Raw genomic sequence first — 41,334 nt, 5'->3', positions numbered from 1 at the left:
CTCCAGCTCGGCGCGACCTTGAACCTCGGACGAGATGTCGTGCATCAGCCCGATCATTTCGCCGTTAGGACCCCGGCGCGAGCGGCCCTGCAGCCAGACCCAGCGCCCGTCCTTGCAGCGAACCTTGACCTCGTGGATCACCGCGCCCGTCTCGCGCATCCGCCGGCCGGCGTCAGCCAGGTCAGCCTGGCTGTCGGGATGGGCGAACTTGATCGTGGGCTGGCCGATCAGCTCGTCCGCCGACCAGCCCGTCAGGGCGGTCCAGGCCGGGTTGACCGAGACGAAGYGCCCCTCGGCCGAAACGACGGCGAAAAGGTCGTTGGCGTTGTCGAAGAACCAACGCGCGGCCTCGGCCTCGCCAAACGGCAAGGGCGTGCGCGAGGTCTCGCTGATTGACGTCTGGGACATCCGGTCTCCGCCAAGTTGGGCGGATCGTGGAGCGCAACCGTAAACTTATGGTTCGCGTGGGATAGCGACGTTCTACGAAAGCGTGTTCAGACCTCGGCCCATTGGCGCAGCAGGTTGTGATAGACGCCGGTCAGCGACAGGATTCCCTCGTCGTCGGATTCGACCTTGCGGGTCAGGCGCTGGATGGCGACGTCCATCTCCAGCAGCAGAGCGCGCTTGGCGTCGTCGCGGATCAGGCTCTGGATCCAGAAGAAGCTGGCCGTGCGCACGCCCCGGGTGACCGGCGTGACGTGGTGCAGGCTGGAGCTGGGATAGAGGATCATGTCCCCCGCTTCCAGCTTGACGACGTGGGCGCCGTAGAGGTCGTTCACGACCAGCTCGCCGCCGTCATAGTCTTCCGGCTCGGCCAGGAAGAGGGTCGCCGACAGGTCGGTGCGCAGTCGCCGGCCGCTGACCGGATCGCGGCGGATGGCGTTGTCGACATGGTCCTTGAAGCCCATGCCCTCGCCGTAGCGGTTGAACATCGGCGGCAAGATGACCTGAGGCAGGGCCGCCGAGACGAACAGCGGGTTGGCCTCCACGGCCTGGAGGATCGTCTCGCCGACGCTCCGGGCCGCCTCGCAGTCCTGCGGCAGCTGCTCGTTGGTCTTGGCCCGCGCGGCCTGGAAGCCCGAGGTCAGGTTGCCGTCGACCCAGGGACCGGCATCGAGGACCGCCCGGGCCTGCGCCACCTGGGCCTTGGTCAGCACCTGCGGGATCTGCAGCATCATCGAGACCGCTCCTTGGTCAGCACCGTCCTCCCCTTTGATCCGGATCAGGCCGGTGGCTCAAGGCCCGAAAGTAGAGCGCCCCGCTCGACGCCGTTGTCGAGCGGGGCGCGGCGTGAAGCACCTCGGAGGGGAGGATCAGTACTTCACGTTGAAGGTCAGGATCGCCTGGCGGCCCGGGGCCGGGTCGGCGTGGTGCACGCCGTTGGTGCGAGCGATATAGCGTTCGTCGGTCAGGTTCTGGACATTCAGCTGCAGGTCGACCTTGTCGCTGACCGCCCACGAGGCGAAGGCGTCGAAGCGCGTATAGGACGGGGCGTAGATCTTGTTCGTCCCGCCGCCGGCCCCGCCCTGGTTGCCGCCGAAGCTCTTCGACACGTAGTAGGCGCCGCCGCCCAGCGAGATCTTCCGGGTCACGCGATAGGTCGTGAAGCTGGAGAAGCTGTGCTTGGGCGTGTTGGCCAGAGAGTCGCCCTGGTTGACGCTGGTATAGGCGCCGCGGACCAGTTCGCTGTCCATGTAGGTGTAGCCGCCGAACACCTGCCATTTCGGGGTGACGTTACCCGAGAAGCCGAGTTCGAAACCCTTGACCTCGACCTCGCCGACCTGGGCGTAGGTGTTGGCGTCGATCTGGATCTGGGCGTTCTTGCGCGTGGTCTGGAAGACGGCGGCCGACAGGGCCAGGGTGTCGTGGAAGACGTTGGCCTTGGCGCCGGCCTCGAAGCTTTCGCTGTCTTCCGGCTCCAGCTGGACGGTGGAGAGGTTGCCGGTTCCGGTCGACGTGTTGCTGTTCTGGTCGCCGCTCGAGATGCCCGGCGGCGTCGAGGAGGTCGCGTACGAGACGTAGAGGCTGGAGCTGGTGGTCGGCTTGTAGACCAGGCCGGCCTGATAGTTGGTGAAGTCCCACGAGCCGTGGCGCGGCGTGTAGGTCACCGAGGTGAACACCCCATTGGCCTGGGTGGTGGCGACGTCGACGCCGTCGCTGTCGTAGCTGTCGTGGCGCAGGCCCAGGTTCAGCAGCCACTTGTCGCCGAACTTGATGGTGTCGAAGCCGTAGATGGCAGCAGTCTTGCTGACATTGCGGGCGGCCGGAGCGCGGTTGATCACGCCCGACCAGGCGTCCTTGTCGTTCGGCGCGTAGACCAGGGTGCAGTCGCCGGCGCCCAGGCTGGTCAGGGTCGCGGCGGCGATCGTGAAGCCGGTCGGGCAGGCCGCGCCCGAGGTCGTGAAGGTCGAATAGGCGGCGTTGCGGTTTTCCTCGCGGCTCAGCTCGACGCCGACGTCGAAGCTGTGCTCAAGGCCGCCGAACATCGTCTTGCCGTGCAAGTCGGTGACGGCCGCGACCGTCTCGGCCGGGTTCCAGCGGGTCTTGGTGCCGCGCTTCATCCACCATTGGCCCTGGACGAACTGGGCCGCGCCGCCGTCGCCGGGATTGGTGACGATGTAGTCGTTCAGCGACTTCGAATAGCGGACCACCTGACGGACGTTGAGGTCGTCGTTGATCTTGTGGTCGATCGCGAAGGTGGCGATGTCCGACTTGGTCTTTTGGTAGTCGCGCGACTCGATGCCGTAGAAGCTGCGGCGATCGACCGCCAGTATGCCCGAGGCCGTGCGCGGCTCGGTGGTCTTGGTGGTCAGCGGGATGCCGTAGTCCGGCGTCTGGTCGGTGTCGAGATGGTAGTAGCTGACGGTCAGCTGGGTGTCGCCGTTCAGGCCGACGGCCAGCGACGGAGCCACGCCCCAGCGGCTGAAATCGACGTTCTTGCGACCCGGCGTGTTGCCTTGCGTGCCCAAGACATTCACGCGGACGGCGACATTGTCGTTGAAGGCGTAGTTCAGGTCGGCCGTGGCGCGGACGTATTCGTCGGTCCCGACGCCGACCGCGCCCCGCGCGAAGCTGTCGGCCTTGGGGGTCTTGGACGACAGGTTGATGCTGCCGCCGCCCGAGCCGCGGCCGCCATAGGCGCTGTCCGGGCCTTTAACGACCTCGACCTGCTCGAGGTTGAAGATCTCGCGGGTCTGGCCGCCGGTGTCGCGGACGCCGTCGACGAAGATGTTGTTGGCCGAGCTCTGGCCGCGGATGAACGGGCGGTCGGCCAGGGGCTGGCCGCCTTCGCCGGCCCCGAAGGTGATGCCGGGCGAGGTGCGCAGGATGTCGGTCAGCGAGGTGGCGGCGGTCTGCTCGATGATCCGCGAGGGGATCACCGTCACCGACTTGGGCGTGTCGACCAGCGGAGCGGTGAACTTGCTCGACGACGGGTCGGCCACGCGCTTGGCGTCGATCTTGACGGTCGAGACCTCGGTGCTGTCGGGCGCCGGCGCGGTGGCGACCGGCGCGGCGGCGTCGACTTCAACGCCCTTTGGGGCAGCAGCGGCGATCTGGGCCAGACCCAGCCCGGCCAGGCCGGCGACGGCGGCGGCGCCCAGGGCGCGACGGGGCCGGCTGACGACACCGGCAGAGTTCGGATTACGCATGTTGGTTCTGTCCCCAAGGCGCGCCGTCGAGGGCGCGCCTCCTGTAATTGCGAGGCGTTCTTAGCGATGTTGCAAAGCAGTCGCAATGATAATCGCTCGCAATTGCGGGAAGCGCGGTGGAAAAGTGACGCTTGGGCGAGGCGCGCACGGCTCCGCCGCCTCACGCGGCTCGCCGCTGAAGGGATGGAAAGGGACGCGGAGCGCCGGACGCCGTCCGGAGTAGGTTTAGTTTGATACCGTTTCGACGAAGCCAGACGCTCCGCGCGACCGTTATTCGCCAGCGTCCCGCCGGGTGGCCCTGTTCAGGCCTTACCGGGACCCGGGCGCCTCCGTTTCCGGAAGCGCCCAGAGGTCGAGGGAGACGGGCCAAAAGGCCAAGACACGCCCCTTGATCCTCGACCACGCCGACGGCGGGCGGGCCTGGCAGCGAAACCAGGTCCCCGGACCGTCCGAGTATCCCCCTCGGACCTTCACCGCTCGATCGCCCCCCGCCGCCGCAATCGGTCGCTGGCCATGCGCCCTTTCCTCGCGACGAGGTGAGACAGAGCATAAGCGAGGTTTTGTAGGGGAGGACGAGAAGACCTGAACGCTCGTGCCTCGCATCACCCCTCTCTCTTAGAGAGAGGGAGGGGCCCATGCGCAGCATGGGAGGGTGAGTGGTTACACCGCTCACCGATAAGTCCCGAAAACTCAGTGAGATGCGCGGAACCACTCACCGGCTTCGCCTAACCTCTCACCCTCCCACGCCTGCGGCGCGGGCCCATCCCTCTCTCAAAGAGAGAGGGGTTTATCCCCGCGCCCCGACGGGATTTCGCGCCGCCCCACCGCATGCTACAGCTCCGCCGTTCGCGCGACTGGCGTTCGGAGGGAAGCGACCCTCGGGAAGCGCGGACCGCACTGCTGGTGCGAGAAAGCCGTTCGCCTGGGCGTCCAACCTCGAACGCGGAGCCTCGCCCATGCCCGAAGCCAAGACCTGGATCGCCTTCACGCTCGTCTGCCTGGGCATGGCCCTGACCCCCGGGCCGAACATGCTGTACGTCGTCAGCCGCTCGATCTCGCAAGGCCGCCTGGCCGGGATCGTGTCGCTGATCGGCACGGCGGCCGGCTTCGTCGTCTATCTGGTCTGCGCCTCGCTGGGCATCACCGCCCTGCTGATGGCCGCGCCGATCGCCTACGACATCCTGCGCTTCGGCGGGGCGCTCTATCTGGGCTGGCTGGCCTGGCAGGCGATCCGGCCCGGCGGCGCCTCGCCGTTCCAGGTGCGCGACCTGCCCAAGGACAGCCCGGCCAAGCTGATCAGCATGGGCTTCGTCACCAACATCCTGAACCCCAAGGCCGCGATGCTGTACCTGTCGCTGCTGCCGCAATTCATCAAGCCCGAGCACGGCGGCGTCTTTACGCAGTCGCTGGTGCTGGGCCTGTCGCAGATCACCGTCAGCATGGTCGTCAACGGCACGATCTGCTTCACGGCCGGCACCATCGCGGCTTTCCTGTCCACCCGCCCCAGCTTCGCCCTGGTCCAGCGCTGGCTGATGGCCACGGTGCTGGGCGGCCTGGCGGTGCGGATGGCCACCGAGGCCCGGCGATGAAGACTCCCCTCGCCGTCGCCTTCGCCGCGCTCGCGCTCGCCGGCGCCGCCCAGGCGTCCAGCCTGAAATCCTGCGCGGTCCCGCCGTCGGTGACGCAGGCTCCGGCCGAGATCCCCCCGGCCAACGAGATCCACACCGACGTCCCCACGGCGGCCTATCTGCTGGCCCTGTTCTGGTCGCCCGAGGCCTGCCGCGCCGGCATCCCGGAGTCGGACAAGACCATCCAGTGCCGCGACAACCGCTTCGGCTTCACGGTCCACGGCCTGTGGCCCAACGGCCCGGACCGGGTGCATCCACGCTACTGCAAGCCCAGCCCGCCGATGAGCCCGGCGACGGTGAAGGCCAATCTGTGCATGACCCCCTCGCCGTGGCTGCTGCAGCACGAGTGGCAGGCGCATGGGACCTGCCAGTGGGATACGCCCGAGGCCTATTTCAAGAAGGCCCGCCAGATCCGCAAAGGCCTGAACGTCCCCGAGCTGAAGCCCGGCCCCGGTGAGACCATGACCGCCGGTGAGATCCGCCACGCCTTCCTCAAGCGCAATCGCGGCATGACCGCCGAAGGCCTCAACGTCCGCGTCAAGGACGGCCGCCTGACCGAGGTCTGGGTCTGCATGGACCTGAAGTTCAAGCTCGCCACCTGCCGCGGCGGCAACGGCGCGCCGGACGCGGCGGTGGTGCGGGTGACGCCGAAGGGGTGATCACCATTCCAGCAGCGACAGACCTGGAATATCCCGGAAGTCGTCGGCATTGAACGTCACGAGCGTCGCCCGATGCGCCAACGCCTGGGCGGCGATCATGCGATCCACGATCTTGCGCCGAGAATAGCCCGCCGCCTCGACGATCATGCGATAGGCGTCAGCCGCCTCGCTATCGAAGTCCAGAACGGGCAACACGCGCAGCATGGCGTCCAGACGGCTACGCCGGACGCCGGTTCTGGACGGCTCGCGATAGACACCGCCTTCCAGTTCTACCCGGCTGACGATCGATAGAAGGATCGCGCCGTCTAGAGCCGTGATCCGCTCAGTGACCACGGGATCGCCATCGCGCAGATGGATCGCGACGCTGGTGTCGAGAACATAGGCCACTCAAAGACCGGGACGTTCCGGAAACAGGTCCTCGTCCCGGACCTCGATGCTGTCGGGACGGGGCATTTGGTTCAGCGTCGCCACCAGATCGCTGATGGAGCCCCTGGAGGGATAGATGGTCAGGACGTCGCCCGACCGCACCAGGGTGAGTTCGACATCGGCTCCAAAGGCCAGGTCCCGCGGAAGCCGCACGGCTTCGCTGTTTCCGCTTCTGAAGGTTCGGCTGGTCGCGGTCGCCATCGCCATTTCTCCGCCACGAGGCGCTAGGTAGTGACGCGTATATACCACATTGCCCTCCTCTCTTAAAGACGCGACCCTAGACCAGCACCCAGTCGTACCGCTGGGCCGGCTGGTAGCCGAGGGTCGGGCTGGCGCGGACGATCTCCCGCAAGTTCTCGTCGAGATCGCGCATGACGATATCGATCAGGGCGCTCCTGGCCGCCTGGATCGCCTCGTCCTTGGGCGCCGTCCTGGCGCAGGCGGGACAGCGCACGACCTCGCCATCCCCGTTCCGAACCACCTGGACATCGACGCGGCAGCCGCCGCACTGCACGACATGGTCGGCCATCGTCCGCTCCCCATTCCACAACTCACGATGGAACAAAAAGGGAACATAGACAAGCCTAAAAACGCAAAACGGGCGGTCCCTTTCGGAACCGCCCGCTCGCTAACCTCTCACTTCGGAGAGCCGTTCACCCTCAGGTGTTGACGGCGTCTTCCGGAGCCAGTTCGGCCTTCTTCGACAGGTCTTCGCCAGTTTCCTGGTCGACGACCTTCATCGACAGCTTGGTCTTGCCGCGGTCGTCGAAGCCCAGGAGCTTGACCTTCACGGCCTGGCCTTCCTTCAGCACGTCCGCCGGCTTGGCGACGCGTTCGTTGCTGATCTGGCTGACGTGGACGAGGCCGTCCTTGGCGCCGAAGAAGTTCACGAAGGCGCCGAAATCAACGACCTTCACGACCTTGCCGTCATAGATCTTGCCCACTTCGGCTTCGTCGGTGATCGACTTGATCCAGTCGATCGCGGCCTTGATCTTGGCGCCGTCCGAGGCCGAGACCTTCACGGTGCCTTCGTCGTTGATGTCGACCTTGGCGCCGGTGGTGGCGACGATCTCGCGGATCACCTTGCCGCCCGAGCCGATCACTTCACGGATCTTGTCGGTCGGGATGGTGATGGTCTCGATCTTCGGGGCGTAGTCGCCGACGTCTTCACGCGGGGCGTCCATGGCCTTGTTCATCTCGCCCAGGATATGGGCGCGACCTTCGTGAGCCTGGGCCAGGGCTTGCTTCATGATCTCCGGGGTGATGCCGGCGATCTTGATGTCCATCTGCAGCGAGGTCAGGCCTTCGCTGGTGCCGGCCACCTTGAAGTCCATGTCGCCCAGGTGATCTTCGTCGCCCAGGATGTCCGACAGGACCGCGAAGCCGTCCTTTTCCAGGATCAGGCCCATGGCGATGCCCGAGACCGGACGGATCAGCGGCACGCCGGCGTCCATCATGGCCAGCGACGAACCGCAGACCGTGGCCATCGAGGACGAACCGTTCGACTCGGTGATCTCCGAGACCAGGCGGATCGTGTAGGGGAAGTCTTCCTTGGCCGGCAGCATCGGGCGCAGGGCGCGCCAGGCCAGCTTGCCGTGGCCGATTTCGCGGCGGCCCGGGCTGCCCATACGGCCGGTTTCACCGACGCTGTAGGGAGGGAAGTTGTAGTGCAGCAGGAAGGACTCCTTGTAGGTGCCTTCCAGGGCGTCGATGAACTGCTCGTCGTCGCCGGTGCCCAGGGTGGCGACCACGATCGCCTGGGTCTCGCCGCGGGTGAACAGGGCCGAGCCGTGGGTGCGCGGCAGGATGCCGACTTCACCCAGGATCGGACGGACCTTGTCGACGGTGCGGCCGTCGATGCGGATGCCGGTGTCGAGGATCGAGCGACGGACGATGTCCGCTTCCAGTTCCTTGAACACCGAGACCAGCTTCAGCGGGTCGATGCCGGCCGGGTTGGTGTCGCTCTTGGCGAAGGTCTCGATGGCCTTGGTCTTGGCGGCGCCCAGGGCGGCGACGCGGTCGGCCTTGCCTTGGATCTTGTAGGCGTTGGCCAGATCCTTGCCGACGGCCTTCTTCACTTCGGCCTTCAGCGCGTCGGTGTCTTCCGGTTGGAAGTCGAAGGGCTCCTTGGCGGCGTGCTCGGCCAGATCGATGATCGCGTCGATCACCGTCTGCATTTCCTTGTGGGCGAAGGTGACGCCGCCCAGCACGATCTCTTCCGAGAGCTCCTGGATTTCCGACTCGACCATCATCACGGCGTCGGCGGTGCCGGCCACGACGAGGTCCATCTTGCTTTCCTTCAGCTCGTCGAGCGTCGGGTTCAGCACGTAGCCGCCGTCGATGTAGCCGACGCGCGCGGCGCCGATCGGGCCCATGAACGGGGCGCCCGACAGGACCAGGGCCGCCGAGGCGGCGACCATGCCCAGGATGTCGGGATCGTTCTCGAGGTCGTGCTGCAGCACGGTGACGACGACCTGGACTTCGTTCTTGAAGCCCTTGACGAACAGCGGGCGGATCGGACGGTCGATCAGGCGGGAGACCAGGGTCTCCTTTTCCGACGGACGGCCTTCACGCTTGAAGAAGCCGCCGGGGATCTTGCCGGCCGCGAAGGTCTTTTCCTGATAGTTGACCGTCAGCGGGAAGAAGTCTTGGCCGGGCTTGGCCTTCTTGGCGAACACGGCGGTGGCCAGGACGACGGTTTCGCCCATGGTGGCCAGGACGGCGCCGTCGGCTTGACGGGCGATGCGACCGGTTTCGAGGACCAGCGTCTTGCCGCCCCACTCGATCGTCTTGCGCTTGATATCGAACATTTTTCTTCTTTCGGTTCCCGCGGGCGGATTCCCATCGGGGCGGACAGGGGCGGACGGCTAAGCTTGAAGAGCTTTTGGGAGCCGGCCCGATGATCCTCATCCAGTTCGACAGGCGGGTTTGAGGACGTGAACCCTCGGACGGACGAACGGTTCGCCTGAAAAGATCAGGTCGAACCGCTTTTGAACCTTCGTGACGTCCCGGCCTGTCGCGGGACGCCTGGTTCCAAATATGCGATCCGCCGCCCTGCTTGCGCGGAGCGGCGGATCTTATGCCTTAGCGACGCAGGCCCAGCTTTTCGATCAGGGACTGGTAACGGGCGACGTCGGACTTCTTCAGGTGGTCGAGAAGCCGGCGACGCTGGGAAACCAGCTTCAGCAGGCCACGACGGCTGTGGTTGTCCTTCTTGTGCGTCTTGAAGTGCTCGGTCAGGTTCGAGATGCGTTCCGAGAGGATCGCGACCTGGACTTCAGCGCTGCCGGTGTCGCCTTGCGTGCGGGCGTGTTCGGCGATGAGCGCGGATTTGCGCTCGATGGTGATCGACATCGGGTTGTCTCCGCTCAGGTGAGTTGGAAGACCCGCACCGGATTGAGCTTTCCGGCGCGCATCTCGCACAGGGCCACCAACCTGTCTCCGGACATGGCGGAAACGGTGCGATCGCCGGGCGCGAGCTCGGCTTTCAGCGTTTCAACCTGCCTTGGAAGCAGGACGATGGCGCGTCCCTGTGCAAGCCGGAAGGCGTCTTCGTCGGTCACGGCCAACGCCGGGATGTCGTCCAGCGCGGTCTCGACCGGAAGCAACGCCTCCGACAGCCGGGCCTCATAGCTCAAATTCTCAAGGGTTTCCAGCGATATCGCCGACGCCTCGTCAAAGCCGCCCACCCGCGTCCGGCGCAGCTCGGCGACGTGGCCGCAGGTTCCGAGCACCTTGGCCAGGTCGCGGACCACGGCCCGGACATAGGTGCCCTTGCCGCACTCCATCTCCAGCGTGACGTGGTCGGCGTCCAGGGCCTCGGTCACCCGCAGGGCATGGATCTTTACCTTCCTGGTCGGCAGCTCGAACTCGACGCCGTCGCGGGCCAGATCATAGGCGCGCTCGCCGTCGACCTTGATGGCCGAGAAGTTCGGCGGGATCTGGTCGACCTCGCCGATGAAGCCCGACAGCACGGCCTCGATCTGCTCGCGCGTCGGCCGCACGTCCGAGGTCGCGGTCGTCTCGCCCTCGCGGTCCAGGGTGGTGGTGTCGCGGCCCCAGGCGATGGTGAAGCGATAGGCCTTGTCGGCGTCCATCAGGAACGGGACGGTCTTGGTCGCCTCGCCCAGCGCGATCGGCAGAATGCCGGTGGCCAGCGGGTCCAGCGTGCCCGCATGGCCGCCCTTCTGGGCGTTGAACGCCCGGCGCACGCGGCTGACGGCCGTGGTCGAGGTCAGGTCGTAGGGCTTGTCCAGGCACAGCCAGCCGGAGACCGCATCGCCCTTCTTGCGGCGGGCCATGAACTAGTCCTCGTCCCCATGGTCGTCATCGTCGCCGGGGACGTCGGAGAGGCGACCGGTGTCCTGCTGGACGCGCGGGTCGTCGAACAGGCGGTCCATATAGGCCGCGGCGCCGAAGCTTTCGTCGTGGATGAACTTCAGGTCCGGCGTGAACTTCATGTCGATGGCCTTGCCCAGACGCCCGCGCAGGAACTTCGAACCCCGGTTCAGGCCCTTGATGACTTCGGCGATGTCCTCGGCCTTGCGGCCCGCCTCGCCCTTCAGGCCGGCGCCCAGCGGTTCGACGAAGCAGATGGCGTGCCGCAGGTCGGGGCTCATCCGAACTTCGGAGACCGTCAGCGAGACGTTGACCAGGACCGGATCGGCCAGCTCGTCATCGCGGAGGATATCGACCAGGGCGTGGCGGATCAGTTCGCCGGCGCGGAGCTGGCGTTGCGAGGGGCCGACTGGGCCCTTCTTGGTTTCGGCCCTTTTGGGGTCGGCATGGCGCTTCATGGCGCGAAATCCTTGCGGCCCGGCCGGCGGATCGAACGCCGGTGCGCGGGGAAATCGGGAGGCGGGGTGTCTAGGCTTCTGGGGCGGAAATGTCCAGCGCTCCCCCTTCTCCCCTTGCGGGAGAAGGTGTCATCCGCAGGATGACGGATGAGGGGTGGATAGCCCTGTCGGCTTGGCGCCCAGCTCGTCCGCTGTCGCGGCGGATCCGGTCTTCGACCCCTCACCCGAGCGCCTTCGGCGCCCACCCTCTCCCGCAAGGGGAGAGGGGAATTACGCCCCGACCCGCGCCTTGAAGAACGCGATCACCTTGTCCCGCGCCCTCATGCTGCCGCTGTCCGGGATCGAGCGGTGCAGGTGCAGGGTCAGCACCGAGTGCGGGGCCATCGGCATGCCCGGCGCGGCGTCATCGTCGGCGAGCTCGACGACCTCGACCTTGTCGCCGAACTCGGCCTTCAGCCGCGCGATGCGAGCGTGGGGCACCAGCTTGTCGGAGGTGAAGCGCAGGGCCAGCAGCGACAGGTCCTCGTCCTTGAACCGCTGCTTGGCGCAGGCCAGCTCAGAGGCCGAGCAGTCCAGGCCCTGGCCGTTGTTCAGCGGCAGCGAGGGCTGCGACAGCACGGGCGCCACCACGACGGGCTCGGCCATCATCGCCAGGGCGAAGCCGCCGGTGAAGCACATGCCGACCGCGCCCACGCCCTTGCCGCCGCACTCGGCATGGACCTGGCGGGCCAGGGCCCGCAGCCAGTCGACGATCGGGCTGGAGCGGCCGCCGCTCCAGACGCTGAACTCGCGCCGCACGCAGATGTTCTTTAGGATCTCGCCGACCGCGTAGCCGCGCGTCACCACCTTGCCGGGTTTGCCAAACAGGCTAGGGCAGAAGGCGGTCATGCCGGTCGCCGCCAAGTCGCGGGCGAAGTCCAGGACCCCCGGATGCAGGCCGGGAACCTCGTGGATGACGATCACCGCCGGTCCCGAGCCGATGCGGTAGACCTCGCGGCGCCAGCGCCCGTCGTCGAATTCGAAGCGTGTGAATCCCGCCAGCGGATCGTCGGTCATGGTCGCCCCCTCATCCGGCCGCATGGTTGCATGAAAGGCGACCGATGGCCTATCCAACAAGCTCAACCTAGAGAAAGGTCGTCGATGATCTGGTGGACCGGTCGTGGCTTCATGGGCCTGCTGACCCTGATCGGGGTGTTCGGGGTCTTCGGCGCGGTGCTGACGGCGGCGTTTGGAGAGCAGCTCTTCGAGCGCGCGCCCTGGCTATGGGCCGTGGGCGCGGCGATCGCCGCCGTGGTCAATTGGATCGTCGGCAGCAAGCTCAACCGCCGGCCCATCAAACTGCCGCCACCGCGCCTCTGGAAGTTCCGCTTCACATACCGTCCGCCCAATCGGTTGATGTCCCTGCCGCTGGAGGTTTGGTCGGCGCCGATGATGGTGTTGGCGATCTTCCTGCTGGTCCGAGGCCTGCTGCTCTGAGGCCGGGCTAGAACGCCATCGCGCGTTCCCAAACCGGCCTGCGGTCATGGGGCCGGGGGCGTTCACCGATGTCGTCCGGCGCGATCAGCAGGCGGATCTCGATCTCGGCCGCGCCATCGCGGGGCGCTGGGCAGCGGCGCACCCAGGCGGCGGCGTCCTCGCGGGAGTCGACGTCGAACACCCAGAAGCCGGCCACGGTCCGGCCGTCGGTCGGGGCCTCGGCCCTCATCCGCGCGCCCCGCGCCGAGAGCTTGGCCCGGTCGGCCACCCCGGCGCGCGATAGTTCGACATCATAGGCCCGCACGGCCTCGGTCGGCTCCGGACCGCCGTCCGCCTCGACCTTCAACAGCACCATGAACCGCATCGCGCGTCTCCTGTCGGCCACGTTCCGTTCGAAGGCGGCTACATCTCTAGGACGCGCGAGACCCTTCCGTTGCGACACGGCGGCTCAAAAATAATGACGGGAAATTTCAGGGTCCCGGATTTCAGTTCGTCGTGTCGGGATGCTGGGGGCTGTCGGTCCAGTCCGACAGCGGGTCGGGCGCGCGGCCTTTCGGCAATCGCCACTCGCCGCGATACGAGAAGTCCAGCGTGCCGCAGAGGCGGGCCTTTCCTCCGCTTTTGGGGCCCTCGCCCTTGGGGTCTTGCGCCTTCGGATCGTCGCCGAACGCCTGGATCCGCAGATCGCGGCGAATGGCGATGGTGCTGAACGACAGCCACAGCCGGCTCGAGCCGGGGCAGAAGGCGCGGACATAGATCTTGCCCTGGGCCAGCTTGTTATCGACCTCGTACAGCGAGACCCCGGTGTCGACGCCGTCCATGGCCGCCAGGCCGCCGGGACCGAGGTCCTTCTGGCGGCCGTCCTTCAGCCGCGCCTCAGCCGGCACGCCGGTGGCCATCACCTTGATCGGCTGGCCCGGACCCAGCAGGCCCTGGCTAAACAGGATCGTCACGCCCGCGCCGGTCAGCCGCTTGGCGTCCGGCGAGATCGGGTCGTACGAGAACATCCGCGTCTCGGCCCCGGCGGAGGAGGCCGCCAGCAAAGCCAGGATCGCGCTCCCCCAAGCCGCTGCCCTCATCGTTTCAGATGCAGGTTCGCGGCTTGAGGATCGAAGCCCGACAGCCGCCAGCGGTCGCCTTCGCGCGAGAAGGTCAGCAGGCACGGGCCGTCGCGCTTGGCCGCGCAGACCCGGCCGTCGCCGACCGGGCGCAACGTGCTGGCGATCGCCACCCGGCCCGGGATCGGGCGGTCGGGGCTGTAGCCATAGTAGTTGGCGGCGGCGTGGAAGGTCTCGGGACGGATCAGGGCCTCGCCCGCCACATCGGCCAGCGGTCCCGCCGCCAGAGCGGCCAGGGCCATGACGCCGTTGCTCTGTCCGCCGCGCTGACGCGCCTCGTCCATCAGGCGGGTCTCGATCTGGTATTTCAGCGCCCGGCGGTCGACATGGGCGTCGAAGGTGGCGCGGTCATTGTCGCGGATGGCGACCAGCAGGTCGTGCACGTCGCCGGCGGCGTCCAGGCGGGTCGCCGTCGCGCAGGCGCTCAAGCTGGCGGCGACGGCGGTCAGGGCGAGGAGAGCTTTGATACGCATCGAGAATGGGTAGCGCTGGATTGGGGCGATTTCCAGTCTGGAGAAGCAGCGCCGGTCAAGCTGAGCGGCATCGACGCCGCCCATGCCCGCCATCGACCCGTAGCGGACACGACCAAAATCCCTCTCTCTGAGAGAGAGGGAGGGGCCCACGCCGCAGGCGTGGGAGGGTGAGTGGTTATAATCTTTCCGAGCAAGGCGCCGACCAAGACGGCGTTGGCCTTGTCTCCATAGAGGCGGGTGAATTCACCTCTTACACGCTCGCCGAAACGCTGGGATTTTTCTGGCAAGCGGTGAAACCACTCACCCTCCCACCGCTTCGCGGCGGGCCCCTCCCTCTCTCTATGAGAGAGGGATTCCGGATGTCCCTTTTCCACCCAAAGCCGACGGTCGCCGGGATCGCTTTAGGTCGACGTCCAAACAAACGAAGGGCGCGGACCTTGCGATCCGCGCCCTCGATCTTTCGATCTCGCGATCAGCTCTAGTCGAGCTGGCGCTTGATCTCCTCGACGGTGAAGCACTCGATCACGTCGCCGACCTTGATGTCCTGGAAGCCCGCGAACATCATGCCGCACTCCTGACCGACGGGGACTTCGTTGACCTCGTCCTTGAAGCGCTTGAGCGTCTGCAGGGTGCCCAGTTCCAGGACCACGATGTCCTGACGGACGATCCGGACCTTGGCGCCCTTGCGGACCACGCCCTCGGTGACCTTACAGCCGGCGACCCGGCCGATCTTCGAGATGTCGAAGGCCTGCAGCACCTCGGCGTTGCCGAGGAAGGTTTCGCGCTGGATCGGGGCCAGCATGCCCGAGAGCACGCCTTTGATGTCGTCCAGCAGGTCGTAGATGATCGCGTAGTAGCGGATCTCGACCCCCTCGCGCTCAGCGAGCGCCCGAGCTTGAGCAGAAGCCCGGACGTTGAAGCCGATGACCGGCGCGCCGGCGCCTTTGGCCAGCATGACGTCGCTTTCGCTGATCGCGCCGGCGCCCGACAGGATGATCCGCGCGCGGACCTCGTCGGTCGACATCTTGTCCAGCGAACCCAGGATCGCTTCGGCCGAACCCTGCACGTCGGACTTGATGACCAGCGGCAGTTCTTTCAGCTTCTTGTCCTGAAGCTTGGCCATCATCTCGGCCATCGAAGCGCCGGCGCCCACCGGGGCCATCGACTTCTCGCGCTTCTGGCGGATGCGGTACTGGGTCAGCTCGCGGGCGCGGGCCTCGTTCTCGACCACGGCGAAGGCTTCGCCCGGCGAGGGCACGCCGTCCAGGCCGAGGATCTCGACCGGAGTGGCCGGACCGGCTTCGGTCAGCTGCTCGTTGCGCTCGTTCAGCAGGGCGCGAACCCGGCCGAACTGGCTGCCCGCCACGACGATGTCGCCGCGCTTCAGCGTGCCGCGATTGACCAGCACGGTCGAGACCGCGCCACGGCCCTTGTCCAGCTTGGCCTCGATCACCACGCCGTCGGCGGTGCGGTCGGGGTTGGCCTTCAGGTCCAGCACTTCGGCCTGCAGCAGGATGCCTTCCAGCAGCTCGTCCAAGCCGGTGCGGGCCTTGGCTGAGACCTCGATCAGCTGGGTGTCGCCACCCAGGCTTTCGACGACGATCTCGTGCTGCAGCAGCTCGTTGACCACGCGGGTCGAGTCCGAGCCCGGCTTGTCCATCTTGTTGACCGCGACGATGATCGGCACGTCGGCGGCCTTGGCGTGTTTGATCGCCTCGATCGTCTGGGGCATCACGCCGTCATCGCCAGCCACCACCAGCACCACGATGTCGGTGATGTTGGCGCCGCGGGCGCGCATCGACGAGAACGCGGCGTGGCCGGGCGTGTCGAGGAACGTCACGCGCTGGCCGTCCTTCAGGCGAACCTGATAGGCGCCGATGTGCTGGGTGATGCCGCCGTGTTCGCCAGCGGCCACGTCGGTGGCGCGCAGGGCGTCGAGCAGGCTGGTCTTGCCGTGGTCGACGTGGCCCATGATCGTGACGACCGGGGGCCGGGGCTCCAGGTGATCGTCGTGATCGTCGGCGCCGATGAAGCCTTCTTCGACGTCGGCTTCCGACACGCGCTTGACGGTGTGGCCGAATTCGGTGGCCACCAGCTCGGCGGTGTCGTTGTCGATGACGTCGTTGATCTTCAGCATCACGCCCTGACGCATCAGGAACTTGATGATGTCGACGCCGCGCACGGCCATCCGGTTGGACAGCTCCTGCACGGTGATGACGTCGGGAATGACGACTTCACGGCTGACCTTGACGACCTCGGCGGGACCGCCGCGGCGCTTTTCCTTTTCGCGTTCACGGGCCCGGCGAACCGAGGCCAGCGAGCGCATGCGGTCGGCGGAATCTCCGTCACCGGCCACGGCCTGGATCGTCAGGCGACCTTCGCGGCGAACCGGAGCGCCCTTGGCGCGCGAAACGGCTTTGCCGGGGGCGGCGGCCTTGCGGCGATCGTCCTCGTCGTCGGGACGACGGCTGACTTCACCGCCGGGACGCGGCGCCGAACGCATGGCGCGTTGGACTTCCGGGGTCGCCGGAGCGGCGGCCGGAACGCCAGGACGCGGGCCGCGCGGACCACCGGGGCCGCCAGGGCCACGGGGGCCGCCGGGGGCCGGGCGCGGCGCGAGGGCCGAATAGCGCACGGTCTGCTGCGGACGATCGCCTTGCGGGCGGTCACCCTGCGGACGGTCGCCGCGGTAGCCGCCGCGATCCCCCTGCGGACGGTCGCCTTGCGGACGGTCGCCCTCGGGACGCGGACCGCGCGGGCGGTCGCCTTCGGGGCGCGGAGCGCGTTGGCCGAAGTTGGCGCCGGCGTCGGGACGCGGCGAGCGTTGGTTGAACGGGCTCTGCGGGGCCGGACGATAGGTCGTCGTGGTCGGACGATCGTCGCGGCGCTCGCGGCTGGGCTCGTAGGTGCGGGTCTGGCCCGCGCCGGTCTGACCCGCGCCGGCCTGGCGCGACGCGTCGTGACGCTGGGCATCGTGACGGGGCGCATCGTGACGGGGCGCTTCCTGACGCGGGGCCTCGGCGCGCGGCGCGGCCGGAGCTTGCGCCACGGGCTGGGCCGGGGCCGCCGGAGGCGGGGTCACGGGCGCGGCGGGAACCGGAGCTTGAGCCGCCGGGGCCTGGGCGACGGGAGCCTGAGCGACCGGGGCTTGAACCGGAGCCGGAGCCGGAGCCGAAGCGGCGCGTTCGGCCGCGGCCTTGGCGGCGGCGTCACGTTGAGCGGCGTCCTGGGCGGCGCGAGCGCGAGCCTCGGCGGCGGCCTGGTCGGCCGCCTGTCGAGCTTGAGTCTCGCGAGCGGACTCGATGGCGCGCTGACGAGCGCGGAGCTCTTCCTGCGACAGACCGCCGGACGAACCACCACCGCCGGACGACGCATTGCCGCCGCCTTGCGATTGCTGCGGGCGCGAAGGCGGGGCGTCATGACGGCGCTCGGCCGAGGACGGCGCGGCCAGGTTGCCGCTCGCCGGCGCATGCGACCGCGTGCGCTTGGTTTCGACCACCACCGTCTTGGTCCGGCCGTGGCTGAAGCTCTGCTTCACGACCCCGGCGCTCACCGAGCCCTGGCGGGGCTTCAGCGTGATCGGGGCTCGTCCGCCGGGTCGGCCGTTTTCGTTCTCGTCGCTCATGCGCTCGCTTGTACTTCCGCCAGGCGGTACCCGGCTAAAAAAACCGCTTGTTCCATGTGAGAAAGGGGCCTGGACGTACCCCCAACAAGATGGAGGCGCGTTTCCCGACCCTTCACTCACGAGCACGACCCGGACGGCCGTACTCCCTCAAAGATTCTAGAGCTTTTCGATCGCATCGACCGCTCGGTGCGATCGAAAAACTCTAGAGCCTGTCCTTGGCCGGCGAACCGGCCGGGGGCGAACAGGCTCGCCCCCTATTCCTCCGGAAGCCCGACGGACTTCTGGTGGTCCTCGCGTCCGTTCGCCGACCATTCGGGCGGCAAAAGCGGGCGGAAGCCTGACAAACGCTCGACGTCTAAGGTCCAGCGATCGACACCGCGCCCGGCGAGGAGCGCCGTGTGTATCACATTCTCCCCGCCCAAGGCCAAACCCAATTCGTCCGAACTGAACGCGCCCAGAAAACGGGGCGGCGTCGAGGCCTTGCGGGCGGCGGATAAAATCTTTCGGCGACCATCTTCGGCGCTGTCGGACGCCTCGATCAGCCAGGCCACCTTGCCCGTTCCCAGGGCGGCGACCACTTTCTCGTATCCCGAGATAATGCTCCCGGCCTTCCGCGCAAGGCCCAGGCCGTCCAGAACCCGACGGGCCAGAAGCGCCTCGACCTGATCGGCCAGATCCGCCGGCGCGGTCAGCTTGGTCTTGGCCGCGCGCGAGAACAGGCCCTTCTTGGCGGCGGCCGCGATCGAGTCCCGGTCGGCGCCGACCCAGATCCCTCGGCCCGGCAGCTTGCGGGCGACGTCGGGGACCACGACCCCGTCCGGTCCCGCCACGAAACGAACCAGGCGCGCTTCGTCCGTCGCCTCGCCCAGGACGATGTCCTTGCGCAGGCGATTGGCTTCGGCGTGGGTCTTGGGCGCGGCGGTTTCGGTCATCGATGCCCTAATGGGATCCTTCTAGGTCAGGCCTTGTCGAACGAACGGCCCCGCGGATCGCTCCGCGAGGCCGTCACGCATCGATCGAAGGCCCTTAGGCTTCTTCTTCCGGAGCGGCGTCTTCGGCGACGGCCTCTTCGGCGGCGATCTCTTCGCCGGCGGCTTCGTCGGCGACAGCTTCGCCTTCGACTTCGCCTTCGACGTCACCTTCGTATTCGGCTTCCGGCTCGTATTCCGGCTCCGGCGGCGCCTCGACCCAGCCCATGACGATCCGGGCGCGCATGATCAGCGCCTCGGCGTCTTCCGGCGACAGGTTGAAGCTTTCCAGGATGCCCGGTTCGCGCACGCGCTCGCCGTTCTTGGTCTCGAACCAGCCGCGCATGTCGTCGGGCACCAGACCCGCGAGATCCTCGACGGTCTTCACGTCGCCTTCGCCCAGGGCCACGGCCATGGTCAGGGTCACGCCCTCGATGGCCAGGACCTCGTCCTGCACGCCCAGCTCCACGCGCTTGGCGTCCAGGGCGGCGGCTTCCTTGTCGAGGAATTCGCGGGCGCGAGCCTGCAGCTCCTCGGCGGTCTCGTCGTCGAAGCCCTCGATCGAGGCGATCTCGTGCGGCTCGACATAGGCGACGTCCTCCACCGCGGCGAAGCCTTCGGTGACCAGCAGCTGGGCGATGACCTCGTCGACGTCCAGGGCTTCCTGGAACAGGGCCGTGGTCTCGGTGAACTGCTTCTGGCGGCGCTCGCTCTCCTGGCTCTCGGTCATGATGTCGATCTGCCAGCCGGTCAGCTGCGAGGCGAGGCGGACGTTCTGGCCGCGACGGCCGATGGCCAGCGACAGCTGCTCGTCCGGCACCACGACTTCGACGCGCTCGTCTTCCTCGTCCATGACGACCTTGGAGACTTCGGCGGGGGCCAGGGCGTTGACGATGAAGGTGGCTTCGTCTTCCGACCACTGGATGATGTCGATCTTCTCGCCCTGCAGCTCGGCCACGACCGCCTGCACGCGCGAACCGCGCATGCCGACGCAAGCGCCGACCGGGTCGATCGAGCTGTCGTTCGAGATGACGGCCATCTTGGCGCGCGAACCCGGGTCGCGGGCCACGGCGCGGATCTCGATGACGCCGTCGTAGACTTCCGGCACTTCCTGGGCGAACAGCTTGGCCATGAAGCCGCCGTGCGCGCGGCTCAGCATGATCTGCGGGCCCTTGGTCTCGCGACGGACGTCGTAGATATAGCCGCGGATGCGGTCGCCGACGTTGAAGTTCTCACGCGGGATCGACTGGTCGCGGCGCATGATGCCTTCGCCACGGCCCAGGTCGACGATGACGTTGCCGTATTCGACGCGCTTGACGCTGCCGTTGACGATCTCGCCGACGCGATCCTTGTACTCGTCGTACTGACGCTCGCGCTCGGCCTCGCGAACCTTATGCATGACGACCTGGCGGGCCATCTGGGTCTGGACGCGGCCGATCTCGAACGGCGGCAGGGATTCTTCGTAGACCTTGCCGATCTCGGCGTCGCGCCAAGTGCGCTTGGCGATCGACAGCTGCATCTTGCCGATCTCGCCTTCCAGCTCGGTGTCGTCGGCCACGACCTCGATCACGCGCTTCTGCGTCATTTCGCCCGTACGCGGGTCGATCTTGACGCGGATGTCGTGCTCGGCGCCGTAGCGGGCGCGGGCGGCCTTCTGGAGGGCGTCCTCGATGGCCTCGATGACGACTTCCTTCTCGATGCTCTTTTCACGCGCGACCGCGTCGGCGATCTGCAGGAGTTCGAGCCGGTTGGCTGAGATGCCGATGGCCATGGTCAGTCCTCTTCACTTTCGGACAGGTCGTCGTTGTCGGATTGGATGCGAGCGGCGCGCTGTTCGGCGCCCCGCTTCATCAGGGTGTCGGTCATGACGAGCTTGGCGTCGATGATCCAGGCGAAGGGGAAGTAGACGGTGACGTCGTCCTCGCCCTCGATGTTCAGGCCCACCTGGTCGTCCTCGATCCCGGCCAGCTCGCCCTTGAAGCGCTTGCGGCCCTCGGCCACGCGGTCGAGCTCGATGCGGGCGTCCAAGCCGGCATAGTCGTCGAAGTCCTTCAGGCGGGTCAGCGGCCGGTCGATGCCGGGGCTGGAGACCTCGAGCGTATATTCGCCGGTGATCGGATCGGCGGCGTCCAGGATCTCGGAGACGGCGCGTGACAGGCGGGCGCAGTCCTCGACATTCATGTCGCCGCCGCTGCCGTCTTCCTGCAGCGGGCGTTCGGCCATGATCTGCAGGCGACGCTGCTCGGCGCCGCCCATCAGGCGCAGGCGGACGATTTCGTAGCCGACGGTCTCGGCCACGGGATCGAGCATCTCGATCAGATCACGGTCTTCTTGCGTCTTGCCGCGCAAAGTATTTTCTCAACTCGATCACGGTCGCCGGCGAACCCGCCAAGCGACCAAAGAAAAAGCGGCAGCCTTTCGGGCCGCCGCTCGAAAGCGCCATCTAGCGCTAACGGACGATGTGGAGCGCTTTATAGGCGAATTGGAAAACCTTGTCGACTCCATCGACGCTCGCCCCTTCCGCGCCGCAGCAATTTTAGCCTATAAGCCCGTCCGCGCAGGCCGCCTCCCCGCGGACCTCATAAGACGAAGAGTCACAATGGACCTCTCCAAGATTCCGACCGGGGTGAACCCGCCTTACGATCTGAACGCCATCATCGAGATCCCGCAGGGCGGCGAGCCGGTGAAGTACGAGATCGACAAGGAAAGCGGCGCCCTGATGGTCGATCGCTTCCTGCATACCGCGATGTTCTACCCGGCCAACTACGGCTTCATCCCGCACACTCTGGCCGACGACGGCGACCCCGCCGACATCATGGTCGTGGGCCCGACCCCGGTGGTGCCCGGCGCGATCATCCGCTGCCGCCCGATCGGCACCCTGATGATGGTCGACGAGGCCGGTTCGGACGAAAAGATCCTGGCGGTGCCGGTCGACAAGCTGCATCCGTTCTACACGGGCGTGACCAGCTGGCGTGACCTGCCCACCATCCTGACCGAGCAGATCGCCCACTTCTTCCAGCACTACAAGGATCTGGAAAAGGGCAAGTCGACCAAGATCAGCGGCTGGGCCGATCCGGACGAGACCGCCGACATCATTCGCACGGCGATCAAGCGCTACAACGAGACCTACTAAGGCTCTTTTCTTGGTCAGCCTTTTTATCCAATCTGATCGCGCCGATCAGATTGGAAAGGCTTCCGATGGCCAGGATCGATCTCACCTTGCGGATCATCCTGGCCGACCCGCCGCCCGGTGTGGTCTTTTCCAAGCAGGACGCCAAGAGCCGGCCGGTCGATCCGGTCCGCGCCGAAAGTGGCGACCTTTCTTTCGATATTCCGATCACTCTGACACCCAAGCCGGACGGCCTTCGCCCCGGCGGCGGCTTCGTGCGCAACGACGATCGCGGGCGGTTCGTCTATATCGCCTCGGGCCGACAGGCTGGCGATTGCCAGACGGAATGGTCGCGGCGGATCAAGGTCTATCTGCACGACCTGCCGGCCGCCGAGGCGGGCGCCGTGCTGGAAGCGACAATCGCGGGGCGCGCGGCCGACGGCGGCCCCGCCTGCGCCACCGTGCCGCTGCTGTCCGGCTGGCGACCCGTCAAACCCTGAAGCTCAGATCCGGACGAAATCCAAGAACACCGGGGCGCAGTCGCCCAGCTTCTTTTCCTCGTAGCGGGTGGTGACGTGGTCGGCCGGGATCGCGTTGCGGTCGGCGTCGGCCTGGGCGAAGCGGAAGTTCGGATCGGCCAGCACCCGCTCGGCGGTCCATTCGCCGTAGTCGGCCCAGTCGGTGGCGAACCGCAGCGCCGCGCCCGGCTTCATCACCCGCGCCAGCTTGGCGACGAATTCCGGCTGGATCAGGCGGCGCTTGTTGTGGCGCGCCTTGTGCCAGGGATCGGGGAACATGATGAAGACCCGGTCCAGGCAGGCGTCGGGCAGCCAGTCGACGACGTCGCGGGCGTCGCCCTCGTGGACGCGGACGTTCTTCAGCGCCTGCTCTTTGACATGGCGGACGGCGCTGGCTACGCCGTTCACGAACGGCTCGGCGCCGATGACCAGGGCCTCGGGATGACGTCCGGCCTGGGTGGCCATGTGCTCGCCGCCGCCGAAACCGATCTCCAGCCACACGGCCTTGGCGTCCGGCATCAGGTCCAGTGGCTGGAATGGGCCGTTCGGGACGCTGATCTCGGGCAGCAGGGTGTCGAGCAGGGCCTGCTGGCGCGGCTTCACCGGGCGCGACTTGATGCGGCCGAACGAGCGCAGCGGTCCGTGGGGAATGGGAGCGGAGGTCATGGGGCGGCGTCTTAGTCGGTTGGGCGTGAAATGAAAACGGGCTCCGACCCGGTTGGATCGGAGCCCGCTTCGTAAGTTCGGAGGGTGAGGCTTACGCCAGGCCCTTCAGCTCGCTGACCAGGTCGGTCTTCTCCCACGAGAAGCCGCCCTCGTTGTCCGGCGTGCGGCCGAAGTGGCCGTAGGCGGCGGTGCGGGCGTAGACCGGGCGGTTCAGCTGCAGATGCTCGCGGATCGAGCGCGGCGTGGCCCCGCCGATCAGCTGCGGCAGCAGCTTTTCCAGCACGGCCGGATCGACCTTGCCCGTGCCGTGCAGGTCGACGTGGAACGAGACCGGCTGGGCCACGCCGATGGCGTAGGCGATCTGGATGGTGCAGCGGTCAGCCAGGCCCGCGGCGACGACGTTCTTGGCCAGGTAGCGGCAGGCATAGGCGGCCGAGCGGTCGACCTTGGTCGGATCCTTGCCCGAGAACGCGCCGCCGCCGTGCGGCGCGGCGCCGCCATAGGTGTCGACGATGATCTTGCGACCGGTGACGCCGGCGTCGCCGTCGGGGCCGCCGATCTCGAAGCGGCCGGTCGGATTGACCAGCCACTGGGTCTTCTTGGTGATCAGGCCGTCCGGGAACACCGGCAGGATGTGCGGCTTGATCAGGTCCAGCACGCGCTTGGAGGTCGCGGCCTTGCCGTCGATCTTCTTCTTGTGCTGGTGCGACACCACGATCGAGACGACGCGGACCGGGCGGCCGCTGCCGTCGTATTCCAGGGTCACCTGGCTCTTGGCGTCGGGCTCCAGCTCGGAGAGCTCGCCGCTATGACGCAGCTYGGCCAGGCGCTTCAGGATGTTGTGGCTGTACTGCAGGGTGGCCGGCATCAGCTCCGGGGTCTCGGTGCTGGCGTAGCCGAACATGATGCCCTGGTCGCCGGCGCCCTCGTCCTTCTTCTCGGTCGCGTCCACGCCCTGGGCGATGTGCGCCGACTGGCCGTGCAGATAGTTGGCGAACTTCGCCTTCTGCCAGTGGAAGCCCTTCTGCTCGTAGCCGATGTCCTTGATCGCCGCGCGAACCTTGGGCTCGAGCGAGGCGAGGATGTCCTTGGTCAGCTGCTTGTTGGCTTTCTTGTCGCCATCCGGCTTGCCGGCGCGAACCTCACCGGCCAGCACGACGCGGTTGGTGGTCACCAGGGTTTCGCAAGCCACGCGGGCTTCGGGATCCACCGCCAGGAAGGCGTCGACGACGGTGTCGCTGATGCGGTCGGCGACCTTGTCGGGATGGCCCTCGGAGACGCTCTCGCTGGTGAAGATGTAGGACGAACGGTTCAAGAGACAGCTCCGGCCTTGGAAATACGCGCGCGGGCATGCGCCCGCTTCGGCGTCCAGTTAGACCGGAACCATATAAAGATATGTTTATGCGAGCAAGGCGAGGTTAGCTATCAACCGCTTCAGCCGGCCTCGGCGGTCGCGACCTCTTCCTCGGCCATCGAGCGAACCAGCTCCAGGATCCGGCGACGGACCTTGGGGCGGGTGATCCTCGGGAACAGCCCCGCCAGCTCCAGGCCTTCCGACGTCATCAGGAAGTCGTGCACGAACGGCTCGCCGCCCTCGGCCATGCCGTCACCGGTGGTGTCGGCCAGGCCCTCGAAGAAATAGCCGACCGACGACTGCAGGCTCTTGGCGATCTCATAGAGCTTGCTGGCGCTGACCCGGTTGGCCCCGCGCTCATACTTCTGGATCTGCTGAAAGGTCAGGCCCAGGTCCTCGGCGAGCCGCTCCTGACTGACGCCCAGGATCTTGCGGCGCATACGGATGCGGGCGCCAACATGCAAGTCGACGGGATTGGGGTGGCGTTCGGTGTCCGACAGCTCGCTCATGCCCACGCTTGATAGCTGAAATTGCGGTTTTAATTCAGCCTAAGTCTTTCAAGCACGCAATAGAGGATTAGGTTTTACCTGCCCGCGGGCGAGCTGACGCAACCGCAGATATCAGTAGAAGCGCCAGAAACGCCAAGTCACCGAAGTTGTCGAAAGGTGTAACCTCACCCTTACCCGGTATAGCCGCGTCGATGACTCCAGTTTGTCCTAGATCCAGCCGGGCTCCGGGGATGATTCGACCACGCGCATCAATGACAGCGCTGACACCGGTCGGGGTGGCGCGCAGGATCGGCTTGGCGCTTTCGATGGCGCGATAGCTGGCCAGGTTCAGATGCTGCAGCGGTCCCGAGGTGACGCCGAACCAGGCGTCGTTCGAGACGTTGATCAGAACCCGGACGTCCTTGTCCCGCCGCGCCAGGCCCGGGAACAGGCTTTCGTAGCAGATCAACGGCTGGACCAGCAGGTCGGGCGAAACCCGCAGCGGCGCCGGCCGCGGGCCGGTGGCGAAACCGTCTCCCAGATGGGCCAGGCTCTTGAACCCGATCTTGGTCAGGAATGCCTCGGCCGGCAGGTATTCGCCGAACGGCACCAGCCGGTGCTTGTCATAGACTCCGACGACCTGGAGGTCGGTCGCCGTGCGGCGCAGGGCGATCAGGCTGTTGTAGTAGGTCGGCTTGTCGACCGGCCCTTCGTAGCGATAGCCGCCAATCAGCAGGGTCTGGCCGGGCTGCAGGCTGTCGAGGATCGCCTGTCGGACCCAGGTCCCCGGCGCGAGATAATCGTCGATCGCCGCCGGCAGGGCGCCCTCCGGCCAGATCACCAGGTCGGCGGGCTTGCCCGCATAGGGCTTGGCGGTCAGCGAGACATAGGCCTGGACGATCTGAGCGAAGCGCGCGGCGTCCCACTTGGCGTCCTGCTGGATGTCGGCCTGCACGATGCGCACCGAGGTCGGCGGCCCGTTGGCCAGCGGCCGCGACTGGACCACCGCGCCATAGCCGTAGAGGGCGACGAGACCGGCGACGGCCGCGCCGAGCGCTATCCGCCCGCCCCTGCCCTCGCGCCATACGGCCGGCGCGGCGGCGATCGCCAGGGTGATCCAGGTCAGACCGTAGGCGCCGACCAGGGCGGCCGCCTGCGAGGGCCATGACCCAGCCCGCCAGGTCTCGCCTGGCAGGTTCCAGGGAAAGCCGGTCAGGACGTGGCCGCGCGCCCACTCCAGCGCCGCGAAAGCGCCGGCGAAGGCCAGCACCCGCCAGGCGCTCGCGGGGCGAACGAGGCGATAGAGCAGACCCGCCAGCCCCCAGAACAGCGCCAGGCCCGCCGCCATGGCGGCGACGGCGAACGGGGCCATCCAGCCCTGGTTGGCGGCGTCGACCAGGAAGGCCTCGCCGATCCACCAGGTGCCGAGCCCGAAATAGGCCAGGCCCGCCAGCCAGCCGCGCCAGAAGGCCGAGCGCAGCGGCTTGGCGTCGTTCGCCCCGTCCAGCAGATGCAGCAGCAGGGCGTAGCCCAGCAGGCCCGGCAGCAGGCCGAACGGCGGATGGGCCAGGGCGGCGGCAAGACCGGCGACCAGCGCCAGGACCGGACCGCTCCAGGGCCGTTCGCGGAAACGGATCCAAGCGCTCACGAGGCGTCGATACCCTCAGGGACGCCCTCTGGCGCGGACTGGTGCGTTTGCGGCCGCGAAGGACCACCGCGCACCCGCACCCGGCGCACCCGTCGCGGATCGGCCTCGACCACCTCGAACTCGTAGCCGTCGGGATGGGCGATCAACTCGCCTCGTTGCGGCACACGGCCGGCCAAGGCCACGACGAGCCCCGCGACGGTGTCGATGTCCTCTTCCATGTCCGAAGGCGCCAGCTCGCGGCCGAGGACGGCCTCCAGCTCTTCCAGCGGCGCGCGGGCGTCGGCGTCGAATATGCCGCCGGGACGAGCCACGATCGAGGCCGAGGCCGCGTCGTCGTGCTCGTCGTCGATCTCGCCGACCACCGCCTCGATCAGGTCCTCCATCGAGACCAGGCCGTCGGTGCCGCCGAACTCGTCGATGACCAGCGCCATGTGGATCCGGCTGGTGCGCATGCGCAGCAGCAGGTCGGCGGCCTTCATCGAGGCGGGCACGTACAGCGCGTCGCGACGCAGCTTGTGCAGGACGAGATCGTCGGCGGCGGGCCGCTTGGCGTCGTCCGACAGCAGGCGGAAGATGTCCTTGATGTGGATGACCCCGACGGGATCGTCGAGCGTCTCGCGATAGATCGGCATCCGCGAGTGCTCGGCCTCGGCGAACTGGGCGATCACCGCGTCGAAGGGGGAAGAAAGCTCGACGGCCACGATGTCGGCGCGCGGGGTCATCACGTCGGCGACCCGCAGGGTCTGAAAGGCCTCGGCCTGATCGACGATATCGACGGCGCCGCTGGGAGCCGGCGGTTCGGGCGGACGCGTGGGCTGGCCGCCACCGGCCGTCAGCCGCTTGCGCATATGGCGAAGGAACGCCCGCACGCCCCGGCTCCGACGAGCTGGAACGGCGGGCTGTTGACTAGGCTCGTCGCTGGGCATGGCCCTGTTCAGCGCCTCTCTTCGTCGCTGGCATAGGGATCTGGAATATCCAGCCCCGCCAAGATCTCGCGTTCGAGCGCTTCCATGGCTTCCGCCTCGTCGTCGCCCTCGTGGTCGTATCCTAGGAGATGAAGCACGCCGTGCGCCACCAGATGTTGCAGGTGGTGGTCCAGAGACTTGCCCTGCTCAGCCGCCTCGCGGGCGCAGACACCGTAGGCCAGGGCGATGTCGCCGATCTGGCCCTCGGGATTGGGGGGCGAGGGAAAGGACAGGACGTTGGTCGCGTAGTCCTTCTGGCGGAAGTCGCGGTTCAGCGCCTGGACGCTGTCGTCGTCGGTCAGCAGGATGACGATCCCCTGGCCTTCGACGTCCTCGTGCGCGTCCAGCACGGCCTGAGCCGCGCGCCAGACCAGGGCCTCGGCGTCCGGCGCGGCCGTAGACCAGGCCTCGTCCTCGATCTCGATGTCGACGGTTATGGTCATCGGCCTATCGCGGGGTGCTTTGCGCGGCGTCAGCGTCGTAGGCCTTGACGATGCGCTCGACCAGCGGGTGGCGCACGACGTCGGCCGAGGTGAAGCGCGAAACCGCGACCCCTTCGACGCCTTCCAGGATCGAGACGGCGTGGGCCAGGCCCGAGTCGCGCGGATTGAGCAAATCAACCTGGGTCGGATCGCCCGTCACCACCATCCGCGCGCCTTCGCCCAGGCGGGTCAGGACCATCTTCATCTGCAGGCGCGAGCAGTTCTGCGCCTCGTCGACGATGACGAAGGCGTGGCTGAGCGTGCGGCCGCGCATGAAGGCGATCGGGGCGACCTCGATCTCCAGCTTCTCACGGCGGCGGCGCAGCTGGTCGGCGCCCATGATGTCGGTCAGGGCCTCCCAGACCGGGGCCATGTAGGGGTCGACCTTCTCGTTCAGGTCGCCCGGCAGGAAGCCCAGCTTCTCGCCCGCCTCGACGGCGGGTCGGGTGACGATCAGGCGATCGACCTCGCCGCGCAGCAGCATGCCGGCCCCATGGGCCACGGCCAGGAAGGTCTTGCCGGTGCCGGCGGGACCCAGACCGAAGCTCAGCGGATGGGTGGCCATGGCCTCCATGTAGCGGGCCTGGCCCTTGGTCTTGGGCGAGACATTGCCCTTGCGGACGGCGCGGGGCGAGGCCTGCCCCCCGGTCTCGTGGGCCGAGCCGATGGCGATGCGGGCGTCGGCCTCGACGACTTCCTCGCCAGCGTCGGCGCGGTCGGCCAAGGACTGGATCACGCGCTTGGCGCCGGTGCGCCCGCGGGCGTCGCCGGTGATGGTGACGCCGCCGCCCGGCGTCTCGATCAGCACCTTGAAGGCGTCCTCGATCAGGGCGGCGTGACGGCCGCTGGGACCGGAAACGGCGTGGACCGCGTCGTCGGACAGCGGCAGGAACTCAGGGGTGCGGCTCAAGCGGTCTCCAAGACAGGGCTAACTTCCAGAACACCGCCCAGGCTCATCTTGGCGGCGCTCTCGATACGGACGGGGACGATGGTCCCGATCAGGCTTTCGGGACCTTCACAGTGGACGGCCTGCAGATATGGGCTGCGACCCACGACCTGGCCAGGGTGGCGGCCGGCCTTCTCGAACAGCACCGGCAGCACCTTGCCGACCTGGCTGGCGTTGAAGGCGCGCTGCTGCTCGTCCAGCAGCTGGTTCAGGCGCTCCAGGCGCTCGGCCTTGACCGCTTCATCGACCTGGCCGGGCATGGCCGAGGCCGGCGTGCCGGGGCGGCGCGAATATTTGAACGAGAAGGCGCTGGCGAAGCCGACCTCGCGGACCAGGTCCAGGGTCTTTTCGAAGTCACCGTCGCGCTCGCCGGGGAAACCGACGATGAAGTCGCCGCTCATGGCGATGTCCGGACGCGCCGCGCGGATCTTCTCGATCAGCTTCACATAGCTTTCGGCCGTGTGGTCGCGGTTCATGGCTTTGAGGATCTTGTCGCTACCCGCCTGCACCGGCAGGTGCAGATAGGGCATCAGCTCCGGCAGCTCGCCGTGGGCCTCGATCAAATCGTCGCCCATGTCGCGCGGGTGGCTGGTCGTGTAGCGGATGCGGTCCAGGCCATCGATGGTCGCCAGCCGACGAACCAGCTTCGCCAAAGTAGAACCGTCGCCGTCGTAGGCGTTGACGTTCTGGCCTAGCAGGGTGACTTCGCGCACGCCCTGATCGGCGAGGCGCTTGGCCTCGTCGACGATGTCGTTGACGGGCCGCGACCACTCGCCGCCGCGCGTATAGGGCACCACGCAGAAGGTGCAGAACTTGTCGCAGCCCTCCTGCACGGTCAGGAACGCGGTGACTCCCGTCACGTGGCGCTCGGCCGGCAAGGCGTCGAACTTCTCTTCCGGCGCGAAATCGGCGGCCAGGCGCTCACCGGTCGCCCGGTGGGCGCGGGCGATCAGCTCGGGCAGCTGGTGATAGGCCTGCGGCCCGACCACCAGATCCACCGCCTTCTGGCGATGCATGATTTCCTTGCCCTCGGCCTGGGCGACGCAGCCGGCCACGGCGATGGTCATCCGACCGCCCGCCTCGGCCTTCCGGTCCTTCATCTGCTTGATGTAGCCGAGTTCGGAATAGACCTTCTCGGTCGCCTTCTCGCGGATGTGGCAGGTGTTCAGCACCACCAGGTCCGCGCCCTCGGGATCATCGACCACGCCATAGCCCAGCGGGCGCAGGACATCGGCCATGCGCTCGCTGTCATAGACGTTCATCTGACAGCCGTAGGTCTTGATAAAGAGGCGCTTTTGCGGGGTCTCGCTCATCCGGCGAGGTTATGGGGTCGCCGCCCCCGCTGTGCAAGGGTGACAAGGCCACACTTGCCCCCTCCGCGCTTCGCGCTCCTCCCCGGAGGGGGAAGAGGATCACCTTCCGCCCCCGCCCGGGGGCGGACGACCGCGAAGCGGTCAGGTGGGGGCAAGTAGCCCTAATCCTCCAGCGGCACGCCGTAGAGCTCGAGCCGGTGGTCCACCAGCTTGTAGCCCAGCTTGCGGGCGATGGCGTTCTGCAGGGCCTCGATCTCCTCGTCCACGAACTCGACGACCTTGCCCGACTTCATGTCGATCAGGTGATCGTGATGGTGGGTCGGGGTCTCTTCGTAGCGCGAGCGGCCGTCGCGGAAGTCGTGGCGCTCGATGATGCCGCTTTCCTCGAACAGCCGGACGGTGCGGTAGACCGTGGCGATCGAGATGTGCGGGTCGATGGCGTGGGCGCGACGGTGCAGCTCTTCCACGTCCGGATGATCTTCGGCCGACGACAGCACGCGCGCAATCACGCGGCGCTGGTCCGTCATGCGCATGCCTTTTTCGATACAGGCCTTTTCGAGTCGATCCACGGCGGACCCTCCGTCTGAGTCGCGGGCAAGATAGGCGGTCGGCCCCTAGGTGTTAAGCGCCCGCCGCATGACAAGCGCGTCCTTGGCGCCATCTGGGTGGGGATAATAGCCCTTGCGTAGCCCGACCTTGGCGAAACCGGTCGATTGGTAGAGGGCGATGGCCGCCAGATTGTCGGCGGCGACCTCCAGGAACATCGCCTCGGACTCGGTCTCGGCGGCGATTCCGGCGGCGATCTCGACCAGGGCCGCGCCCCAGCCGCGCCGGCGGGCGACCGGATCGACGGCGACGGTCAGGATCTCGGCCTCGCCAGCGATCGAGCGGCACAGGATGAAACCCTTGGCCTCGGGGGGCTCGCCCGCCTCGCCCAGGATCGCGAAGGCGCCGGGCGATTTCAGCAGTTCGTCGAACTCCAGCGCCGTCCAGGGGCGATCGAAGGCCTTGTCGTGGATATCGGCGAGATCGAACGCGGCCTCGGGCCCAACGGGACGCAGGTTCATGCCGCCGGCAACGTCGCATAGGGCGCGCGCAGATACAGCGGCCGGGGCGAATGGCTCGGCGCGGGCTTGGCCGCGGCCAGGCGAGCGACCGCGACAGGATCGGCCGAAACCGGGGTCAGCACCGTCGCACCGGGCAGGGCCTCGGCCAGCAGCGGCGCGCCCGAACCGATCAGGGTCGCCGGTCCGCCGGAATAGAGCTCGGCCAGCCGCGCGGCGGCCTCGCCCAGGCCCAGGGCGTCCGGGGCCATCAGCGAGACGCCGTCGGCGAACACCTGGAGATAGACCTGGCTCATCCGCGCGTCGATGACGGCGGCGGCGAAGCCCTTGGTCCCGAACGCCAGGCTTTCCAACGTGTTGACGCCGACGCAGGGGATCGACAGCGCCGTGGCCAAGCCCTTGGCGAAGGCCAAGCCGACGCGCAGGCCGGTGAACGAACCGGGACCGACCGTGACGCCGATCCGCGAGAGATCCGCGAACGCCACCCCCGCCTCGGCGGCGGTTTCACGCGCCAGGACGCCGATGCGCTCCTGATGGCCGCGGGTCATCGGTTCGCTCCGCGCGGCTAAAACGCGCTCGCCGTCCAGCACGGCGACCGAGCTGGCCCCGAGGCAGGTGTCGATGGACAGGATCATGGATCAGGCGGCGCCGACGACCGCGCCCTCGGCGGGACGCCAGACCAGCTCGTTCAGCTGGCCCTTGGCCTTCAGGGTCGCCTCCGGCGGAAGGCCCTGGCCCGCCCAGCCGGGGACGCCGAACACGTAGGAGACCGTCGGAGCCTCGGGACGAACGCAGATGGTCTGGTTGACCTCGCGGCCCTCGCCGGCCCGGCACTGGTCGACCGTGAAGCCGAGGTCGGCCCACTTGGCCAGCAGCTGCTCGTCCTTGGGGCCCCGCACGTCGCCGGCGGCGGCGCGGACATAGGCGATCTGGCCCTCGTCGCCCTTGCCGATCTCCAGCAGCGGGACATTGCCCTGCTCGACATTGATGATCGGCAGAGCCGGGCCCTGGCCGGCGTGCAGGAAGGCGCTCTCGACCTTGGCCTTGGGGAACAGGGCCTTCAGTGTGGCGAGGTCGAACGCTGTCGAGCCGTTGATCGGGCCGACCCCGTCCCTGCTGATCTTCAGCGGGCCGCCGGCATAGGGCGCGATGGCGACGGTGACGGGAGGCTTGGCTCCGGTCTCGGCGCTCGGCGGCGCGGAAGTCTCGTCCTTCTTGGCCGGCCCGCAGGCGGCCAGCAGCACGAGCGGCAGGGCGAGGAGGGTGTGGCGGAGAGTCATGCCCCTCTTCTAGCCAATGTGCATCCCATGCACAAAATGCTTGTCATCCCGGGCGGCGAAGCCGGCCCGGGATGACACGCTATTTGGAACTCAAGACCTCACAGAATCTTCGCCGCCTCGTCGAACTCGAGGCGCGGCAGGCGCGGGAACAGGTTGTCCTCCGTCCCATGGCCGATCGAGACGATGAAGTTGCTCTTGATGTTCGTGCCCGCGAAGAACTCCGCGTCGACGGCGGCGTTGTCGAAGCCCGACATCGGCCCGACGTCCAGGCCGAGCGCCCGCGCGGCCATGATCAGATAGCCGCCTTGCAGCGAGCTGTTGCGCAGCGCGCCCCATTCCTTGGCCACCGGATCGGGGAACCAGTCCTTGGCGCCCGGCGAATGCGGGAACAGTTTCGGCAGGGTCTGCGGGAAGTCGAGGTCGTAGCCCACGATCACCGTGCACGGCGACTGGCGGATCTTGACGCCGTTCGAGCTCGACGAATGCTTGGCCAGGCGATCCTTGGCCTCGGCCGAGGTCAGGAAATAGAAGCGGGCCGGGGTCGAGTTGGCGGCAGTCGGGCCGAACTTCACCAGCGCGTACAGCTCGTGCAGCACGCTCTCTGGCAGGGGCTCGGGGTTCCAGCCGTTGCGGGTCCGGGCCTCGGTGAACAGTTGAGCGAGCGTCGACGCTTCGAGCTTGGCCATGAGCGGTCCTTATCGGGCTTATTTGCAACTTGTATGGTTACAGTATAGCCGCCCTGCACGAGCGGGCAATATCCGCCTCGTGCTTAGGACTGGATCAGGCCGAAGAAAAGTTCGGATCTAGAGCGTCTGCTCGACCCGCGTCACTTCCGGCACATAGTGCTTGAGCATGTTCTCGACGCCGGCCTTCAGGGTCGCCGACGAGGACGGGCAGCCCGAGCAGGCGCCGCGCATATGTAGCCAGACCACGCCGGTCTGCGGCTCGAACTTCGAGAAGACGATGTCGCCGCCGTCCTGGGCCACGGCCGGGCGGATGCGGGTGTCGAGCAGTTCCTTGATCTCGGCGACGATCTGGCTGGCCTCTTCGTCGTAGACGCCGTCGTCGTCATGGCCCCCGGCGCCGGGCTCGGCGTCCAGCAGCAGCGGGCGGCCACTGGTGAAGTGATCCATGATCGCCGCCAGGATCGGGGCCTTCAGGTGCGGCCACTGGGCGTCCTCGCCCTTGGTGACCGTCAGGAAGTCGGGGCCGAAGAACACCCGCGTCACGTCGCCCAGGTCGAACAGCGCCTTGGCCAGGGGCGAGACCTCGCCCTCCTCGGCCGTGCGAAACTCGCGGGCGCCCTCCACCAGCACTTCGCGGCCGGGCAGGAACTTCAGAACCTCGGGGTTCGGGGTGGTTTCGGTCTGAATGAACATGGGCTTGAAATGGACCTCGCGAGACCACGATGCAAGACCGGCCGAATGCCGCACAAAGAAAGTGACACAGGCGTCATTTTCTGGCGTGATGACCGCAGAACAACGATCCGCGGGAGGATCCCATGAGCGATGGTAGTGTTGACCTGAAAGAGGCCGCGCGCGCCACGGCCTATTCCATCCCTCTCGAGGACTACCACGTCGCCAATCCGGCCCTGTTCCAGGCCGACGCCATGTGGCCCTATTTCGAGCGGCTGCGGAACGAGGACCCGGTCCACTATTCGCAGGGCGATGAGGACACCGGGCCGTACTGGTCGATCACCCGCTACAACGACATCATGACCGTCGACACGACCCACCAGGTCTTTTCGTCCGACGCGCACCTGGGCGGCATCACGATCCGGAACTTCGACGAGGACTTCGTCCTGCCGATGTTCATCGCCATGGACCCGCCCAAGCATGACATCCAGCGCAAGACGGTCAGCCCGATCGTCTCGCCGCAGAACCTGGCCAAGCTGGAAGGGATCATCCGCGAGCGGGCCGGTCAGATCCTCGACGCGCTACCGATCGACGAGCCGTTCGACTGGGTCGACCGGGTCTCGATCGAGCTGACCACCCAGATGCTGGCCACCCTGTTCGACTTCCCCTGGGAGGAGCGCCGCAAGCTGACCCGCTGGTCGGACGTCGCCACCGCCTCGCCCGAGAGCGGCATCGTCGAGAGCGAGGACGCCCGCCGGGCCGAACTGCTGGAGTGCCTGGGCTATTTCACCAATCTCTGGAACGAGCGGGTCAACCAGACCGAGCCCGGCAGCGACCTGATCTCGATGCTGGCCCACGGCGAGGCCACCCGCGACATGCCGCCGATGGAATATCTGGGCAACGTCCTCCTGCTGATCGTCGGCGGCAACGACACGACCCGCAACTCGATCACCGGCGGCCTCTATGCCCTGAGCAAGAACCCGGCCGAGGAAACCAAGCTGCGCGCCGATCACAGCCTGATTCCGAACATGGTCTCGGAAATCATCCGCTGGCAGACCCCGCTGGCCCACATGCGCCGCACGGCGCTGGAGGACTACGAGCTGGCCGGCAAGACCATCAAGAAGGGCGACAAGGTCGTGATGTGGTACGTCTCGGGCAACCGCGACGACACGGTGATCGAGGACGCCGACGCCTTCATCATCGACCGCCCGCAAGCCCGCCGCCACCTGTCGTTCGGCTTCGGCATCCACCGCTGCGTCGGCAACCGCCTGGCCGAAATGCAGCTGAAGATCGTCTGGGAAGAGGTGCTGAGGCGCTTCCCCCGCATCGWGGTGCTGGAAGAGCCCAAGCGGGTCTTCTCGACCTTCGTGAAGGGCTACGAGCGGATGATGGTCAGAATTCCCGAGCGCACCTGATTTCCCTCTCCCCTTGCGGGAGAGGGTGGCCCGCGAAGCGGGTCGGGTGAGGGGTTGAAGACCAGGACCGCCGCGACAGCTTCACCGCCGTCGCGGCGGTTTTCGTTTGTGCGACCCCTCATCCGTCGCCTCCGGCGACACCTTCTCCCGCAAGGGGAGAAGGAAACTAGGCCAACTCCTCGATCTCCGCATCCGTGAGATCCCCCGGCACCACGGTCACCGGCAGCTTGCGGCCCGAGAACCCGACGCCTTCCTTGGCGATGGCCGAGATCAGCGGACCCGGGCCTCGCCCGGCCGTCGAGGTCGCCAGGATCAGGATCTTGATGGTCGGATCGGCCGCCACCACCGCCTTCAAGGCCGTGCGGACGCCGTCGGCGTGCTTGATGATGAACTCGGGCGCCAGGCCGGTGTCGGCGACGACCCGATCGGCCAGGCTCTGCAGCAGGGCCTCGGCTTCCTCGCGCTCCTGGCGCTCGATCTCCTCGCGCACCCCGCTCCAGTGCTCGAATTCCGCGGGGACGATCACCTTCAGCATCGCCACGTGACCACCGGTCGAGCGGGCGCGACGGCAGGCGTATTTGAGCGCCGCCGCGAACTCCGGGCTGTCGTCGGCGACAACCAGGAACTTGCGGCGGCTTTCGGAAGCGGCGTCAGTCATCGGATGAGATGACGCCAACTCAAGACCGGGCTCAAGCCCCCCAGAAGCCGACCAGCTTCTTGACCTCGGCCAGGGTCGGGGCGGCGGCCTCGGAGGCCTTGGCCGCGCCCTTGGCCAGGATCCGGTCCAGCTCGGCCGGATCGGCCAGTAGGCCGCGCATCCTGTCGCCGACCGGGGCCAGCTTCTCAACCGCCAGCTCGGCCAGGGCCGGCTTGAAGGTCCCGAAGCCCTTGCCGGCGTATTCGGCCAACACCTCGGCCTTGGTCCGGCCGGCCAGGGCCGCGAAGATGCCGACCAGGTTGTCGGCCTCGGCGCGGGCGCTCAGCTCGTCCAGGGTCTCGGGCAGCGGCTCCGGATCGGTGCGGGCCTTCTTGACCTTGGTGGCGATGGTGTCGGCGTCGTCGGTCAGGTTGATGCGCGAATAGTCCGACGGGTCGGACTTGCTCATCTTGGCCGCACCGTCGCGCAAGCTCATGACCCGAGCGCCCGGGCCCTGGATCAGCGGGTCGGGCTGCGGGAAGAAGGCCGGGAGGCCCGCCGGGATTCCGAAGTCATGGTTGAACTTGCCGGCGATGTCGCGGGTCAGCTCCAGGTGCTGCTTCTGGTCCTCGCCGACCGGCACGTGGGTGGCCTTGTAGACCAGGATGTCGGCCGCCTGCAGCACCGGATAGGTGTAGAGGCCCACCGAGCTGCGCTCCTTGTGCTTGCCGCTCTTTTCCTTGAACTGGGTCATGCGGTCCAGCCAGCCGAGGCGGGCGACGCATTGGAAGATCCAGGCCAGCTCGGCGTGCTCGCGCACCGCCGATTGCGGGAAGATCGTCGCCTTGTCCGGGTCCAGGCCCGAGGCGATGTAGGCGGCCGCGATCTCGCGGGTCTGCTGGGCCAGGGCCGCCGGCTCCTGCCACACGGTGATGGCGTGGAGGTCGGCCACGAAGATGAAGGTGTCGATCTCGTGCTGCAGGCGGGCGAACTTCACCAGCGCGCCGAGATAGTTGCCCAGGTGCAGGGCGCCGGAGGGCTGGACGCCCGAGAGCACGCGGGCGGGGCCCGCATAAGCGGCTGGAACTTGGTCGGTCATGGCCCGCTGGTTAGCGCCGCCATCCGGCGAGAGCAAGGCTACATCAAGCCTTGCCGCGCCGCAGGGCCGCCTTCAGCTCGGCCGGCTTGACCCCGCCGAACAGGAACAGCAGCGGCGGATACAGCGCCGCGCCGGCCAGGCAGGTCAGGGCCAGGGCGAACTCCTTGGCGCCGATCGTGTGACCGGTCAGGCCGATCCCGCGCAGCGGCGCCTCGATCAGCTCGCGCCAGTGCGAGGCGGCGACCAGCAGCAGGCCCATGCCCAGGCTGGCCAGGGCGATACGGATCAGGCGCGACCAGGTCTGGCCCGAGGGCCCGTAGTGGCCCTTCCGCGACAGGCCCCAGGCCATCTGGCCGACATTGGCCCAAGAGGCCACGGCCGTGGCGGCGGCGATGCCCTTCACCCCCACCAGGTTGAACAGCAGCACGCCCAGGGCGATGTTCACGACCACCGAGACGATGGCGAAGCGCATCGGGCTCTTGGTGTCGCCGCGCGCGAAAAAGGCCCGCGAATAGAGTTGCTGCAGCACGAAGGCCGGGGTGCCGAGGCCGTAGAAGAACAGGGCCGACGCCGTCTGGCTGGCGTCGAAGGCGGTGAACTGGCCGCGGGTGTAGAGACCGTCCGACAGGAAGCCCGGCATGGCGATCAGGGCCGCGGCGGCCGGCAGGGTGAAGGCCATGGCCAGGGTGATGGCCTGGTCCATGGCGCTCTGGGCGTCGTCGCGGTCGCCCGAGTGCACGGCCCGCGACAGGCGCGGCAACAGGGCGACGCCGATCGCCACGCCCACCAGGCCCAAGGGCAGCTGGTACAAGCGGTCGGCGGTGGCCAACCACGAACGGCCGCCGGGCACGTGACTGGCCAGGTTGCCCGAGATGAAGATGTTGACCTGGGTGGCGCTGGCCGCCAGGGCCCCGGGGATGGCCTTGCCGATCAGCTCGCGCACTTCCGGGGTCAGGCGCGGCAGCCGCCAGTGGACCTTGGCCCCCGACTTGTTGACGCCCCAGGTCAGCAGAGCCGCCTGGGCGACGCCCGCCACGACCACCCCGGCCGAGCCCCACTGGGCCGCGCCGATGGCGCTGGTCTGCGGCAGGATGAACGCCAGGGTGAAGATGTTCAGCAGGATCGGCGCGCCGGCCGACAGGATGAAGCGGTCGCGGGCGTTCAGCACCCCCGACAGGTGGGCGACGATGGCCATGCACGGCAGATAGGGCATGGTGATCTGGGTCAGCAGCACCGCCAGCTTGTATTTCTCGGTGCCCCAGCCGAAACCCGGGCTGATCAGCATCATCAGCCACGGCATGGCCAGCTGGCAGATCACGGTGATGATGATGGTCGAGGCCGCCAGGGTGGCCATGGCGTCGCCGGCCAGGATGTCGGCCTTCTCCTCGCCGTCGCGCTGCAGCGACTTGGCGTAGGCCGGTACGAAGGCGGCCGCGAAGGCGCCCTCGGCGAAGAACCGGCGGAACAGGTTCGGAAAGGCCAGGGCCGCATTGTAGGCGTCGGCGGCCGGCGTGGCGCTGGCCCCCATCCGGTACGACACCGCCAGGTCCCGCGCGAAGCCCATGAACCGGCTGATCAAGGTCAGGCCGGAATAGATCATCGACGACTTGAGAAGACCCCCGGCCTTCTTCGGCGCGGGCGGAATCTCTTCGACGGGGGCGGGGGGGACGGTGTCGGTCACGCTGGGCTTCTGGGGGTTCCGAGCCGGAGCGTCAAGGGCGCCGCCCGCCCCGGCGCGCTTTCGCCACCAGCCGCCGAGGGCCCTTCCCAGGGTGTGATGAGTGAATGGCCGGTTCGCGCCGAAACGAAAACAAATCCAGTTTTCTTATCGGCCGCCCAGATGCTAACGCCTCCAGTATACGGAGAAGCGACCATGCCCCATGCGACAGGCCGCCAGTCACGCGATACGCAGAATGATCGCGCCAGCTTGTCGGGCACCAATATCGAGCGAGCGGGCGACTACAATCAACGCGTGGCGTTGCAGTCGATCCGCGTAGGCCTGGCCAAGACCAAGCTGGAGGTCGCCGCCTATACCGGCCTGACCGTCCCGGCCGTCACCAACATCACCAACCGCCTGCTCGAAGAGGGCCTGATCGTCCAGGCCGGCAAGCTGCACGGCAACCGTGGCCAGCCCGCCATGACCTTCGCGGTCAATCCCGACGGCTGCTATTCGATCGGGCTGAACATCGACCGCGACCATGTCACGATCGTGCTGCTCGACCTGGCCGGTCGGGTGCGGGCGCGGGCAACGCGGGAAGTCGCGTTTCTGGGCCCCGAGGACGTGGCCGCCTTCTTCGACCAGCACTGCAAGGCCTTCCGCAAGCTGAAGGGCGTCGCGGCCGATCGCATCGTCGGGGTCGGCGTGGCCCTGCCCGACGACCTGGCCAAGGCTGACCTGCCCCACCGCCCGGCCGCCTACGACGCCTGGAACGCCGTCGACGTCCGCGCCCTGCTCTCGCGGTCGCACGACTGGCCAGTGATGCTGGAAAACGACGCGGCGGCGGCGGCCCTGGGCGAGCTGCATTTCGGCCACGGCATGCGCGCCAGCAGCTTCTTCTACATGCTGATCAGCTCGGGCCTGGGCGGCGGCCTGGTGATCGACGGCGAGTACTTCCGCGGCGCTCACGGGCGGAGCGGCGAGCTGGGATTCCTGCCCGTCTCCCCCGATGGCGCGACGACCTTGGAAGACTTCGTCTCGCTCTCGGCCCTGAACGAACATCTGGGCGCCTTGGCCCCGGCCGATCCCGCCGACCTCGCCGGCCTGCCGCCCAAAGATCGCGCCCGGATCGACGCCTGGCTGGACGTGGCCGCCGAGCGCCTGTGCGACCCGCTGGTGTCGATCAGCTGCCTGATCGATCCGCAGGCAGTGTTCATCGGCGGCCGCCTGCCCGAGGCCTTGATYGACCGGCTGGCCGAGGCGGTGAACGCCAAGCTCGCCGACCGCCGCCTGGCCCTGACCATGGCCCGCGCGCGCCGCGCGGCCCTGTCGGCCGACGCACCGGCCATGGGCGCGGCGATCCTGCCGATCATCGCCCGCCACCTGCCCTCGCGCTCGGCGCTCTGGAAGACCGGCCTGGTCCAGGAAAGCGGAAACAGCGGTTAAGGCGCGATCCTGACCATCACCACCCCGTGCGACGGCGCGGTGGCGGTGAAGCGTCCCTTCATCGGCCCCAGGTCCTTACCGGCCCACAGGTCGCGAACCCGCGCCTTCAGGCTGGCGGGATAGCCCAGCTCGGTCCAGTCGACGGCGATCGACTTGGCCTCGGCGCCGCGGTTGAACAGGATCACCGCGCGGCCGCCGTCGGCCAGCGGCTTGGACCACACCTCCAGATCACCGTCGTCGCGAACCCGCCGGCCTTGGACGCCGAGCCTGTCCTGATTGACGGCGATGACCCCCTTGTTGAGCAGGATGTCGCGCGTGGCCTGGTCCATGTGGGCGATGTCGTTGCCGGCGATCAGCGGCGCGGCCATCAGCGACCACAGGCTGAAGTGCGAGCGGTATTCGGTGGTCGTCAGGCCGCCGTTGCCGACCTCCAGCATGTCGGGGTCGTTCCAATGGCCGGGGCCGGCGAACGGATGCAGCGGCTCGTTGGCGTCGAGGATCGGCAGGATACCGAGCGCGTAGTCATGCTTACCGTCCCATTTGTCGGTGATGTCGCCGGTGGTGCGCCACAGGTTGCCGACCTTGCTGGCCCACAGCCACGGCTTGGCTGTGCCCCACTCACACATGGAAAAGACGATGTCGCGGCCGGTCTCGCGCAGCGCGTCGGCCATCAGGGTGTAGGCTTCCTCGGCGTTGCGCGTGCCCGTCGCGCACCAGTCGTACTTCAGATAGTCGACACCCCAGTCGGCGTAGGTCTTGGCGTCCTGAAACTCGTGGCCCTGGCTGCCGGGCCGACCGCCGCAGGTCTGCCGGCCGGCGTCGGAATAGAKGCCGAACTTCAGCCCCTTGGCGTGCACATAGTCGGACAGCGCCTTGATGCCGCCGGGAAAGCGCTTGGCGTCGTGGGTGATGAAGCCGCCGGCGTCGCGCGGGCCATGCCAGCAGTCGTCGATCACCACGTATTGGTAGCCAGCGTCCTTCATGCCGTTGGAGGCCATGGCGTCGGCGACGCGGCGCACGGTGGCCTCGTCGATGTTGCAGGCGAACTTGTTCCAGCTGTTCCAGCCCATCGG

The 41,334-nt window shown here is 67.6% G+C and carries 43 protein-coding genes, 1 pseudogene and 1 riboswitch; of the genes and pseudogenes, 7 read left to right on the top strand and 37 right to left on the bottom strand.

What is annotated here, in order from left to right:
• The 3 genes from AC1DSO_RS14895 to AC1DSO_RS14885 form a co-directional block, all read right to left on the bottom strand.
• Positions 1-408 (bottom strand): PAS domain S-box protein (locus tag AC1DSO_RS14895; RefSeq protein WP_477069555.1); only part of this gene is annotated, 408 nt, incomplete at its 3' end.
• A gap of 86 nt (positions 409-494) precedes the next feature.
• Positions 495-1,178 (bottom strand): Fe2+-dependent dioxygenase, encoded by a 684-nt coding sequence (locus tag AC1DSO_RS14890; protein ID WP_477069554.1) that lies wholly within the window; start codon positions 1,176-1,178, stop codon positions 495-497.
• 135 nt (positions 1,179-1,313) lie between these two features.
• The gene (locus tag AC1DSO_RS14885) at positions 1,314-3,650 is read right to left on the bottom strand and encodes a TonB-dependent receptor (RefSeq protein WP_477069553.1); all 2,337 of its coding nucleotides are present in this window, start codon (positions 3,648-3,650) and stop codon (positions 1,314-1,316) included.
• A gap of 840 nt (positions 3,651-4,490) precedes the next feature.
• Positions 4,491-4,585, top strand: a riboswitch (ZMP/ZTP riboswitch).
• 21 nt (positions 4,586-4,606) lie between these two features.
• On the opposite strand from AC1DSO_RS14885, the gene AC1DSO_RS14880 reads away from it, so the two are divergent.
• The gene (locus AC1DSO_RS14880; RefSeq protein WP_477069552.1) at positions 4,607-5,239 is read left to right on the top strand and encodes a LysE family translocator; all 633 of its coding nucleotides are present in this window, start codon (positions 4,607-4,609) and stop codon (positions 5,237-5,239) included.
• Positions 5,236-5,937 carry a ribonuclease T2 gene (locus tag AC1DSO_RS14875; protein ID WP_477069551.1) on the top strand — a complete coding sequence of 234 codons (702 nt, stop codon included), beginning with the start codon at positions 5,236-5,238 and terminating at the stop codon, positions 5,935-5,937. The genes AC1DSO_RS14880 and AC1DSO_RS14875 overlap by 4 nt, the downstream gene beginning before the upstream one ends.
• Here AC1DSO_RS14875 and AC1DSO_RS14870 read toward each other — a convergent pair whose 3' ends face one another.
• The 8 genes from AC1DSO_RS14870 to AC1DSO_RS14835 all read right to left on the bottom strand — a co-directional run bounded on the left by AC1DSO_RS14870 (position 5,938) and on the right by AC1DSO_RS14835 (position 12,215).
• Positions 5,938-6,324 carry a PIN domain-containing protein gene (locus AC1DSO_RS14870; protein ID WP_477069550.1) on the bottom strand — a complete coding sequence of 129 codons (387 nt, stop codon included), beginning with the start codon at positions 6,322-6,324 and terminating at the stop codon, positions 5,938-5,940. It lies immediately after the preceding gene.
• Positions 6,325-6,564, bottom strand: a complete 240-nt coding sequence (locus AC1DSO_RS14865) for an antitoxin (protein ID WP_477069549.1) — start codon at positions 6,562-6,564, stop codon at positions 6,325-6,327.
• A 76-nt stretch (positions 6,565-6,640) separates the two neighbouring features.
• Entirely contained in the window at positions 6,641-6,892 is a 252-nt protein-coding gene (locus AC1DSO_RS14860) for a hypothetical protein (RefSeq protein ID WP_477069548.1), read from the bottom strand.
• Between the two features lie 130 nt (positions 6,893-7,022).
• Positions 7,023-9,173 carry a polyribonucleotide nucleotidyltransferase gene (gene pnp, locus AC1DSO_RS14855; protein ID WP_477069547.1) on the bottom strand — a complete coding sequence of 717 codons (2,151 nt, stop codon included), beginning with the start codon at positions 9,171-9,173 and terminating at the stop codon, positions 7,023-7,025.
• Positions 9,174-9,447: 274 nt separating this feature from the next.
• Positions 9,448-9,717 (bottom strand): 30S ribosomal protein S15, encoded by a 270-nt coding sequence (gene rpsO, locus AC1DSO_RS14850; RefSeq protein ID WP_047413759.1) that lies wholly within the window; start codon positions 9,715-9,717, stop codon positions 9,448-9,450.
• Positions 9,718-9,731: 14 nt separating this feature from the next.
• Entirely contained in the window at positions 9,732-10,664 is a 933-nt protein-coding gene (truB, locus tag AC1DSO_RS14845) for a tRNA pseudouridine(55) synthase TruB (RefSeq protein WP_477069546.1), read from the bottom strand.
• A gap of 3 nt (positions 10,665-10,667) precedes the next feature.
• Positions 10,668-11,159 carry a 30S ribosome-binding factor RbfA gene (gene rbfA / locus AC1DSO_RS14840; protein WP_477069545.1) on the bottom strand — a complete coding sequence of 164 codons (492 nt, stop codon included), beginning with the start codon at positions 11,157-11,159 and terminating at the stop codon, positions 10,668-10,670.
• Between the two features lie 270 nt (positions 11,160-11,429).
• On the bottom strand, positions 11,430-12,215 hold the full coding sequence (locus tag AC1DSO_RS14835; protein WP_477069544.1) for a dienelactone hydrolase family protein: 786 nt from the start codon (positions 12,213-12,215) through the stop codon (positions 11,430-11,432).
• 84 nt (positions 12,216-12,299) lie between these two features.
• On the opposite strand from AC1DSO_RS14835, the gene AC1DSO_RS14830 reads away from it, so the two are divergent.
• Entirely contained in the window at positions 12,300-12,635 is a 336-nt protein-coding gene (locus AC1DSO_RS14830) for a hypothetical protein (RefSeq protein ID WP_477069543.1), read from the top strand.
• 7 nt (positions 12,636-12,642) lie between these two features.
• Here the strand turns inward: AC1DSO_RS14830 and AC1DSO_RS14825 are convergent, their stop codons facing one another.
• The 7 genes from AC1DSO_RS14825 to rimP all read right to left on the bottom strand — a co-directional run bounded on the left by AC1DSO_RS14825 (position 12,643) and on the right by rimP (position 21,168).
• Positions 12,643-12,999 carry a YciI family protein gene (locus AC1DSO_RS14825; RefSeq protein ID WP_477069542.1) on the bottom strand — a complete coding sequence of 119 codons (357 nt, stop codon included), beginning with the start codon at positions 12,997-12,999 and terminating at the stop codon, positions 12,643-12,645.
• Between the two features lie 121 nt (positions 13,000-13,120).
• On the bottom strand, positions 13,121-13,714 hold the full coding sequence (locus tag AC1DSO_RS14820) for a hypothetical protein (protein ID WP_477069541.1): 594 nt from the start codon (positions 13,712-13,714) through the stop codon (positions 13,121-13,123).
• The gene (locus AC1DSO_RS14815; RefSeq protein WP_477069540.1) at positions 13,711-14,226 is read right to left on the bottom strand and encodes a DUF2939 domain-containing protein; all 516 of its coding nucleotides are present in this window, start codon (positions 14,224-14,226) and stop codon (positions 13,711-13,713) included. The genes AC1DSO_RS14820 and AC1DSO_RS14815 overlap by 4 nt, the downstream gene beginning before the upstream one ends.
• A gap of 478 nt (positions 14,227-14,704) precedes the next feature.
• Positions 14,705-17,851, bottom strand: a complete 3,147-nt coding sequence (gene infB / locus AC1DSO_RS14810; protein ID WP_477069539.1) for a translation initiation factor IF-2 — start codon at positions 17,849-17,851, stop codon at positions 14,705-14,707.
• Between the two features lie 254 nt (positions 17,852-18,105).
• Positions 18,106-18,783: an RNA-binding protein gene (locus tag AC1DSO_RS14805; protein ID WP_477069538.1), complete on the bottom strand. Its 678-nt coding sequence runs from the start codon at positions 18,781-18,783 to the stop codon at positions 18,106-18,108.
• Between the two features lie 94 nt (positions 18,784-18,877).
• A complete protein-coding gene (gene nusA, locus AC1DSO_RS14800; protein WP_477069537.1) occupies positions 18,878-20,590 on the bottom strand; it encodes a transcription termination factor NusA in 1,713 nt (570 codons plus the stop codon).
• A 2-nt stretch (positions 20,591-20,592) separates the two neighbouring features.
• A complete protein-coding gene (gene rimP, locus AC1DSO_RS14795) occupies positions 20,593-21,168 on the bottom strand; it encodes a ribosome maturation factor RimP (RefSeq protein WP_477069536.1) in 576 nt (191 codons plus the stop codon).
• 250 nt (positions 21,169-21,418) lie between these two features.
• Between rimP and ppa the strand changes: the two genes are divergently transcribed.
• Positions 21,419-21,952, top strand: coding sequence for an inorganic diphosphatase (gene ppa / locus AC1DSO_RS14790; RefSeq protein WP_047413770.1), 534 nt, complete (start codon positions 21,419-21,421; stop codon positions 21,950-21,952).
• A 65-nt stretch (positions 21,953-22,017) separates the two neighbouring features.
• On the top strand, positions 22,018-22,428 hold the full coding sequence (locus AC1DSO_RS14785) for a DUF5990 family protein (protein WP_477069535.1): 411 nt from the start codon (positions 22,018-22,020) through the stop codon (positions 22,426-22,428).
• A gap of 3 nt (positions 22,429-22,431) precedes the next feature.
• Here AC1DSO_RS14785 and trmB read toward each other — a convergent pair whose 3' ends face one another.
• The 14 genes from trmB to AC1DSO_RS14715 all read right to left on the bottom strand — a co-directional run bounded on the left by trmB (position 22,432) and on the right by AC1DSO_RS14715 (position 34,031).
• The gene (gene trmB, locus AC1DSO_RS14780) at positions 22,432-23,112 is read right to left on the bottom strand and encodes a tRNA (guanosine(46)-N7)-methyltransferase TrmB (RefSeq protein ID WP_477069534.1); all 681 of its coding nucleotides are present in this window, start codon (positions 23,110-23,112) and stop codon (positions 22,432-22,434) included.
• A gap of 91 nt (positions 23,113-23,203) precedes the next feature.
• Positions 23,204-24,427 carry a methionine adenosyltransferase gene (metK, locus tag AC1DSO_RS14775; protein WP_477069533.1) on the bottom strand — a complete coding sequence of 408 codons (1,224 nt, stop codon included), beginning with the start codon at positions 24,425-24,427 and terminating at the stop codon, positions 23,204-23,206.
• 119 nt (positions 24,428-24,546) lie between these two features.
• The gene (locus AC1DSO_RS14770; RefSeq protein WP_477069532.1) at positions 24,547-24,981 is read right to left on the bottom strand and encodes a helix-turn-helix domain-containing protein; all 435 of its coding nucleotides are present in this window, start codon (positions 24,979-24,981) and stop codon (positions 24,547-24,549) included.
• A gap of 61 nt (positions 24,982-25,042) precedes the next feature.
• Positions 25,043-26,602: an apolipoprotein N-acyltransferase gene (lnt, locus tag AC1DSO_RS14765; RefSeq protein WP_477069531.1), complete on the bottom strand. Its 1,560-nt coding sequence runs from the start codon at positions 26,600-26,602 to the stop codon at positions 25,043-25,045.
• Positions 26,599-27,528: a hemolysin family protein gene (locus AC1DSO_RS14760; protein ID WP_477069530.1), complete on the bottom strand. Its 930-nt coding sequence runs from the start codon at positions 27,526-27,528 to the stop codon at positions 26,599-26,601. The genes lnt and AC1DSO_RS14760 overlap by 4 nt, the downstream gene beginning before the upstream one ends.
• 8 nt (positions 27,529-27,536) lie before the next feature.
• Entirely contained in the window at positions 27,537-27,992 is a 456-nt protein-coding gene (gene ybeY / locus AC1DSO_RS14755; RefSeq protein WP_477069556.1) for an rRNA maturation RNase YbeY, read from the bottom strand.
• Between the two features lie 22 nt (positions 27,993-28,014).
• A complete protein-coding gene (locus AC1DSO_RS14750) occupies positions 28,015-28,959 on the bottom strand; it encodes a PhoH family protein (protein WP_477069529.1) in 945 nt (314 codons plus the stop codon).
• Positions 28,956-30,308 (bottom strand): tRNA (N6-isopentenyl adenosine(37)-C2)-methylthiotransferase MiaB, encoded by a 1,353-nt coding sequence (gene miaB / locus AC1DSO_RS14745; protein ID WP_477069528.1) that lies wholly within the window; start codon positions 30,306-30,308, stop codon positions 28,956-28,958. The genes AC1DSO_RS14750 and miaB overlap by 4 nt, the downstream gene beginning before the upstream one ends.
• A 161-nt stretch (positions 30,309-30,469) precedes the next feature.
• On the bottom strand, positions 30,470-30,877 hold the full coding sequence (locus AC1DSO_RS14740) for a Fur family transcriptional regulator (protein ID WP_047413780.1): 408 nt from the start codon (positions 30,875-30,877) through the stop codon (positions 30,470-30,472).
• Between the two features lie 45 nt (positions 30,878-30,922).
• Positions 30,923-31,375, bottom strand: coding sequence for a ribosomal protein S18-alanine N-acetyltransferase (gene rimI / locus AC1DSO_RS14735; protein ID WP_477069527.1), 453 nt, complete (start codon positions 31,373-31,375; stop codon positions 30,923-30,925).
• Positions 31,372-32,007, bottom strand: a complete 636-nt coding sequence (gene tsaB / locus AC1DSO_RS14730) for a tRNA (adenosine(37)-N6)-threonylcarbamoyltransferase complex dimerization subunit type 1 TsaB (RefSeq protein WP_477069526.1) — start codon at positions 32,005-32,007, stop codon at positions 31,372-31,374. Before tsaB ends, rimI begins: the two co-directional genes overlap by 4 nt.
• 3 nt (positions 32,008-32,010) lie before the next feature.
• Complete coding sequence (locus AC1DSO_RS14725; RefSeq protein ID WP_477069525.1) at positions 32,011-32,652, bottom strand: DUF1131 family protein; 642 nt, start codon at positions 32,650-32,652, stop codon at positions 32,011-32,013.
• Positions 32,653-32,750: 98 nt separating this feature from the next.
• Positions 32,751-33,338 carry a malonic semialdehyde reductase gene (locus AC1DSO_RS14720; protein ID WP_477069524.1) on the bottom strand — a complete coding sequence of 196 codons (588 nt, stop codon included), beginning with the start codon at positions 33,336-33,338 and terminating at the stop codon, positions 32,751-32,753.
• 117 nt (positions 33,339-33,455) lie between these two features.
• On the bottom strand, positions 33,456-34,031 hold the full coding sequence (locus AC1DSO_RS14715; protein ID WP_047413785.1) for a NifU family protein: 576 nt from the start codon (positions 34,029-34,031) through the stop codon (positions 33,456-33,458).
• A gap of 122 nt (positions 34,032-34,153) precedes the next feature.
• On the opposite strand from AC1DSO_RS14715, the gene AC1DSO_RS14710 reads away from it, so the two are divergent.
• Positions 34,154-35,422: a cytochrome P450 gene (locus AC1DSO_RS14710; protein WP_477069523.1), complete on the top strand. Its 1,269-nt coding sequence runs from the start codon at positions 34,154-34,156 to the stop codon at positions 35,420-35,422.
• On the opposite strand, the pseudogene AC1DSO_RS14705 reads toward AC1DSO_RS14710, so the two are convergent.
• The 4 genes and pseudogenes from AC1DSO_RS14705 to murJ all read right to left on the bottom strand — a co-directional run bounded on the left by AC1DSO_RS14705 (position 35,383) and on the right by murJ (position 38,839).
• Positions 35,383-35,614 (bottom strand): annotated as a pseudogene (locus AC1DSO_RS14705) (hypothetical protein). The gene AC1DSO_RS14710 and the pseudogene AC1DSO_RS14705 overlap by 40 nt on opposite strands.
• A complete protein-coding gene (locus AC1DSO_RS14700; RefSeq protein WP_477069522.1) occupies positions 35,589-36,080 on the bottom strand; it encodes a universal stress protein in 492 nt (163 codons plus the stop codon). Before AC1DSO_RS14700 ends, AC1DSO_RS14705 begins: the two are co-directional and overlap by 26 nt.
• A 31-nt stretch (positions 36,081-36,111) precedes the next feature.
• Positions 36,112-37,158, bottom strand: a complete 1,047-nt coding sequence (trpS, locus tag AC1DSO_RS14695; protein ID WP_477069521.1) for a tryptophan--tRNA ligase — start codon at positions 37,156-37,158, stop codon at positions 36,112-36,114.
• Between the two features lie 43 nt (positions 37,159-37,201).
• The gene (murJ, locus tag AC1DSO_RS14690) at positions 37,202-38,839 is read right to left on the bottom strand and encodes a murein biosynthesis integral membrane protein MurJ (protein WP_477069520.1); all 1,638 of its coding nucleotides are present in this window, start codon (positions 38,837-38,839) and stop codon (positions 37,202-37,204) included.
• Positions 38,840-39,031: 192 nt separating this feature from the next.
• On the opposite strand from murJ, the gene AC1DSO_RS14685 reads away from it, so the two are divergent.
• Positions 39,032-40,261, top strand: a complete 1,230-nt coding sequence (locus AC1DSO_RS14685) for an ROK family transcriptional regulator (protein ID WP_477069519.1) — start codon at positions 39,032-39,034, stop codon at positions 40,259-40,261.
• Here the strand turns inward: AC1DSO_RS14685 and AC1DSO_RS14680 are convergent.
• Positions 40,258-41,334: glycoside hydrolase family 27 protein (locus tag AC1DSO_RS14680; protein ID WP_477069518.1), on the bottom strand; the 1,077-nt coding region annotated here is incomplete at its 5' end. The genes AC1DSO_RS14685 and AC1DSO_RS14680 overlap by 4 nt on opposite strands.

The organism is Caulobacter sp. P4_E5, assembly GCF_056401555.1.
Note: the sequence above shows the minus strand (reverse complement) of the source record. Positions and strands in the feature narration are given on the sequence as shown.

Bases quoted from the DNA above. Each gene is read 5' to 3' on its own strand.
- AC1DSO_RS14890 (WP_477069554.1), bottom strand. From the start codon at position 1,178: ATGATGCTGCAGATCCCGCAGGTGCTGACCAAGGCCCAGGTGGCGCAG.
- AC1DSO_RS14885 (WP_477069553.1), bottom strand. From the start codon at position 3,650: ATGCGTAATCCGAACTCTGCCGGTGTCGTCAGCCGGCCCCGTCGCGCC.
- AC1DSO_RS14880 (WP_477069552.1), top strand. From the start codon at position 4,607: ATGCCCGAAGCCAAGACCTGGATCGCCTTCACGCTCGTCTGCCTGGGC.
- AC1DSO_RS14875 (WP_477069551.1), top strand. From the start codon at position 5,236: ATGAAGACTCCCCTCGCCGTCGCCTTCGCCGCGCTCGCGCTCGCCGGC.
- AC1DSO_RS14865 (WP_477069549.1), bottom strand. From the start codon at position 6,564: ATGGCGACCGCGACCAGCCGAACCTTCAGAAGCGGAAACAGCGAAGCC.
- AC1DSO_RS14860 (WP_477069548.1), bottom strand. From the start codon at position 6,892: ATGGCCGACCATGTCGTGCAGTGCGGCGGCTGCCGCGTCGATGTCCAG.
- pnp (WP_477069547.1), bottom strand. From the start codon at position 9,173: ATGTTCGATATCAAGCGCAAGACGATCGAGTGGGGCGGCAAGACGCTG.
- rpsO (WP_047413759.1), bottom strand. From the start codon at position 9,717: ATGTCGATCACCATCGAGCGCAAATCCGCGCTCATCGCCGAACACGCC.
- truB (WP_477069546.1), bottom strand. From the start codon at position 10,664: ATGGCCCGCCGCAAGAAGGGCGATGCGGTCTCCGGCTGGCTGTGCCTG.
- rbfA (WP_477069545.1), bottom strand. From the start codon at position 11,159: ATGAAGCGCCATGCCGACCCCAAAAGGGCCGAAACCAAGAAGGGCCCA.
- AC1DSO_RS14835 (WP_477069544.1), bottom strand. From the start codon at position 12,215: ATGACCGACGATCCGCTGGCGGGATTCACACGCTTCGAATTCGACGAC.
- AC1DSO_RS14830 (WP_477069543.1), top strand. From the start codon at position 12,300: ATGATCTGGTGGACCGGTCGTGGCTTCATGGGCCTGCTGACCCTGATC.
- AC1DSO_RS14825 (WP_477069542.1), bottom strand. From the start codon at position 12,999: ATGCGGTTCATGGTGCTGTTGAAGGTCGAGGCGGACGGCGGTCCGGAG.
- AC1DSO_RS14820 (WP_477069541.1), bottom strand. From the start codon at position 13,714: ATGAGGGCAGCGGCTTGGGGGAGCGCGATCCTGGCTTTGCTGGCGGCC.
- AC1DSO_RS14815 (WP_477069540.1), bottom strand. From the start codon at position 14,226: ATGCGTATCAAAGCTCTCCTCGCCCTGACCGCCGTCGCCGCCAGCTTG.
- infB (WP_477069539.1), bottom strand. From the start codon at position 17,851: ATGAGCGACGAGAACGAAAACGGCCGACCCGGCGGACGAGCCCCGATC.
- AC1DSO_RS14805 (WP_477069538.1), bottom strand. From the start codon at position 18,783: ATGACCGAAACCGCCGCGCCCAAGACCCACGCCGAAGCCAATCGCCTG.
- nusA (WP_477069537.1), bottom strand. From the start codon at position 20,590: ATGGCCATCGGCATCTCAGCCAACCGGCTCGAACTCCTGCAGATCGCC.
- ppa (WP_047413770.1), top strand. From the start codon at position 21,419: ATGGACCTCTCCAAGATTCCGACCGGGGTGAACCCGCCTTACGATCTG.
- AC1DSO_RS14785 (WP_477069535.1), top strand. From the start codon at position 22,018: ATGGCCAGGATCGATCTCACCTTGCGGATCATCCTGGCCGACCCGCCG.
- trmB (WP_477069534.1), bottom strand. From the start codon at position 23,112: ATGACCTCCGCTCCCATTCCCCACGGACCGCTGCGCTCGTTCGGCCGC.
- AC1DSO_RS14760 (WP_477069530.1), bottom strand. From the start codon at position 27,528: ATGCCCAGCGACGAGCCTAGTCAACAGCCCGCCGTTCCAGCTCGTCGG.
- miaB (WP_477069528.1), bottom strand. From the start codon at position 30,308: ATGAGCGAGACCCCGCAAAAGCGCCTCTTTATCAAGACCTACGGCTGT.
- rimI (WP_477069527.1), bottom strand. From the start codon at position 31,375: ATGAACCTGCGTCCCGTTGGGCCCGAGGCCGCGTTCGATCTCGCCGAT.
- tsaB (WP_477069526.1), bottom strand. From the start codon at position 32,007: ATGATCCTGTCCATCGACACCTGCCTCGGGGCCAGCTCGGTCGCCGTG.
- AC1DSO_RS14725 (WP_477069525.1), bottom strand. From the start codon at position 32,652: ATGACTCTCCGCCACACCCTCCTCGCCCTGCCGCTCGTGCTGCTGGCC.
- AC1DSO_RS14720 (WP_477069524.1), bottom strand. From the start codon at position 33,338: ATGGCCAAGCTCGAAGCGTCGACGCTCGCTCAACTGTTCACCGAGGCC.
- AC1DSO_RS14715 (WP_047413785.1), bottom strand. From the start codon at position 34,031: ATGTTCATTCAGACCGAAACCACCCCGAACCCCGAGGTTCTGAAGTTC.
- AC1DSO_RS14700 (WP_477069522.1), bottom strand. From the start codon at position 36,080: ATGACTGACGCCGCTTCCGAAAGCCGCCGCAAGTTCCTGGTTGTCGCC.
- trpS (WP_477069521.1), bottom strand. From the start codon at position 37,158: ATGACCGACCAAGTTCCAGCCGCTTATGCGGGCCCCGCCCGCGTGCTC.